The organism is Ornithinibacillus sp. 4-3 (genome assembly GCF_040958695.1).
Taxonomy (GTDB): Bacteria; Bacillota; Bacilli; order Bacillales; family Amphibacillaceae; genus CALAMD01.
On the sequence record NZ_CP162599.1, the window covers coordinates 1,038,085 to 1,095,755 of the forward strand.

The 57,671-nt window shown below is 34.3% G+C and carries 61 protein-coding genes and 1 tRNA gene (2 of these 62 only partly in view); 48 read left to right on the forward strand and 14 right to left on the reverse strand.

Annotation, left to right across the window (positions count from 1 at the left end; translation table 11 throughout):
- From AB4Y30_RS05060 to AB4Y30_RS05190, 27 genes are all read left to right on the forward strand, one after another.
- Positions 1-419, forward strand: the 3' end of a protein-coding gene (locus AB4Y30_RS05060) for a sensor histidine kinase (RefSeq protein WP_368654402.1). Its footprint begins 730 nt before the window's first position; only the last 419 of its 1,149 coding nucleotides appear in the window; its start codon lies off the left edge, out of view; it ends in the stop codon at positions 417-419.
- Positions 420-589: 170 nt separating this feature from the next.
- Positions 590-1,276: a response regulator gene (locus AB4Y30_RS05065; protein WP_368654403.1), complete on the forward strand. Its 687-nt coding sequence runs from the start codon at positions 590-592 to the stop codon at positions 1,274-1,276.
- Between the two features lie 294 nt (positions 1,277-1,570).
- Positions 1,571-2,413 (forward strand): DegV family protein, encoded by an 843-nt coding sequence (locus tag AB4Y30_RS05070; protein ID WP_368654404.1) that lies wholly within the window; start codon positions 1,571-1,573, stop codon positions 2,411-2,413.
- 122 nt (positions 2,414-2,535) lie between these two features.
- Positions 2,536-3,939: a DEAD/DEAH box helicase gene (locus tag AB4Y30_RS05075; RefSeq protein ID WP_368654405.1), complete on the forward strand. Its 1,404-nt coding sequence runs from the start codon at positions 2,536-2,538 to the stop codon at positions 3,937-3,939.
- Positions 3,940-3,952: 13 nt separating this feature from the next.
- The gene (locus AB4Y30_RS05080; protein WP_368654406.1) at positions 3,953-4,645 is read left to right on the forward strand and encodes a ComF family protein; all 693 of its coding nucleotides are present in this window, start codon (positions 3,953-3,955) and stop codon (positions 4,643-4,645) included.
- Positions 4,646-4,694: 49 nt separating this feature from the next.
- Positions 4,695-5,108 carry a TIGR03826 family flagellar region protein gene (locus tag AB4Y30_RS05085; RefSeq protein WP_368654407.1) on the forward strand — a complete coding sequence of 138 codons (414 nt, stop codon included), beginning with the start codon at positions 4,695-4,697 and terminating at the stop codon, positions 5,106-5,108.
- 64 nt (positions 5,109-5,172) lie between these two features.
- Entirely contained in the window at positions 5,173-5,436 is a 264-nt protein-coding gene (gene flgM, locus AB4Y30_RS05090; protein ID WP_368654408.1) for a flagellar biosynthesis anti-sigma factor FlgM, read from the forward strand.
- 21 nt (positions 5,437-5,457) lie between these two features.
- On the forward strand, positions 5,458-5,940 hold the full coding sequence (locus AB4Y30_RS05095) for a flagellar protein FlgN (protein ID WP_368654409.1): 483 nt from the start codon (positions 5,458-5,460) through the stop codon (positions 5,938-5,940).
- Positions 5,941-5,959: 19 nt separating this feature from the next.
- Entirely contained in the window at positions 5,960-7,504 is a 1,545-nt protein-coding gene (gene flgK / locus AB4Y30_RS05100) for a flagellar hook-associated protein FlgK (RefSeq protein WP_368654410.1), read from the forward strand.
- 11 nt (positions 7,505-7,515) lie between these two features.
- The gene (gene flgL / locus AB4Y30_RS05105) at positions 7,516-8,406 is read left to right on the forward strand and encodes a flagellar hook-associated protein FlgL (RefSeq protein WP_368654411.1); all 891 of its coding nucleotides are present in this window, start codon (positions 7,516-7,518) and stop codon (positions 8,404-8,406) included.
- 303 nt (positions 8,407-8,709) lie between these two features.
- Positions 8,710-9,282, forward strand: coding sequence for a DUF6470 family protein (locus tag AB4Y30_RS05110; protein ID WP_368654412.1), 573 nt, complete (start codon positions 8,710-8,712; stop codon positions 9,280-9,282).
- A gap of 21 nt (positions 9,283-9,303) precedes the next feature.
- Positions 9,304-9,738 carry a flagellar assembly protein FliW gene (gene fliW, locus AB4Y30_RS05115; RefSeq protein WP_368654413.1) on the forward strand — a complete coding sequence of 145 codons (435 nt, stop codon included), beginning with the start codon at positions 9,304-9,306 and terminating at the stop codon, positions 9,736-9,738.
- Between the two features lie 2 nt (positions 9,739-9,740).
- Positions 9,741-9,968, forward strand: a complete 228-nt coding sequence (gene csrA / locus AB4Y30_RS05120; protein WP_368654414.1) for a carbon storage regulator CsrA — start codon at positions 9,741-9,743, stop codon at positions 9,966-9,968.
- Positions 9,969-10,051: 83 nt separating this feature from the next.
- The gene (locus AB4Y30_RS05125) at positions 10,052-10,393 is read left to right on the forward strand and encodes a flagellar protein FlaG (RefSeq protein ID WP_368654415.1); all 342 of its coding nucleotides are present in this window, start codon (positions 10,052-10,054) and stop codon (positions 10,391-10,393) included.
- Between the two features lie 15 nt (positions 10,394-10,408).
- Positions 10,409-11,938, forward strand: a complete 1,530-nt coding sequence (gene fliD / locus AB4Y30_RS05130; protein ID WP_368654416.1) for a flagellar filament capping protein FliD — start codon at positions 10,409-10,411, stop codon at positions 11,936-11,938.
- Positions 11,939-11,963: 25 nt separating this feature from the next.
- Positions 11,964-12,371, forward strand: a complete 408-nt coding sequence (fliS, locus tag AB4Y30_RS05135; protein WP_368654417.1) for a flagellar export chaperone FliS — start codon at positions 11,964-11,966, stop codon at positions 12,369-12,371.
- Positions 12,371-12,730, forward strand: coding sequence for a flagellar protein FliT (locus tag AB4Y30_RS05140; protein WP_368654418.1), 360 nt, complete (start codon positions 12,371-12,373; stop codon positions 12,728-12,730). The genes fliS and AB4Y30_RS05140 overlap by 1 nt, the downstream gene beginning before the upstream one ends.
- A gap of 189 nt (positions 12,731-12,919) precedes the next feature.
- The gene (gene raiA / locus AB4Y30_RS05145; RefSeq protein WP_368654419.1) at positions 12,920-13,471 is read left to right on the forward strand and encodes a ribosome-associated translation inhibitor RaiA; all 552 of its coding nucleotides are present in this window, start codon (positions 12,920-12,922) and stop codon (positions 13,469-13,471) included.
- A 298-nt stretch (positions 13,472-13,769) separates the two neighbouring features.
- A complete protein-coding gene (locus AB4Y30_RS05150) occupies positions 13,770-13,904 on the forward strand; it encodes a hypothetical protein (protein ID WP_368654420.1) in 135 nt (44 codons plus the stop codon).
- A 748-nt stretch (positions 13,905-14,652) separates the two neighbouring features.
- Positions 14,653-17,166, forward strand: a complete 2,514-nt coding sequence (gene secA / locus AB4Y30_RS05155) for a preprotein translocase subunit SecA (protein ID WP_368654421.1) — start codon at positions 14,653-14,655, stop codon at positions 17,164-17,166.
- A 151-nt stretch (positions 17,167-17,317) separates the two neighbouring features.
- Positions 17,318-18,416 (forward strand): peptide chain release factor 2 gene (prfB, locus tag AB4Y30_RS05160; RefSeq protein ID WP_368654422.1). Its coding sequence is split into 2 segments (ribosomal slippage): positions 17,318-17,380 and positions 17,382-18,416, totalling 1,098 coding nucleotides; the frame shifts between segments, so codons are not numbered across the junction.
- Positions 18,417-18,600: 184 nt separating this feature from the next.
- Positions 18,601-18,927: a cytochrome c551 gene (gene cccB / locus AB4Y30_RS05165; protein ID WP_368654423.1), complete on the forward strand. Its 327-nt coding sequence runs from the start codon at positions 18,601-18,603 to the stop codon at positions 18,925-18,927.
- 590 nt (positions 18,928-19,517) lie between these two features.
- Positions 19,518-20,204, forward strand: a complete 687-nt coding sequence (ftsE, locus tag AB4Y30_RS05170; protein ID WP_368654424.1) for a cell division ATP-binding protein FtsE — start codon at positions 19,518-19,520, stop codon at positions 20,202-20,204.
- Positions 20,194-21,084 carry a permease-like cell division protein FtsX gene (gene ftsX, locus AB4Y30_RS05175; protein WP_368654425.1) on the forward strand — a complete coding sequence of 297 codons (891 nt, stop codon included), beginning with the start codon at positions 20,194-20,196 and terminating at the stop codon, positions 21,082-21,084. Before ftsE ends, ftsX begins: the two co-directional genes overlap by 11 nt.
- Before the next feature lie 53 nt (positions 21,085-21,137).
- Positions 21,138-22,655 carry a murein hydrolase activator EnvC gene (locus AB4Y30_RS05180; protein ID WP_368654426.1) on the forward strand — a complete coding sequence of 506 codons (1,518 nt, stop codon included), beginning with the start codon at positions 21,138-21,140 and terminating at the stop codon, positions 22,653-22,655.
- A gap of 202 nt (positions 22,656-22,857) precedes the next feature.
- Positions 22,858-24,321 carry a S41 family peptidase gene (locus AB4Y30_RS05185; RefSeq protein WP_368654427.1) on the forward strand — a complete coding sequence of 488 codons (1,464 nt, stop codon included), beginning with the start codon at positions 22,858-22,860 and terminating at the stop codon, positions 24,319-24,321.
- A 209-nt stretch (positions 24,322-24,530) separates the two neighbouring features.
- Complete coding sequence (locus AB4Y30_RS05190; RefSeq protein WP_368654428.1) at positions 24,531-25,709, forward strand: PDZ domain-containing protein; 1,179 nt, start codon at positions 24,531-24,533, stop codon at positions 25,707-25,709.
- A 182-nt stretch (positions 25,710-25,891) separates the two neighbouring features.
- Here AB4Y30_RS05190 and AB4Y30_RS05195 read toward each other — a convergent pair whose 3' ends face one another.
- A complete protein-coding gene (locus AB4Y30_RS05195) occupies positions 25,892-26,806 on the reverse strand; it encodes an endonuclease I family protein (RefSeq protein WP_368654429.1) in 915 nt (304 codons plus the stop codon).
- A 319-nt stretch (positions 26,807-27,125) separates the two neighbouring features.
- Here AB4Y30_RS05195 and uvrB point away from each other — a divergent pair, with 319 nt between their 5' ends.
- The 18 genes from uvrB to whiA all read left to right on the forward strand — a co-directional run bounded on the left by uvrB (position 27,126) and on the right by whiA (position 46,351).
- Entirely contained in the window at positions 27,126-29,105 is a 1,980-nt protein-coding gene (gene uvrB / locus AB4Y30_RS05200) for an excinuclease ABC subunit UvrB (RefSeq protein WP_368654430.1), read from the forward strand.
- 42 nt (positions 29,106-29,147) lie between these two features.
- Entirely contained in the window at positions 29,148-32,027 is a 2,880-nt protein-coding gene (gene uvrA, locus AB4Y30_RS05205; protein WP_368654431.1) for an excinuclease ABC subunit UvrA, read from the forward strand.
- Between the two features lie 124 nt (positions 32,028-32,151).
- Positions 32,152-32,505 carry a YojF family protein gene (locus tag AB4Y30_RS05210; RefSeq protein WP_368654432.1) on the forward strand — a complete coding sequence of 118 codons (354 nt, stop codon included), beginning with the start codon at positions 32,152-32,154 and terminating at the stop codon, positions 32,503-32,505.
- Between the two features lie 35 nt (positions 32,506-32,540).
- Entirely contained in the window at positions 32,541-33,218 is a 678-nt protein-coding gene (gene bshB2, locus AB4Y30_RS05215; protein ID WP_368654433.1) for a bacillithiol biosynthesis deacetylase BshB2, read from the forward strand.
- 61 nt (positions 33,219-33,279) lie between these two features.
- The gene (locus AB4Y30_RS05220; protein ID WP_368654434.1) at positions 33,280-33,480 is read left to right on the forward strand and encodes a PspC domain-containing protein; all 201 of its coding nucleotides are present in this window, start codon (positions 33,280-33,282) and stop codon (positions 33,478-33,480) included.
- Between the two features lie 14 nt (positions 33,481-33,494).
- Positions 33,495-33,851: a phage holin family protein gene (locus AB4Y30_RS05225; protein WP_368655174.1), complete on the forward strand. Its 357-nt coding sequence runs from the start codon at positions 33,495-33,497 to the stop codon at positions 33,849-33,851.
- A gap of 247 nt (positions 33,852-34,098) precedes the next feature.
- Positions 34,099-35,367, forward strand: a complete 1,269-nt coding sequence (locus AB4Y30_RS05230) for an OFA family MFS transporter (RefSeq protein WP_368654435.1) — start codon at positions 34,099-34,101, stop codon at positions 35,365-35,367.
- 78 nt (positions 35,368-35,445) lie between these two features.
- Positions 35,446-36,297 carry a pyridoxamine kinase gene (locus tag AB4Y30_RS05235; RefSeq protein ID WP_368654436.1) on the forward strand — a complete coding sequence of 284 codons (852 nt, stop codon included), beginning with the start codon at positions 35,446-35,448 and terminating at the stop codon, positions 36,295-36,297.
- Between the two features lie 237 nt (positions 36,298-36,534).
- The gene (hprK, locus tag AB4Y30_RS05240; RefSeq protein ID WP_368654437.1) at positions 36,535-37,467 is read left to right on the forward strand and encodes an HPr(Ser) kinase/phosphatase; all 933 of its coding nucleotides are present in this window, start codon (positions 36,535-36,537) and stop codon (positions 37,465-37,467) included.
- Positions 37,468-37,478: 11 nt separating this feature from the next.
- Positions 37,479-38,309, forward strand: a complete 831-nt coding sequence (gene lgt, locus AB4Y30_RS05245; protein WP_368654438.1) for a prolipoprotein diacylglyceryl transferase — start codon at positions 37,479-37,481, stop codon at positions 38,307-38,309.
- 257 nt (positions 38,310-38,566) lie between these two features.
- A complete protein-coding gene (gene ppaX, locus AB4Y30_RS05250) occupies positions 38,567-39,202 on the forward strand; it encodes a pyrophosphatase PpaX (RefSeq protein WP_368654439.1) in 636 nt (211 codons plus the stop codon).
- A 3-nt stretch (positions 39,203-39,205) separates the two neighbouring features.
- Positions 39,206-39,718: a DapH/DapD/GlmU-related protein gene (locus tag AB4Y30_RS05255; protein ID WP_368654440.1), complete on the forward strand. Its 513-nt coding sequence runs from the start codon at positions 39,206-39,208 to the stop codon at positions 39,716-39,718.
- A 215-nt stretch (positions 39,719-39,933) separates the two neighbouring features.
- On the forward strand, positions 39,934-41,595 hold the full coding sequence (locus tag AB4Y30_RS05260; RefSeq protein ID WP_368654441.1) for a glycerol-3-phosphate dehydrogenase/oxidase: 1,662 nt from the start codon (positions 39,934-39,936) through the stop codon (positions 41,593-41,595).
- Between the two features lie 165 nt (positions 41,596-41,760).
- Positions 41,761-42,714: a thioredoxin-disulfide reductase gene (gene trxB / locus AB4Y30_RS05265; RefSeq protein ID WP_368654442.1), complete on the forward strand. Its 954-nt coding sequence runs from the start codon at positions 41,761-41,763 to the stop codon at positions 42,712-42,714.
- Positions 42,715-43,069: 355 nt separating this feature from the next.
- A complete protein-coding gene (locus AB4Y30_RS05270; RefSeq protein ID WP_368654443.1) occupies positions 43,070-43,519 on the forward strand; it encodes an NUDIX domain-containing protein in 450 nt (149 codons plus the stop codon).
- Positions 43,520-43,532: 13 nt separating this feature from the next.
- A complete protein-coding gene (gene rapZ, locus AB4Y30_RS05275; protein WP_368654444.1) occupies positions 43,533-44,411 on the forward strand; it encodes an RNase adapter RapZ in 879 nt (292 codons plus the stop codon).
- Positions 44,412-44,415: 4 nt separating this feature from the next.
- Complete coding sequence (gene yvcK / locus AB4Y30_RS05280) at positions 44,416-45,372, forward strand: uridine diphosphate-N-acetylglucosamine-binding protein YvcK (RefSeq protein ID WP_368654445.1); 957 nt, start codon at positions 44,416-44,418, stop codon at positions 45,370-45,372.
- Between the two features lie 31 nt (positions 45,373-45,403).
- The gene (gene whiA / locus AB4Y30_RS05285; protein ID WP_368654446.1) at positions 45,404-46,351 is read left to right on the forward strand and encodes a DNA-binding protein WhiA; all 948 of its coding nucleotides are present in this window, start codon (positions 45,404-45,406) and stop codon (positions 46,349-46,351) included.
- 116 nt (positions 46,352-46,467) lie between these two features.
- Here the strand turns inward: whiA and AB4Y30_RS05290 are convergent.
- Positions 46,468-46,541: transfer RNA gene (locus AB4Y30_RS05290), tRNA-Arg, on the reverse strand.
- A gap of 343 nt (positions 46,542-46,884) precedes the next feature.
- Here AB4Y30_RS05290 and clpP point away from each other — a divergent pair.
- Positions 46,885-47,481, forward strand: coding sequence for an ATP-dependent Clp endopeptidase proteolytic subunit ClpP (gene clpP / locus AB4Y30_RS05295; RefSeq protein ID WP_368654447.1), 597 nt, complete (start codon positions 46,885-46,887; stop codon positions 47,479-47,481).
- Positions 47,482-47,535: 54 nt separating this feature from the next.
- On the opposite strand, the gene AB4Y30_RS05300 is transcribed toward clpP, so the two are convergent.
- The 12 genes from AB4Y30_RS05300 to AB4Y30_RS05355 form a co-directional block, all read right to left on the reverse strand.
- The gene (locus tag AB4Y30_RS05300; RefSeq protein WP_368654448.1) at positions 47,536-48,288 is read right to left on the reverse strand and encodes a FixH family protein; all 753 of its coding nucleotides are present in this window, start codon (positions 48,286-48,288) and stop codon (positions 47,536-47,538) included.
- A gap of 31 nt (positions 48,289-48,319) precedes the next feature.
- A complete protein-coding gene (locus AB4Y30_RS05305) occupies positions 48,320-48,898 on the reverse strand; it encodes an SCO family protein (protein ID WP_368654449.1) in 579 nt (192 codons plus the stop codon).
- A gap of 19 nt (positions 48,899-48,917) precedes the next feature.
- Complete coding sequence (locus tag AB4Y30_RS05310; RefSeq protein WP_368654450.1) at positions 48,918-49,502, reverse strand: SCO family protein; 585 nt, start codon at positions 49,500-49,502, stop codon at positions 48,918-48,920.
- Positions 49,503-49,538: 36 nt separating this feature from the next.
- Entirely contained in the window at positions 49,539-50,120 is a 582-nt protein-coding gene (locus AB4Y30_RS05315) for a DeoR family transcriptional regulator (protein WP_368654451.1), read from the reverse strand.
- A gap of 159 nt (positions 50,121-50,279) precedes the next feature.
- Positions 50,280-51,179, reverse strand: coding sequence for a DMT family transporter (locus AB4Y30_RS05320; protein ID WP_368654452.1), 900 nt, complete (start codon positions 51,177-51,179; stop codon positions 50,280-50,282).
- 298 nt (positions 51,180-51,477) lie between these two features.
- Positions 51,478-51,891 carry a spore coat protein gene (locus AB4Y30_RS05325; RefSeq protein ID WP_368654453.1) on the reverse strand — a complete coding sequence of 138 codons (414 nt, stop codon included), beginning with the start codon at positions 51,889-51,891 and terminating at the stop codon, positions 51,478-51,480.
- Between the two features lie 84 nt (positions 51,892-51,975).
- The gene (locus AB4Y30_RS05330; protein WP_368654454.1) at positions 51,976-52,290 is read right to left on the reverse strand and encodes a multidrug efflux SMR transporter; all 315 of its coding nucleotides are present in this window, start codon (positions 52,288-52,290) and stop codon (positions 51,976-51,978) included.
- 46 nt (positions 52,291-52,336) lie between these two features.
- On the reverse strand, positions 52,337-52,648 hold the full coding sequence (locus AB4Y30_RS05335; RefSeq protein WP_368654455.1) for a multidrug efflux SMR transporter: 312 nt from the start codon (positions 52,646-52,648) through the stop codon (positions 52,337-52,339).
- 151 nt (positions 52,649-52,799) lie between these two features.
- Positions 52,800-53,630, reverse strand: coding sequence for a YitT family protein (locus AB4Y30_RS05340; protein WP_368654456.1), 831 nt, complete (start codon positions 53,628-53,630; stop codon positions 52,800-52,802).
- Positions 53,631-54,033: 403 nt separating this feature from the next.
- Complete coding sequence (pdxK, locus tag AB4Y30_RS05345) at positions 54,034-54,837, reverse strand: pyridoxine/pyridoxal/pyridoxamine kinase (RefSeq protein ID WP_368654457.1); 804 nt, start codon at positions 54,835-54,837, stop codon at positions 54,034-54,036.
- An 85-nt stretch (positions 54,838-54,922) separates the two neighbouring features.
- Positions 54,923-55,387 (reverse strand): hypothetical protein, encoded by a 465-nt coding sequence (locus AB4Y30_RS05350; protein ID WP_368654458.1) that lies wholly within the window; start codon positions 55,385-55,387, stop codon positions 54,923-54,925.
- 100 nt (positions 55,388-55,487) lie between these two features.
- Positions 55,488-55,967, reverse strand: a complete 480-nt coding sequence (locus AB4Y30_RS05355) for a GNAT family N-acetyltransferase (RefSeq protein ID WP_368654459.1) — start codon at positions 55,965-55,967, stop codon at positions 55,488-55,490.
- 165 nt (positions 55,968-56,132) lie between these two features.
- On the opposite strand from AB4Y30_RS05355, the gene AB4Y30_RS05360 reads away from it, so the two are divergent.
- Positions 56,133-57,479, forward strand: coding sequence for an MATE family efflux transporter (locus tag AB4Y30_RS05360; RefSeq protein WP_368654460.1), 1,347 nt, complete (start codon positions 56,133-56,135; stop codon positions 57,477-57,479).
- 33 nt (positions 57,480-57,512) lie between these two features.
- Positions 57,513-57,671, forward strand: partial view of an iron-containing alcohol dehydrogenase gene (locus AB4Y30_RS05365; protein WP_368654461.1) — the beginning only. It continues 993 nt past the right edge of the window; only the first 159 of its 1,152 coding nucleotides appear in the window; its start codon is at positions 57,513-57,515; its stop codon lies off the right edge, out of view.

Below are 57,671 nucleotides of genomic sequence, written 5' to 3' on the forward strand. Positions count from 1 at the left end.
TAGATGATCTCGGACTTCTTCCAACGATTCGAAAATATGTTTCGAATACAGCAGAGCATCATCAACTAAATATTGAATTTTCCCACGTAGGAAAGAAAGCCCGATTAAAATCAGAATATGAAATTGCTGTTTTTAGATTATTTCAAGAATCAATTCAAAACGCAATTAAGCATGCAGAAGCAACGAAGATTAGAGTGAAATTAGAAATTGATGATGATTTCTTAAAACTTACTATCCAAGATGATGGTAAAGGTTTTGACATAGATGAGGGTAAGCGAGAAAATTCATTTGGAATTTTGGGCATGAAGGAAAGAGTTGAAATGCTTCATGGAGAATTAATAATTAAATCCAAACAGAAATTGGGAACAAAGGTATTTATTAAAATTCCATATCAAGCAGAAGCATTAAGAGAAAATTAATATTTGCTATGCGCTTAATTCCTATCTAGAAAACTCACTAATGTTGCAAACGAATTCATATTCTAATACTATTTAAAATAATAGTATCGATAGAAATAATCATAGTAAAAAACAAATTACCCAGTAAGAAAAAATACAAGGAAATATGGATGTAGGAGGATAAAATAGAGATGAATCCTAAAAAGACAATTGATATCGTCCTAATTGATGACCACAAGTTATTTAGAGAAGGTGTAAGAAGGATATTGGATTTTGAGCCAATGTTCAGCGTAGTAGCTGAAGGTGGCGATGGGAATGTTGCGGAGCAATTAATTAGCCAATATAATCCAGATGTAGTGCTAATGGATATCAACATGCCTGATATAAATGGAATTGATGCAACTGCAAAGCTAGTTGAGAAATTCCCAGAGACAAATATTATTATTCTTTCTATTCACGATGATGAAAGCTATGTGACACATTCATTAAAAATAGGTGCCAAAGGTTACCTGTTAAAAGAAATGGATGCTGATTCTCTGATAGTAGCAATTAAAGTGGTTAGTGCGGGTGGATCATATATTCATCCAAAGGTTACTCATAATATTGTAGAAGAGTATCGTAAATTAGCAGCACAAAACGGGATTAACTCTTTAGCAACTGTGGAATATAGTCGTCCACTTCATATTTTAACGAAAAGAGAATGTCAGGTACTACAGCTACTAGCAGAAGGGAATAGTAACCGTTCTATTTCAGATAATTTATTTATTAGTGAAAAAACGGTTAAAAACCATGTTAGTAATATTTTACAGAAAATGCGAGTGAATGACCGAACACAGGCAGTAGTAACTGCAATTCGAAATGGTTGGGTAGAGGTTTAACTTAAAGTGTATGTTTGTCTATAAACATTATATATCCTTCAAAAATTAGTTTTTATATCTAATTTTTGAAGGATTTTTTCTTAATAATTTTATATTGTTAAGCCCTTTATTTTAAGAGTCATAAAACTATTATTCTAGATGCTTAAATAAACAGATTTAACAGTAGAATAACAGGTGATTTTTTCTCTAGTATCATGTAATATCAAGATAAGTTATCTTGATTTAGTAGGGATTTTACCTTTCAAAGAATACTAAGGCGAGATAGATAAAGCCGTGTAAATGGAGGGGATAATAGTGAAAATTGCAGTAATGACTGATAGTACAGCATATATACCAAAAGATTTGGTGGAAAAATATAATATCCATACGGTACCACTAGCCGTTGTTTTTGGTGATGAAATATATCGTGAAGAAGTTGATATTTCACCAGAGGAATTTTATCAAAAGGTGAGAGAATCAGAAAAGCTACCCACAACCTCACAGCCTTCTGTCGGAGATGCTGTAACGAAATTGGAAGAACTGGCAAAGGATTATGATGCAGTAATTTCCATTCATATTTCTAGCGAATTAAGTGGTACATACAATGCAGTGATTAGTGCAGGAGAAATGGTAGAAGGAATTAAATTATATGCCTTTGATTCTAAAATCAGTGCAATGGCGTTAGGCTTTTTTGTGCTAGAAGCAGCGAAATTAATTGAACAAAATAAGACACCTGAAGAGATTTTGAAATACCTTCATGAATTCCATGATAAAGTAAATGCTTATTTTATGGTTGATGATCTATCCCATTTACAACGTGGTGGTCGTTTAAGTGGAGCACAAGCATTTATTGGAAGCCTGTTAAAAATTAAACCAATCCTCCATATTGTAGATGGCAAAATTCTTCCATTTGAAAAAATTCGAACGACAAAGAAAGCACTTCAACGTATCTTGAATTTGCTAGAAGAAGATATACAGACTAAAACAGTAAAAGAAGTTGTATTTATTCATGCTAATAATGAAGCTGCTGCATTGAATTTAGAAATAGAATTTAAGCAAAAACATCCAGAAATAAATACATTGATAAGCTATTTTGGTCCAGTATTAGGCACTCATTTAGGAGAAGGAGCTTTAGGTATTCTTTGGTACACAGAATAGGATGTAGAGTCTGCTCTAGAAATATAAAGCTATGTTCATACTAAAAATGAATGCTTTATATTTCTAAGCAGATTAATTTTCTCCGTTATAGGCGTGCAAAATCTAAAAAAAGAAGGTGGCTTATGAAAGCAGAATTAAATTATGAACAACTTGCAAAAATTTATGCCGGAAAATTATTACTTCGCTCGGAGATCGATTTACATGATCAAACCCTCCATACTTTACTTCAGAGTTCTACTTTTAGCACGCTCCCATCCATTCTTCAAAAACGTTTTTCCAATCAATGTCAACGTTGTGGCAATCATGATATAAAATACTTTGGTCTGATAGATTGCTTGCTTTGTGGGCATATTCATTTATATTGTCGTAAATGTATTTCAATGGGGCGTGTATCAGCATGTCAGCCTCTGTACTTATGGACAGGAGATACCCCTGCTTGGCCAATTATTGCAGAACCATGTACTTGGAAAGGTGAATTAACAGAAGCACAGCAGGTTGCAGCTAATCGAGTGAAACAAGCGATTTTACAGAAAGAAAAGGATCTCTTAGTATGGGCGGTAACTGGTGCAGGGAAAACTGAAATGTTATTTCCAGGTATTGCTGAAGCTATAGCAAAAGGACAGCGAGTATGTATTGCTACTCCTCGTGCTGATGTCGTCCGAGAGCTATATCCTCGAATTAAATCCGCCTTTCAAATGACTGAAATCCAAGCCCTATATGGAGGCAGTGAAGAAAGAGATGGAATAGGTCAACTTATCATTGCAACAACCCACCAACTCCTACGATTTAAGCATGCATTTGATGTCATCGTTTTAGATGAAATGGATGCTTTTCCTTATACGAATGATCCGTCCTTACCATTTGTAACAAGTAGAGCCTTGAAGACGAACAGCACAATGATTTATTTAACCGCAACTCCAAAAGCCTCTGATCAAATCAAAATCTCCAGACAGAAATTGCCCCATGTTTTTGTCCCTAATCGTTATCATGGACAAGCTTTGCCAATTCCACAGTCTATTCCATGTTTTTCCTTGAAAAAAGATATCCAAGCCAATCAAGTGCCCAAAGCTTTACTTAAATGGATAAAGCATAGAAACAATCCTCATAGACAGTTACTTCTATTTGTTCCAACAATTCAAATTGCCGATCAGTGGCAAAAATTCCTGCCAGAGCTTTTTCTTCAGCACCAATTAATTCAAGATAAATCAGAATTAACAACAGTCCATGCTAGTGATCATGATCGAAAAACAAAGGTTGAACTATTTCGAGAGAAGAAGTTGAAAATTCTTGTGACTACAACGATTTTAGAAAGAGGGGTTACCTTTCCGTCTGTTGATGTAGTGGTGGTTGATGCAGGTCATGATGTTTTTGATGAAGCGGCACTAGTGCAAATTGCTGGACGAGCAGGTAGAAGTGCGCTAGATCCAACTGGAGAAGTATTATTTATGCATACAGGAAAAACAGAAGCCATTATAAGATCCATTCAAATGATTAAGCAAATGAACAAACGAGCAGGACTTAAATAAGGGAGGTATGTAGGTGAATTGTTTATATTGTCATGAAAAACAGGTAAAAGAAGTGAATTGGGTTAATCTTTTCTTTAGTGAAAAGAAAAGTGAATTATGTACGAATTGCCAAGAAAAGCTAAGTTTCATTAAAGAGCAAATATGTGAAGCTTGTGGAAGACCCACAGATGCAAAAATATGTGGAGATTGTTTGCATTGGCAAAGTATTTATAAAAATAAAGAACAACTAGATCCATTGAAATATAATCGATCCATTTATATTTATAATGATTTCATGCGAGAAATCATAGTAAAATGGAAGTATCAAGGAGATTATGAACTAGGAAATATTTTTCGAGATATATTTAGAAAGTATTTTTTACAATATTTTTCAATGCTTCCTAAAGATGCAATCATTGTACCTATACCTTTAAGTGAAGAACGAAAGCGTGAAAGAGCATTTAATCAGGCCTTTATGCTAGCCAGTTTTTTACCATGGAAAGTGGAAGATATATTAACAAGGGAGCATCGAGAGAAGCAAGCTAAAAAGTCTAGGCTTGAACGTATGCTAGGAGATAATCCATTCTCACTAATAAAACCATTAAACAAAACAGTCGTTATTGTCGATGATATATATACAACAGGAACAACTTTAAGGCATGCAGCAGAATTATTGAAGAAGAATGGGTGTCCTGTTGTTTATAGCTATACATTAATTAGAGGGTAAATATAAAATGAAATAAAAAGATTATATGGAAGAGCAGGTGGGATTGGACATGGCAGAATTAGCAAATTGTTACAATTGTAATGCAGTATTTGTTAAAACCGCGAGAAATATTTGTCCGAAGTGCTTTGCGGAGGAAGAAAAGGCTTTTGAGGTAGTTTACCAATTTATTAGAAGAAGAGAAAATCGAGAGGCAACTATTTCGGAAATCGTGGAAGCTACTGGAGTAGAGGAAAAATTAATTATAAAATTTGTAAAGGATAAACGTCTTCGTACAACGATGTTCCCTAATCTGTCTTATCCATGTGAGAAATGTGGAACGAAAATTGTAACAGGTCGTTTATGTCAAGAATGCTCAGAGAAAATTATTAAAGATGTCTATTTACATGAATTAGAAGAAAAGGCAATGGAAAAAGAGAGAGAAAGAATTAACACATACTATACATTAGATAGAGATAGAAAATAAATTGCAATAAACGCTTTATAAAGAGTGAATATATACCGATAATAAGATAAATAGGGGTGATGAAATGAAAATTCAGGGACCTAATTTTTCTAAAATCCATGCATATCAAAATCAAATGCAGGTAAAAAAAGAACAAGCGAAAGAACATGTGTCTAAGGAAGATAAATTAGACATATCGAATGAGGCAAAAAAATTACAGATGAATCAGCAAAAAACTGAAGAACGAGATAACCATATTCAAAATATAAAAAGCTCGATAAAATCCGGATCGTACGAAATTGATTATCAAAAAACAGCTAAAAAAATGCTTAAGTTTTGGTCGAGGTAATTCTAGAGGGGAGAAAATATTTTGTCTACACAATCCATTATCGCTGTTCTTCAACAACTTATAGAAATTCATCAAGATATGATTAAGCTGTCGGAAGAAAAAACAGAGATTATTAAAGAAGGATCCGTTGAAAAATTGCAAAAACAGCTTGTGCGAGAACAAAAGTTAATTCGCTTATTGGAGCAAGCTGAAAACAACCGTCAGCAGGAAGTTATAAGTTGGTATCGGCAAGCTGATAGACCACTCGAAGAAATAACGATTACAAATATTTTAAATGTTTTAGAGGATGAAGAAGAACGAAATGCGCTAGAAGAGGCAGCAGTGCAATTAGCAAATGCAGTGATGAAATTAAAACAGCAAGAGCAATTGAATCATTCCTTATTACAGCAGTCTATGCAATTTGTACAATTCTCTTTAAATATGATAAATCCAACAATTGAAAATTTTAATTATGGAAATCAACAAACAGGTAATAATAGATCTGTTTTTGATTCAAAAGCATAAATGATAAAGGGGTACATACATGAGTACATTTCATGGTTTAGAAATGGCAAAGCAGGCATTGTACGCTCAACAGTCTGCGCTATACACAACAGGACATAATATATCAAATGCCAATACAGAGGGGTACACAAGGCAACGAGTAAACTTTCAAACAAACACTCCATTTCCATCTCCAGGACGAAACCAACCAAGTATTCCTGGACAAGTCGGTACAGGAGTTAAAACAGGATCCATCCAACGTATTCGCGATAAATTTTTAGATTTTCAATACCGTGCTGAGCAAAGTAGGGCAGGATATTGGGATACAAAATCACAAGCGTTAAGCCGTATGGAAGCATTATTGAATGAACCATCAGATAGCGGATTATCAAAAACAATGAATGATTTTTGGGATTCCTTGCAGGATTTAGCTCTTCATCCAGATAGCGCTGGAACTAGATCTGTTGTTGCTCAACGGGGAATTGCAGTATCGCAGACGTTTAACCATTTATCAGAGAGCTTACATGCCATTAGAAATGATTTGCGTAACCAAATTGATCATACTGCTGAAGATGCGAACTCTTTACTACGCCAAATTCACAGTCTTAATGAACAAATTAAGAAAGTAGAACCACATGGATATTTAACAAATGATTTGTATGATGAACGGGATCGACTTGTAGATGAACTATCACAAATGATGAACATTCGCGTTTCCTATGAAAAAAGTAGTGAGAGTGCACTAGATATTGCAGATGGCTTAATAACTATTGAATTGGTAGATAGTAAAGGGGCTTCTTTAGCTGGTGGACCAGTTTATTTAATGGAAGGAACAAAAGAGTATCCAGAAGGGCATTTCGATGATGTTATCACGATTGAATATGAACCGGATAATCAGAACCCAGATGCTGTTTCAGCAATTAAAATTAAAGATTTTGATCAGTTAGATGATTTAGCATTCATGGACACAATCGGCTCATTAAGAGGTTTGATAGAATCTTATGGATATATGGATAATGGGGAAGTTCAGGGCGAATATCCAGGAATGATTGAACAACTCGATCAAATGGCTTTTGAATTTATTAATGAATTTAATCGTGTGCATCGATTAGGTTATGATTTAGAGGGTGAACCTGGTGAGGACTTCTTTGAGAACTTAACAGATGTAAAGGATGCCGCTAAAAATATCGCTGTCCGTCAAGAGATTGTTGATAATAATAAATTAATCGCAGCAAGTGATGAAGAGGATGTACAGGGAAATGGTAGAAACGCTCTTGCATTAGCTGCGGTGTTTGACGGAAAGTTAACTGGATTAGATGGAAAATCACCGAGAGGTTTTTTTGAAGCAATAATTGGAGATTTAGGGGTAAGAGCTGGAGAAGCTAATCGGATGAAAACAAATACAGAGATACTTCGTTCACAAATTGATGAAAGCCGTATGTCAGTTAGCGCTGTGTCTATTGATGAAGAATTAGTCAATTTATTAAAATTCCAGCATGCTTATAACGCAGCAGCGAGAAGCTTAACAGCAATAGATGAAATTTTAGAAAAAATCATTAATGGCATGGGATTAGTAGGAAGGTAAGGTGCATATAAATGCGAGTAACACAAGGAATGCTTTCTAATAATATGCTTCGTAATTTAATGAATAGCCAAAACAAAATGGATAAATACTTCACACAGCTATATACTGGGAAAAAAATCAGTCGTCCATCTGATGATCCTGTAGTAGCAATGAAGGGAATTAATCACCGTACACAAGTAGCAGAAATTGAGCAATACAAACGCAATATTGGTGAAACACATACATGGATGGATAATTCGGATGCTGCATTAGATAAGGCAACACAGGCAATGCATCGTTTAAATGAACTGGCTGTTCAAGCAAATAATGGAACATATGATGAAGAAGAATTTATTAGTATTAAGGAAGAGGTAAAACAATTAAAAGAACATCTTGTTGATATTGCTAATACAAATGTTAATGGAAAATATATTTTTAATGGAACAAATACAAATGAAAAACCGATTTCCATGACAAATGGAGAGATTGATAGCATTGAGTATAATACAAACCCTATTTTAATTGAGGTTTCTAAAGGTACATCTATTCCTGTAAATGTAGATGGTTCTAAAGTCTTTGGGCAAGATTTCTTTGATAAATTAGATAATTTCATCGAGTCTCTTGATGCCCTTGGAAATGATGAAGTTAGTGATATTGATGAAAGTATTGAAGACATCAATGAAATGATGAATGGTATTGTGAATACACGTGCAGAGTTAGGGGCACGTATGAATCGTATGGAGCTTGTGGAAAATAGAGTGAAAGAGCAAGAAATAATTGCGACGAAGACAATGTCAGATAATGAAAATATTGATTTTGAAGAAGCAATTACAAATTTAATCACACAAGAAAGTTTACATCGAGCTGCTTTATCAGCAGGTTCAAGAATTATTCAACCAACGCTAATAGACTTCCTAAGATAAGGTGATAATCAATCTCTATAGCCCTGAGCCCGATTGGGATATCAGGGCTATAACATTTATATAATAGGGGATGTTCAAAAAGTCCAACAAAAATGACACGTCGAATTTCTGCGTTGACATCATTTTTCCCATACTCACGTATTTAAAAGCATAGAGGAACTTCTGTTAAAACCGCCCACGTCCTGTGGGCAACACAGAAGTCACCACATCCTGTGGAAGCCCGTTCGTAAAAATGATGTCGCCTTGAATTTCTTGGTCCTTTTTATCACCCTTTTTGAACACGCACTAATAGGGGGATTGAAAATGCAGTTTCCTCAAATACGTATGGAATCACAATTTGCTCAAATTAGTATGACACAGACATCTGCAAAGCTAGAGATTTCACAGCCAAAAGCTGAAATAGCTATGGAACAACCAAAAGCAGAGATTTCTATCCATACAGAACCAGGTAAATTGACAATTGATCAAACACAAGCCTGGGAAGCAATGGATTTGATGAATATAACGAGAAGAAATGAAAAGATTGCTCAAAAAGCTATCCAAGATGTATTAGCGGGTATGGAGAGAATTGCTAGACAAGGACAAGAATTAATGCAAATTGAAAATAATGGTAATCCAATTGTGTCTCAAGCCATTGAAAATGGTCATAGACAGCCAAAGTCAATTGGGCAAAACTACACTCCATTACCTTTCCCAGTGAAAATTAACTATGAGCCAGCAAGGGTACAAACAGGAATCATCGCTAATCAACCAAAAATTGATGTGGTCACTCATAAACCAGAATATACCTATCACCCGGGTACAATAGAGATCCAAATGAAACAGTATCATCAATTACAAATTGACTATGTAAATTTATTTTCAGATTCAATTTAAGAAAAAGGAGCATCAAAACTTATGATAGTTTTAACGAAGTATTTAGGAGAAATGAAAATTGATGAAGCTAATATTATTCATTTTTCTGGAGGGCTTCCGGGATTCTTAGAAGAGACAAAATTCATTTTATTAGATTTACCAGGAAATCCGTTATTTCAATTTTTACAATCCATTCAAACACCGGATTTAGCATTTATTGTTACAGATCCATATCATTATTATCAAGATTACCAATTTGAATTAGATGAGCAGATTTTAACGGCTCTGCAGATAGAGTCAGAAAAGGAAGTAATGGTTCGGGCAATTATTACATTAAAAGAACCTTTTACGGCAAGTACAATGAACTTAAAAGCACCAGTTGTTATCAATCCTATAAGCAAAGCAGGAAAACAATTTATTTTAAATAAGGAACAATATGAAGCTAAAACTCCTATTTTGCCAAAGGGAGGAGAATAAATATGCTTGTACTAACAAGAAAAAAAGGGGAAGCTATCCAAATTGGAGATCAGATTGAAGTGAAGATTCTTTCTATCGATGGTGACCAAATTAAAATTGGGATTAATGCTCCACAAGCTGTTGAAATTTTTCGTAAGGAAATCTATAACGAAATCCTTCAACAGAATAATGAAGCAGCAAATGTAAATGTCGATGTACTATCCTTATTAAAAAATAATGAGGAAAGTTAATTTTTTATACAGTTTATACAAAAACCTAAACATTTATCTTCTTATGTCGATATTATTGAAAAAGAGTAGGGAGTTGGATTGGCATGAAAATAGAGAATACATCAACACAACTATTTTTTTACCAAACATCTCTTTCTGTACAAGCACATAATTCAAATACAAAGGTACTAGAGGATGTTTACTATAAAGCAAATGTAGATCCAAAAGAAAATAAGAATGAGTTGGATATTAAAGCAAAAGACTCCAGTAATGAAACTTTTTCAAGTTTGCAATTTAAATATCATGAAGAGTTAAACGAATATTATGTGGCGGTTATTGATCCTTTAACCAATGAAATTATTAAAGAAATCCCGCCAAAGAATATGCTTGATAAATATGCTGTGAGAGTGAAATATATCGGCTTATTAGTAGATAAACGAGCATAAAAGGAGTGGGTAGCAATGGTTATGCGTATTGGTGGAATTGCATCGGGAATGGATATTGAAAGTATTGTAAATAAATTAATGGAAGCTGAAAGAATGCCATTAGAGCGGATGCAGCAAGATAGAACAACCTTAACATGGCAGCGAGATGCTTTTCGTGATATTAATAAAAAGTTATTAGAATTTGATAATTTAATGTTAAACATGCGATTAAGTAAGACATATCAATCCAAAAAAGTTACTTCTTCACAGGAGGGTGCAGTTACAGCTAGTGGTGTATCAACGACTCCGACTGGTACTTATTCAATTGAAGTGCAAAAGCTTGCTTCTAATGCGATGAATATTGGTCGAGAAATGGATATTGATCCAACGAAAACATTTAAGGAATTAGCGGATGAGGGCGTAGATGTTCCTTTAGGAGAATTTAAATTCTTCACGTTTAATGAAAAAGAGAACATGATGGAAGAGCACACTTTCACAATTACAGAGGATGATACCTTACAATCTGCTTTAAGACATATTAATAATGCTAGTGATAATATAAGTGCTTTTTATGATAAAGAGGCAAAACGTGTGGTATTAGAAACGTCTAGAACCGGAAATCATAATACAACAACTGAATTTAATGGAGCAGAAATTGGTTTTTACGCTGTTAACGAAGGTGAAGGTAAGGAGCAAAACAGATTCTTCACAGATTTTCTTAATCTCGACGCAACAAAAAGAGATGCTGAGGGGAATCTGATTAAAGCTGAAATTGGTGGAGAAAACGCTCGATTTGTTTATAATAATGGATTAGAAATAGAATCAAAGAATAATAAATATGAAATTAACAATATTACATTTGAATTTCATAACGTAACGAATGGTAATGCAAGAATCACCATTGTAAATGATACAGAAGTTGCGTTCGATGCCATTAAGAATTTCGTAGACAAATACAATGAGGTAATTGATTTGATCCATGGTTCACAACAAGAAGAAAGATTTCGTGATTTCCCACCATTAACAGCGGAACAGAAAAAGGAACTTTCGGAAAGTGAAATAAAACAGTGGGAAGAAAAAGCTAAAAGCGGCCTTCTTCGTGGAGAATCATTCCTAACAAATGGATTATCATCTATGCGTCAAAGCTGGTATGCGAAGGTAGATACAGATGGCGCCTATACCTCAATCACACAACTAGGTATCACAACAACGGCTGCATATTTAGATGGTGGAAAACTAGAAATAGATGAAGAGAAATTGATGCAGGCTTTAGAAAATGGAGCAGAGGATGTTAATAAGCTGTTTAACGGGCTAATTACAGGCTTACGTTCAAGTGTACAAAGCACGATGGACAGAGTGGAAGAACGTGCAGGAAAAGGAACTTCTACACTAGATAATTACACAATTGGTAAGAGAATGAAGGACTTAGATAAACGAATCACGGCATTTGAAGCACGTATGATTCGAGTAGAGAATAGACATTGGAGTCAATTTACGGCAATGGAAAAAGCTATTCAACAAATGAATAATCAATCCTCACAGCTGTTTGCTCAGTTTGGTGGATAGAAAAAGGTGTAAGGAGCGTATAAGCATGGCAATGAATAAACATTATGAGGCTTACCAAAATAATGCAATAACTACCGCTTCAGGAGGTCAGCTTACGTTAATGTTATATAATGGATGCATTAAGTTTATCAAGCAAGCAATGAATGATGTCAATGAAAAGAATTTTGAAGGCAAGAATACAAACATTCAAAAGGCCCAAGATATTCTTCAAGAATTAATGCTCACACTAGATCGTAACATCCCGATTGCTGCTGAACTTTTACCATTATATGAATATATGCATTTTCGCTTGACAGAAGCAAATATCCAAAACAGCTCCGCTGATTTAGAAGAGGTATTATCCTATGTGATAGATTTTCGAAATACGTGGAAGACTGTACTACAGACAGCAGGATCCAATCAAGCTACAACAATTAAGGATGCGCAAATATAATGAGTCCTTTACAAGCAATCTATCAAATTACGGTTAAATTAAATCAAACTTTATCTCAGCATATTACTTCGAAAAATCGAGAAGAAATAATTGAGGAAATTTCTAATCTTATTTCTCAAAGAGCTCTGTGGATGGAGAAAATTCAAGGTGAATCAAATTTTTCTACAGAGGAGAAAAAGCTAGGGCATGAAATAATGGAATTGAATTATCGTGTGCAGAAGGAAATGGAAAATTTATTCAATCAATTAAAAGTAGAAATGAAATCGACTCAGAAACAGAAAAAAATGAATAAGAATTATGTTAATCCATACGCTGACGTTCAACTAATGGATGGTATGTTCTTAGACAGCAAACAGTAAAACATAAAATGATTTCCTTGAAGATGAACAAAAAGAAAATTGTTCATCTTCTTTTTTCTATAAAAACGCTCAATACCAGTCTTTTAAGTTTGATTTTTCAAAATATTTTTATGGAATACATCGTTTTGCTAGAAAAACTTTACAAAAAAGTAGTATAATATATACAAAGATAAAAGGAGGACACTTATTATGAACTTTAACATTCGTGGAGAAAATATTGAGGTAACTCAGGCGATTCGAGATTATGCGGAAAAGAAAATTACTAAACTAGAAAAATACTTTGATGATAAGCCTACATCCGATGTACATGTAAGATTAAGTGTCTATAACAATGAACAAAGAATAGAAGTAACTATTCCAATGAGTGATTTACTACTTCGTGCAGAGGAGCAACATGTAGATTTATATGCAGCAATTGATTTAGTAATTGATAAATTGGAAAGACAGATTAGAAAATATAAGACAAAAGTAAATCGTAAATTAAGAGGAAAAGATTCACCTAAATTACTTGCAGCTGAAATCGCAGCAAATGGCGCTGCTAAGGAAGAAGAATCTTCTAATGAAATTGAAATTGTAAGAACAAAACGTTTTGATTTAAAACCAATGGATTCAGAAGAAGCTATTTTACAAATGGACATGTTAGACCATGCATTCTTCGTATTTACAAATGCTGTTTCAGGTGACACAAATGTAGTTTATCGACGCAAAGACGGTAAATACGGATTAATTGAACCGAATTAAATTAAATAAAATAGATGTGTTAAGGCGTCCTCAGAAATTTGAGGACGTCTTTTAGCTTATCATTAATTAATTTATAATATTGATAAAATTCATCGGTTTTTGTCGAATGTTATACAAAAAATAAAATCCTGAAAAAGAAAATAAAAAAAGATTGCTAGATTTTCAAGTATAGATTTACAAAAGTAAATTTTAGTGATCGAAATTTGTCGATTAGAATCAAATTAAAGTGAAATTGTAGTCTTATTTTTCGAAATGTTTATGTTATAAATAAAGAAATAAAAAGAAGGAGGGAAGCTTAGTGACAAAATATGATCAACGGCATTTTGAAATGCTTGTCAATCAAGTGAATAGACATGAAGAAACGATTAAACAATTAATTGAAATTATTGCTGTAACAAATGGAAGGCTAACAGAGCTGATGAAAACTCATTAAATTAAACAACTCCATTTATTAATTACCCTCGAAAGCAATCCTTTCTAATTTGATTTACTCCGTTTTACCTTCTTCGTTTCACTTACTTCAAAAGAGTAGCTAATCCTCAATAGCTGCTCTTTTTTTGCATCTTAGAAAGAATGTTCAAAAAGCCCAATAAAAATGACGCATCCAACAGGGGACTTCGACTAAGTTCCGACACGTTCTGTGTCGAACGTCGAAGTCATCACAACACGCACAAGTCCGTTCCTCAAAGCTACGCCGACTTGAACTTAGGATGTACTAGTGCGGATGTTGCTCTCGTGCCGTTGCGAATTTAACTGATGACGTTCCTTTTTGAACACGTACTTAGAGGGAATTTGAATCATTTTGTATTATTTTTTTGAGAAAGGGTACAAATAGTGATACTTTGTTTTTATTAGATGATAAATGGGGTTTGAACTTGGTTGTTAACTAGTTGTATTAGGTTCTTACTTAATGTTATCATTAGAGAGGACATACTATGTCCGGTCAACTATTTTTAAATGGATAGTAGAAATATCTTATTTTAAAAATAGGAAATGTACCGCAATGTTATTCGCATAGAGGGAAAATGAAATGATGAGCATTTTAATCAATTCTAAATATAGCTAGAAAAAAACACTTGCACGAACTGAAATAAATTTGAACAAAAACTAATTTTTATTCTTAAAAGTTCGTATATTAGCTCTCTAAGGCGACATTGATATATATTGAGGAGCGTAAAAAAATGGCACAAATTTTAAAGAAAATATTTGGTGACGGCAACAAAAGACAAGTTAAACAACTTGAGAAGCGAGCTAATCAAATTGAAGCATTAGAACAAGAGTTTGAGTTGTTATCAGATAATGATTTAAAGAATAAAACATCTGAATTTAAAGCTCGATATGAAAATGGAGAAACTTTAGAAGATATGCTAGTAGAAGCATATGCAACAGTAAGAGAAGCATCTAAAAGAGTTTTGAAAATGCGTCCATACTATGTTCAGTTATTAGGTGCTATAGCCTTGCATGAAGGTAATATTGCAGAGATGAAGACAGGGGAAGGTAAAACATTAGCATCAACTATGCCTGTTTACTTAAATGCAATTGCTGGAGAAGGCGTACATGTTATTACTGTCAATGATTATTTAGCAGACCGTGACTCCACAGAAATGGGAAAGCTATATGAATTTTTAGGCATGACAGTAGGACTGAATCAAAACGGTTTATCAAAGGAAGAGAAACGTGAAGCATATGCTTGTGATATAACCTATGGTACAAATAATGAATTTGGCTTTGATTATTTACGTGATAATATGGTTCTTTATAAAGAGCAGATGGTACAACGTAAATTAAATTTTGCAGTTATCGATGAGGTGGACTCTATTCTTATTGATGAAGCGAGAACACCATTGATTATTTCTGGAACTGCTGAAAAATCTACAGCATTGTATCAACAGGCAAATTCATTTGTAGCAACGTTAAATCGTGAAACAGATTATACGTATGATGTGAAATCAAAAGGTGTGCAATTAACAGAAGAAGGTATTAATAAAGCAGAAGCGTATTTTAATATAGATAATTTATTTGATTTAAAACAAGTTTCCCTAACGCATCATGTTAACCAAGCTTTAAAAGCACATGCTGCGATGCATCGAGATACTGATTATGTAGTAGAAGAAGGCGAAGTAGTTATTGTCGATCAGTTCACTGGACGTTTAATGAAAGGAAGACGTTATAGTGATGGCCTTCATCAAGCAATTGAAGCAAAAGAAGGTTTACAAATCCAAAATGAAAGTATGACATTAGCCTCTATTACTTTCCAAAACTATTTCCGTATGTATAAAAAGCTATCAGGTATGACAGGTACTGCGAAAACAGAAGAGGAAGAGTTTAGAAATATTTATAACATGGATGTTATTGTAATTCCGACGAATCAACCAATTGTTCGTGAAGATCGACCAGATATGATATATAAAACGGCACAAGCTAAGTTTAAAGCCGTAGTAGAAAATATTAAACAGCGCCATGAACTAGGTCAACCTGTTCTTGTTGGTACGGTAGCTGTAGAAACATCAGAACTAATTTCAAAATTGCTTAAAAAAGCTAAAGTACAACATGATGTGTTAAATGCCAAAAACCACTATCGTGAGGCAGAAATCATCGAACATGCTGGCCAAACTGGAGCTGTAACAATTGCGACAAACATGGCTGGACGTGGAACAGATATTAAGCTAGGTGAAGGTGTCATTGAACTGGGCGGTCTAGCGGTTATTGGTACAGAACGACATGAATCAAGACGTATTGATAACCAGTTACGTGGTCGTGCAGGACGTCAAGGAGATCCAGGAATGTCGCAATTCTTCTTGTCTATGGAAGATGAATTAATGCGCCGTTTTGGTTCAGAAAATATGGCGAATATGATGGAACGCCTAGGTATGGGCGAAGACGAGGCAATAGAAAGTAAAATGATTTCACGTGCTGTAGAATCTGCGCAAAAACGTGTAGAAGGAAATAACTTTGATGCACGTAAAACAATCCTTTCTTATGATGATGTGCTTCGAGAACAACGTGAGATTATCTATAATCAGCGTTTTGAAGTAATCGAATCAGACTTGGAGAATTTAAATAAGATAATTGACCGAATGATTAACTCTGTCATAGAGCGTCAGGTTAATTTCCATACACAGGAAGATGAGGAAGAAAATTGGGATTTACAGGCAATTGTTGATTTTGCACATGGTAACTTAGTAAATACAGAGGACATTGCTGTTTCTGATATTAAAGGAAAAGATCCTTCTGAAATGATTGAATTGCTACTTGCTAAAGTGAAGAAACGTTATGATGAAAAAACAGAGGAATTATCTCCAGAACAAATGAAGGAATTCCAAAAAGTTATTTTACTTCGTACGGTTGATTCCAAATGGATGGGGCATATTGATCAAATGGATCAATTGCGTCAGGGAATTCATTTACGTGCTTATGCTCAGGACGATCCATTACGTGAATATCAGCTAGAAGGATTTTCAATGTTTGAAAACATGATTGCAAGTATTGAAGAAGAAGTTGTGAAATACGTAATGAAAGCACAGATTCAAGAAAATGTTAAACGTGAAGAAGTAGCTAGAAATACAAAAGCTGTTGCTGGCGGTCAAGCCGAACAACAAAAACGCAAACCATATGTAAGAAAAGTAAATATTGGAAGAAATGATCCTTGCCCATGCGGAAGCGGTAAGAAATATAAGCATTGTCATGGAATCTAAAAAAAGATAACAAGAAGGAAAGGTATCTGTAGTTAGTTACAGTACCTCCTTCTGTTTTTTATCTATCTTTTTGAACATGTACTTATAATGAATTATTAGAAAAAATCGGATGATAATTTTGTGATTTTTGTAGAAAATAGAGGTGAATAAGATGGAGTTAGTGGAAATTAAACAAGAATTGGATAAAATGACTTCTCGTATTGCTGAATTTAGGGGGTCTCTTTGACTTAGATCAAAGTAAAGTACGTATCCAAGAACTAGAGGAAGAAATGTCTGACCCTGACTTTTGGAATAATCGTGATACAGCTCAAAAAGTAATTAACGAAGCAAACCAACTCAAAAACCGTGTGAATACGATTGAAGAAATGACAGAACGTGTAGAAAATGCAGTAGTTTTACATGAGCTAGTTAAAGAAGAAAATGATGTTGAGTTACTAAAAGAGCTAAATGGAGAAGTAAATGAAATAGGTCAACATATTAATGAGTTTGAACTACAGATGCTTCTAAGTGAGCCGTATGATGCCAATAATGCAATTTTAGAATTACATCCTGGTGCTGGTGGTACAGAATCTCAGGATTGGGCGAGTATGCTGCTTAGAATGTATCAGCGTTGGGCAGAATCAAAAAATTATTCCGTCGAAACATTAAATTATCTTGCTGGTGATGAAGCAGGAGTGAAAAGTGTTACGCTACTGATTAAAGGACATAATGCATATGGCTATTTAAAAGCAGAAAAAGGAGTCCATCGTTTAGTGCGAATTTCTCCCTTTGATTCTTCTGGACGTCGTCACACTTCATTTGTTTCCTGTGAAATATCACCAGAAATGACTGAGGATATAGATATTGAAGTACGTCCAGATGATTTGAAAATTGATACGTATCGTTCAAGTGGTGCAGGTGGGCAGCATGTTAATACAACAGATTCTGCGGTTCGTATTACACATTTACCTACCAAAATTACAGTAACCTGCCAAAATGAACGTTCGCAAATTAAAAATCGTGAAAGTGCGATGAAAATGCTTAAGGCAAAATTATATCAGTTGGAAATTGAGAAGAAACAGCAGGAGCTAGCAGAAATTAGAGGAGATCAGAAAGAGATCGGTTGGGGAAGTCAGATTCGTTCGTATGTTTTCCATCCATACTCTATGGTGAAGGATCACCGAACTAATGTAGAGGCTGGAAATGTTCAAGCAGTAATGGATGGAGAAATAGATGTATTTATTGATGCATATCTCCGCTCACAAATGTAGCTTAATAAATCATGAAGATCTTTAGATTTCATGAAAATGTCATAAATGGAAAAATATTGATATATCAATGGTTTTCAGGGTTCTTCTGTAAAAATAACTGAGCTAGATAGTTTTAAAAAAATAGAACTAGGCTATAATAGAGTATGAAGGTTTTTATACTATATATGTGAAGGGGAAATTTAGTATGAAAAAATGGTTATTAATGATTTTAGTTGGAACTGCATTAGTACTTGGAGCTTGTGGTGGCGGAGATGATGATCAAACATCTGAAGGTGGTTCTTCTAACGGAGATGCTGCTGATGCTGAAGCAATTTACAAGAGCAACTGTACAGCATGTCACGGTGCTGACTTATCAGGTGGAGTTGGTCCTTCATTAGAGACTATTGGTGCATCACTATCGGCTGATGAAATTGCTGATATCATTGAAAATGGTACTGGTAACATGGGACCACAAAATGTAAGTGCTGACGACCGTGAGGTTTTATCAGAATGGTTAGCAGCTAAAAAGTAATTGATATTTGAAAACGTAATTAATGAAAACACCTTAAATATAGAACTCTATATTTAAGGTGTTTTCTTATTGCATAGGAATGTATAAATTTTTCTCCAGGTTAATTTTATTCAGAGGTAGCACTCTGCGCTTTTCGTTTTGTTTTAATAGTTTTATCTTTATAAAACAGATGATTTTCACTTTTAAATAAGTGACAATATTTCTCTTTTATGAAAAGAACCAATCTTCTGATTTACCATATATTCCCTAAAATATTACAAAAGATAACTAAAAACCATAATTGAAATGAAAATGTAATATTAGTTTCCCCAAAAAACTTGCTATAAAATGTTATACTAGATGGCAAATGTTTTGATAGATTTTGACAAAAAAATTTAAAGTTTTTAAAGTTAATTGATTTTAGAAGAAATTTGATGCTTCCTCAGAAAGAATCGTTGGTGTTATTTAGATAGAAAAAATGGAACTCCTCATTTGTTGCAGGTGTTTTTTGCTGTAAAAAGGTGTTTTGAGTTTAATAGAAAAATTGTTGATAACTAGGTAAACATGGTGAGATAGATTTTAAAAAGACTTGTAAATAAGGTGATTAATAGATGATTATAATGAAAGATATTTATAAAAAATATAATAATGGGGTTACAGCAGTAAACGGAATTGATGTACATATTGAACGAGGTGAATTTGTATATATTGTCGGGCCGAGTGGGGCAGGAAAGTCTACCTTTGTTCGGTTGATTTATCGTGAAGAAAAACCTACCTCTGGAGAATTAATAGTTGATGGGCAAGATTTAAGTAAGTTAAAAGAAAAGAATGTACCGTTTTTAAGAAGAAAAGTGGGTGTTGTTTTCCAAGATTTTAAATTACTTCCTAAATTAACAGCATATGAAAATGTGGCATTTGCTTTGGAAGTTATTGAAGAATCACCGAAAAATATTCGCAGTAAAGTAATGGAAGTTCTAGAATTAGTAGGATTAAAGAATAAATCTCGTTCACTACCATTAGAACTATCAGGTGGGGAGCAGCAGAGGGTAGCGATTGCTAGAGCAATTGTGAACAACCCAAAAGTAGTTATTGCAGATGAGCCGACAGGAAATTTAGATTCAGATACCTCTTGGGAGATTATGCGTATTTTTGAAGAAATTAATTTTCGCGGAGCAACTATTGTAATGGCGACGCATAGTAAAGAAATTGTGAACACGATGAAAAAACGAGTCATTGCAATAGAAAATGGAATTATTGCTAGAGACGAACACCGGGGTGAATATGGCTATGAAATTTAGAACTTTGAGACGTCATCTCCGCGAAGGTATTAAGAATATTTTCCGAAATGGTTGGATGTCATTTGCTTCCATTGCTGCGGTTACGATGACATTAATTTTAGTAGGTGCTTTCCTCGCTATTATTTTAAATTTAAATCAAATAGCGCAAAAGATAGAATCAGATGTAGTAGTGAAGGTTTTAATTGATATGACAGCAGATGAAGAAGAGATTCGTGAGCTAGGTGTTGCTATTCAAGGAATGACAGAAGTTGATGAAATTTCATTTATGTCTAGTGATGATGAGTTAGAAAACCTAAAAGAAAGTATGGGCGAAGGAAGAGCATGGGAGCTTTTTGAACAGGATAACCCACTGTATCATTCCTATGTGGTGCAAACAATCATACCGCAAGATGCTGAGAAAGTAGCAAAACAAATTGAAACATTCGATAATGTGCATCAAGTGAATTATGGACAAGATGTGGTTGAACCATTATTCCAATTTAATGATTATGCAAGAAATATAGGATTGGTAATTATTGTTGGTTTAGTGTTAACTGCTATATTCTTAATTTCTAATACGATTAAATTAACGATTATGGCAAGAGGTACCGAAATTGGGATTATGAAACTAGTAGGAGCGAAAAATAGTTTTATTCGTTGGCCATTTTTTATTGAAGGAATGTTCTTAGGAATTTTTGGATCGATTATTCCGATTACATTTATCATGACAGGATATTATTTCCTATACACGAGGGTCAGTGGTCAAACTAAATTTGCATTTATTGAGCTCCTCCCATTCCATCCATTTGCATGGCAATTATCATTAATTGTACTTGCTATCGGTACGTTCATTGGTATGTGGGGAAGTGTCATGAGTATACGTAAGTTTCTTAAAGTTTAATAGTATCAGAGAAATGTTTGGGGTATTTGAGAGGGAGGAGTACAAAGAAATCAATGAAGAAATTAGCATCAGTTTTAACGTTTGTATTTGTAGTCGCAGCGGTATGTTTGAATGGGGAATTGGTTTCGGCAAAGACAGTCAATGATATCGAAAAGGAAATTAACGAATTAGAGAATGAACAGCAACAGATTCAAGAGAAGAAAAATAATTTGGATCAAGATAAACGCACAACAGAGAATCAAATAGAAGGAAATATCAATGAACAAGAAACAGTAAATAAAGAAATACAAGAGCTTGATAAATCCTTAGTTGATACGACAACAAAAGTGCAAGAAAAAGAAAGAGAAATTGAAGAAACAAATAATAAGATTGACGAGTTAAATAAAGAGATTTTAACATTAGAGGATGAAATTGTTGAATTAGAAGATAAGATAGCGAAACGTGAAGTATTATTACGTGATCGACTTCGTTCTATTCAACAAAGTGGTGGAGAAATCTCCTATATGGCTGTTATCTTTGGAGCACAAAATTTTGTTGATTTAATTAGTCGCTCTTTAGTGGTCAATGACATAATGGATCAGGATAAAACTATTATGGAAGAGCAAGCAGCGGATATTGCAGCTTTAGAGGAGAAAACACAACGATTAACGGTAGCGAAAAAAGATGTTGAAGATCAAAAAGTTGCTTTAGAAACACAAAAAGAAGAATTTGTGGTATTAAAGGATCAGTTAAATAAACAAATTGCCCAAATGGAAGAAGTTAAAGAAGAGCTTCTTGGACAGCAAGAGGAATTAGAAGGGTATGCAATGAGCTTAGAAGAAGAGCAGCAAGTGTTAATGGACCAAGAAACAATTATTGCTCAAGCTAAAACAAGTGCTTTAAGTGAAAAAGCACAAATAGAAGAACAAATACGAATTGAAGCAGAAAAGCGTGAACAAGAAAGAATTGCAGAAGAGAAACGAAAAGCAGAACAAGAGCGAATTGCAGAAGAAAAACGACTTGAGGAGCAGGAGCGCTTAGAGAAAGAAAAAACTACGGTAGCGGCTGCTAAACCACAAGTAGAATCCGCTTCTAAAAGTAGTGCACCAGCTTCAAATAGCGAACCAAGCAGTGGTTCTAATGATAACTCTAGTAGTAATAATCCGCCACCTTCAAATGAGGGAGCTTCATCAGGAGGCGGAGGTAAGTTAAGTTGGCCAGCATCCGGGAGACTAAGTTCGACATATGGTTATCGCGATTTTAATGGTGGCGGTTTCCATTATGGTATTGATATTGCTGCGTCACAAGGAACACCGGTTTCATCATCTGCTCCAGGTGTAGTAACAAGAGCAAGTTATTCACCTAGCTATGGAAATGTTGTTTATGTTTATCATAGCGATTTGAATCTAACTACAGTATATGCTCATTTACATAGTATGTCTGTAAGTTCAGGACAACAGGTAAGTAGTGGCCAATCGATTGGTACTATTGGAAATACAGGTCAGTCATTTGGAAACCATCTTCATTATGAAGTACATGAAGGAGCATGGAGACAACATGGCGGAGTAGATCCGATGAAATACTTAAACTAGTTGAACATATGTATAATATAAGGACATTGCACAATTTTGTGTAGTGTCCTTTCATTATCAACATGGAAGAATGGGAAAATATCTGTTGAATGAAAATAAAATATTTAATGAATTTTTGATTCGTTATCTCTAGAGTATAAAAAAATACTTATATCAAGTATAATAAAATCAAACGTTCATAATACTGAGGTGAAAAAGAAACTTGAAAAAGATAAATATTGTATTTATATTTGTTGCAGCCCTAGCAATTGGATTTGTGGGAGCAATCGCTGGAGTAAAGGTTGCTGAACAATTTTTACCAAATGCGCAACAAAATATTGTATTACCAGATTCAAATGCGAATGAAGGAACTAATCAGGGAAGCACTACTGATAGCCATGCACAATTTGATAAATTAGCTCAAACATATGAGCTAATCAAACAATATTATATTGAAGATGTTGAAGATGAAGTACTAATAGAAGGTGCATTACAAGGGATGCTAGAGGCATTAGGTGATCCATATAGCTCGTATATGGACTTAGAATCCATGTCAAGATTTAATGAACAAATTGAAGCTTCCTTTGAAGGAATTGGTGCAGAGGTTAGTATGGTTAATGGAAAAGTAACGATTGTTTCGCCGATAAAGGATTCACCTGCAGAAGCTGCTGGGCTTCGTCCAAATGATCAAATTAACCGTATTGACGGAGATACAATTGAAGATTTAGATTTAAATCAAGCTGTGGAACGAATTCGTGGTGAAAAAGGAACAGAAGTAAAGATTGAAATTATTCGTCCAGGGGTTGAAAATCCTTTCGAATTAACTATTGTTCGAGATGAAATACCATTGGAGACTGTACATGTGGAAAAGGATGAGTCTGATGGTAAAAATACAGGAATTATTGAAATAAGCTCTTTTTCAGAAACAACAGCTGCTGATTTTGCAGAGGAGCTTTCGAAGTTAGAAGAAGATGGAATAGAAGGATTAGTAATTGATGTTCGAGGAAATCCAGGCGGTTTATTACAATCAGTAGAGCAAATTTTAGGTAATTTTGTTCCAGAGGATATACCGATTTATCAAATTGAGAGCGCAGATGGAGAAACTGTTTCTTACTACTCTGATCTACCAGAGAAAAAGCCTTATCCAATTACTGTATTAATTGATGAAGGAAGTGCCTCTGCCTCAGAAATTTTAGCAGTAGCATTAAAGGAAATGGGATATGATGTAATTGGTCTCACAAGCTATGGGAAAGGAACCGTACAACAAGCAGTTCCTTTAGGTGATGGAAGTACAGTCAAATTAACGTTCCAAAAATGGCTTTCTCCAGAAGGAAATTGGATTCATGAAAATGGTGTAGAGCCAACTATCGAACAAGAGCAACCAGAGTATTACCTTGTACATCCTGTTCAATTAGAAAATACAGCGAAGCTAAATGTAGAAGGAGATCATATTAAGAATCTACAGCAAATATTAATTGGTTTAGGTTATGATATGGAAGCAACAGGTATCTTTGATGTCCAAATGCAAAATGCTGTTAAAGACTTCCAGCAAAAGAATGATTTACAGGTTACAGGAGAAGTTGATCAACAAACAGGTGATTTATTGGAAGCTAAAATCATTGAAAAAATCCGTGATAAAGATGATGATTTACAGTTAAATAAAGCAATAGAAGCTTTGTATCAATAAGATATCTTATCCGAAAAATTCGCAACATCGTGTTGCGAATTTTTCATTATTAGGAGAAAACTTTCCAAAATTAAGATATAAGGTTTTCAAGCAAGTTTTCTTTAATTAGTGAATAACCTGTATTTATTTGGTAAAATAAAAAGAAGCGATATAATTGATAATAGGGCATATATCTTATAAAAGCTCGCTAAACCAAGGCGGTGAATAAGTTGTTGGAGATCTGGTTAATTGAATTATTAAAAGCAATAGGAAAACTATTTTTAAACCCTTTATTATATTGGACCTTTTTATTAGTATGGGTAGCGAGTAGTAAGCGAATTCATCATGAGCGTATGAATTTTGGTACAAAGATTTTTAATAGATTTTCAGAATTCAAAGGTACATGGGGTATTTCATTGATTATTGGATTAGTAGTCTCTCTACTAACAATTGGTGTAGGGATGGTCTTTTCCATAGAAACAATTTTATTATTAAGTGGAGTAATTATTTTATTAAGTATTTCTTTTCGTTTTACCTTGTTATCACCTAGTTATACGATTGGAATTACTTTCTTACTATTATTATTTGCACCTTTTCTGCTGGAATACCAAACCTATATAGAAGTAGATTTATTTTCAAAGGTTGATTTCACAACCGTTGCTATCTTACTTGGAGTCTTTTTAATTGTAGAAGCATTACTAACTAGACGTGTGAAAAGAAATGACACATATCCTAGTTTAGTACGTAGTCAACGAGGAAATTGGATTGGTCAGCATCAATTTAAGAAACTGCATTTAATTCCATTCTTTGTAATATTACCGGTTGGAGAAATAACATCTTTTGCAGCTTATTGGCCTTATTTTTCACTGGGAGAACAGACATATAGCTTTATTCTTGTGCCTTTTGTTATTGGCTTTGATTATAAAGTTCGTGGAATTTTACCAGAGATTGCAGCAAAGAAGGTTTCAAAAGGGATATTCTATCTTGGCTTTATTGTTCTCTTAATTGCAGCAGGTAGCATTTACATCAGCTGGTTATCTTTAGTTGCAGTCATTTTTGCTATCTTAGGAAAAGAATATATTAATTATTTGCAAAGAATTGAGGATCGAGATCGATCTGCTTACTATAATAAAGTGGCAGAAGGCTTGAAAGTACTTGCGGTCATTCCAAATACACCAGCAGATCGATTGAATATATTAGCTGGTGAGGTTATTGTAAAAGTAAACGATAAAAAAATTTATTCCATAAAAGAATTCTACCTAGCGTTACAAAATAGCGGTGCTTTTTTCAAACTAGAAATATTGGATGATAATAATGAGGTGCGTTTTGTCCAAAGTGCACTATATGAAGAGGATCATCATGAATTAGGAATTATTTTCCCTCAAGAACCACATCGTCAAAATAAATAATAGAAAACAATCAAAAATGGTTCTAATTATCAGAAATTGATAATTAGAACCATTTTTATATTTTGAAGCAAGGAAAAACGTAAGGCTAAGAGCATGATGCCTCATTCTGAGTTTTGGTACTCGGAGCGAGACATCCCTATCTTTGAATAAGAATTAATTTGTACAAAAGTTTACCTTTCTCTTTAAAAAGAAAAACGCAAATGATCAATCAAATCAGGAATATCGATAAAAGGATTGCGATTTCCTTGAATCTCATAGATTGCTTTATTACGATGCTTTTCATAAAGGCTTACAGGTTCTTGATGATGCCATTTTCTTAAAGTAGGCAGATGAATGCGTTTTAGGTGTTTTTTATGTATTGAATTTGGATAACGCAATAGGAAATAGAAGGTTGCGCGTGCAACGATACCTTTTCCATAAGCCGGTTCGAAACCACTTAAATCTTGTTTTCCGCATATTGATTCTTGTTGAACAGAACTGTTTGATGGATCATATTCATGGAAAGGATAGTTAGATCGTAAATTATTGCAAGTTGGTTCACAGACAAATAAATGATGTAAATCTCCTTTCATTGGTTCTTTTGCATGAAACCAAGATTGAGGAATAACATGTTCTGTGTTAAATCGGTGTTGCTTCGAAATATTCCGCAGTCTTTCAATCATTTCTTCATCAATCTCCTCATGGAGTTCATCTTGATGGAATAGTCGATGGTAGCTATCATAGCGCTTCTGAAGGGTAATAAAATCCTGTTCAATCATAGCTTGGGAATCGATTGGTTCTCCTGAATAAATACTAAATAATTTGCCATTAGGGTGTAAATCAACCCAAGTATATAGAAAATGGTCTTTACTGTAAAAATAAGGATAAATATTTTCATGCGTTTCAGAAACTAATTTATGATATTGTTTAAATAATACTTCTTTACGAATAGATATATTTTTATAATAGCTTTTAATCCAATGTCGATCTTCTTTTTCATGATAGTAAAGATCGGGATTATTACTAATTTGTTGTTGATAATTTAAGAGTCGATAAATGAAGTCCTCTGGATCACATCTTTTCATTTCTTCTAATGCAATAATTTCATTTTTTATCATCAAATCAGCCTCATTTCATACAACAAAGCTTCAAGTTTTCTAGAATTTGAAGTTTAAGTAATTCAGGTGAAAGTAATTTAATATCCTACCATATATTTTTAAAAATTTATGGTTGATTGCCCTGTAGTGGCTATATTATATCATGTTGACAAAATCTGTACTTCAATATTTTAAATGATTTACAATATATTTGAAAAACATTTTCGCGAATGTTTGTTCGTTTTTATGTTAAAATAGATTGTAGAAGTTGAAAATGGGAATAAGTATATAAACGAGTATGTGATACTTATTTTTACATAATAGATCGGAGGATTACTTCGTGAAAGATAAGTTTGAATTAGTTTCAAGATATGAACCAAATGGAGATCAACCAAAGGCAATTGACAGTTTGGTGGAAAGAATTCTAGCTGGGCAACGTCATTCGACGCTGTTAGGGGCAACAGGTACAGGTAAAACCTTTACTGTTTCTAATGTTGTTAATGAAATTCATCGACCTACATTAGTCATTGCTCATAATAAAACATTGGCAGGACAGCTGTATAGTGAGTTTAAAGAATACTTTCCAAATAATGCGGTAGAGTATTTTGTTAGTTTCTATGATTATTATCAACCAGAAGCTTATGTACCTTCAACAGATACATTTATTGAGAAGGATGCGAGTATTAATGATGAGATTGATAAGTTAAGACACTCTGCAACAGCAGCATTATTTGAAAGGCGCGATGTGTTAATTGTTGCAAGTGTTTCTTGTATCTATGGACTCGGGTCGCCTGTTGAGTATGGAAGTCATATGATATCTTTACGTGTTGGTATGGAGAAAGAACGGGATCAATTATTACGTGATCTAGTAAGCAACCAATATGCTCGTAATGATATTGACTTCCAACGTGGTACATTCCGCGTTCGTGGAGATTCTGTTGAAATTATTCCAGCATCTCGTACAGAACAATGTATTCGTATTGAATTTTTCGGAGATGAAATTGATCGCATACGTGTAGTTGATGCCTTAACTGGTGAAATTATTGGGGATATGGAACATGCTGTTATTTTTCCGGCGTCACACTTCGTAACAGGTGAAGAAAAGATGCGAGTAGCAATTGAGAATATCCGTACAGAATTAGAAGAACAGCTGGAGAAAATGCGTGCAAATAATAAGCTTCTAGAAGCACAAAGATTAGAGCAACGCACGAATTATGATTTAGAAATGATGAATGAGATGGGATTTTGCTCAGGGATTGAAAATTATTCGAGGCACTTAGCACATCGTCCAGCAGGTTCTACACCATATACTTTATTTGATTATTTTCCTGAGGATTTTTTAATCGTGATTGATGAGTCACATGCGACATTACCACAAATTCGCGGGATGTATAATGGGGACCAGGCTAGGAAACAAATGCTTGTAGACCATGGATTTCGTTTGCCCTCAGCACTGGATAACCGTCCTTTGAGATTTGAAGAATTTGAGGAGAAGGCAAATCAATTAATTTATGTTTCTGCTACTCCTGGACCATATGAGTTAGAGCATGCACCAGATGTAGTGGAACAAATTATTCGTCCAACAGGCTTGCTTGATCCTGAAATAGAAATACGCCCAATTGAAGGACAAATAGATCATTTAATTGGGGAAATTAATAAACGTACAGCTAAAGATGAACGAGTGCTTGTTACAACACTTACGAAAAAAATGGCTGAAGATTTAACAGATTACTTAAAAGAATTAGGGATGAAGGTTGCTTATTTACACTCAGAAGTAAAAACATTAGAACGAACAGAAATTATCCGTGATTTACGTAAAGGGAAATATGATGTCTTGATTGGAATCAACTTATTACGTGAAGGATTAGATATACCAGAAGTATCACTTGTTGCGATATTAGATGCAGATAAGGAAGGGTTCCTACGTTCAGAGCGCTCACTTATTCAGACAATTGGACGAGCAGCAAGGAATGAGCATGGACATGTTATTATGTTTGCAGATAAAATTACGGATTCCATGCGGGTTGCTATTGATGAAACAAATCGTCGTCGAGAAATTCAGCAAGCATATAATAAGGAACATAATATTACACCAAGAACCGTGAATAAAGGTATTCGAGAAGCGATCCGTGCAACGGTTATTGCGGATGAACAAGAGAAATATGAAGAAGAATATCAATTCACGAAGATGAATAAGAAAGAAAAAGCGAAGGTAATAGAGAAAATGGAAGCAGAGATGCGAGAAGCTGCAAAATTATTACAATTTGAACGAGCAACAGAACTACGAGATATTATTTTTGAATTAAAAGCAGAAGATTAAAAGAAACATATTAATATATTCAAATTGGAAGGAAGGCCGATGATGGCACAAAAATATATCAACATACAAGGTGCACGTGCACATAATTTAAAAAATATCGATGTTTCTATTCCGAAAAATAAGCTTGTTGTAATGACAGGCTTATCAGGTTCAGGAAAATCATCTTTGGCATTTGATACGATTTATGCAGAGGGACAACGGCGTTATGTTGAGTCTCTGTCTGCATATGCACGACAGTTTTTAGGACAAATGGACAAGCCTGATGTCGATTCTATTGAGGGGCTATCTCCAGCAATTTCAATCGACCAAAAAACGACAAGTAAAAATCCTCGTTCAACAGTAGGGACCATTACAGAAATTGCTGATTATTTAAGATTATTATTTGCCCGAATAGGAAGACCAGTTTGTCCAACGCATGGAATTGAAATTAGTCAACAAACAGTGGAGCAGATGGTTGATCGAATTTTAGAGTATCCAGAACGAACACGATTACAAATTCTCGCTCCAGTTATCTCTGGACGAAAAGGAGAGCATGTCCAAGTATTTGAACGATTACGAAAAGAAGGATATGTTCGTCTTCGTGTTGATGGGGAAATGTATGAAATAACAGATGAAATTAAACTAGAGAAGAATAAAAAGCACTCTATTGAGGTTGTTATTGATCGTATTGTCGTTCGCGAAGGAGTAGCAAGTCGCCTAAGCGATTCCATTGAAACTGCATTAGGGCTAGGGGAAGGCAAAATTATTGTAGATATTATTGATAAGGAAGAGCTTGTTTTTAGTGAACATCATGCTTGTCCACATTGTGGATTTTCTATTGGTGAGTTAGAGCCAAGATTATTTTCCTTTAATGCCCCATATGGTGCATGCCCAACTTGTGATGGATTAGGTACGAATTTGGAAGTTGATTTAGATCTTGTGATTCCTGATCGAAACAAGACATTAAATCAGCATGCGATTGCTGCGTGGGAACCAATTAGTTCACAATATTACCCACAGTTATTAAAAAGTGTCTGTGAGCATTATAAAATTGATATGGATACATCAATAAAAGATCTTCCGAAAAAGCAATTAGATAAAATACTATATGGAAGTGGTAAAGAGAAAATCCATTTCCATTATGTGAATGATTTCGGAAATTCACGTAGCAATATGATTGAGTTTGAAGGTGTTGTGACAAATATTGCTCGAAGATATCGAGAAACTTCTTCTGACTTTATTCGAGAAACATTAGAGAAATATATGGCGCAAAAAGATTGTCCTTCCTGTAAGGGATATCGTTTAAACCCAACTGCATTAGCTGTAAAAGTAAATAAACTTCATATTGGTGAAGTCAATACATTTTCTGTAACAGAAGCACTTCAATTCTTTAGTAATTTAGATTTAACAGAAAAGGAAGAGCAGATTGCGAAAATGATTTTAAAGGAAATTATTGATCGTCTAAGCTTTTTAAACAATGTTGGTTTAGATTATTTAACACTTTCAAGAGCTTCAGGAACCCTGTCAGGAGGAGAAGCACAGCGTATCCGTTTAGCTACACAGATTGGTTCTGCACTTACAGGTGTTCTATATGTACTAGATGAACCATCCATTGGATTGCATCAGCGTGATAATGATCGATTAATAAATACACTGATGCAAATGCGTGATTTGGATAATACATTAATTGTGGTAGAGCATGATGAAGATACCATGATGGCAGCAGATTGGCTTATTGATATTGGCCCAGGTGCTGGAGAACATGGAGGACAAATTGTGGCAAGTGGTCCTCCAGAGAAAGTAATGAAGCAGAAAAAATCATTAACAGGACAATACTTATCAGGGAAAGCATTTGTACCGCTTCCATTAGAACGTCGTAAATCAGATGGACGTTTTATAGAAGTTCGTGGTGCAGCGGAAAATAACTTGAAGAAAATTAATGCAAAATTTCCGGTGGGTGTCATGACTGTGGTAACTGGAGTTTCAGGCTCTGGAAAAAGTACCTTGGTGAATGAAATTTTGTATCAAGGTTTAGCTAAAAGTATATATACTGGAAAATATCGTCCCGGAAAGCATAAAGAAATTAAAGGAACAGAGCATATTGAAAAAATTATTCAGATTGATCAATCGCCAATTGGTCGTACGCCACGTTCGAACCCAGCAACATATACAAGTGTTTTTGATGATATACGAGATGTGTTTGCACAAACAAATGAAGCGAAAATCAGAGGTTATAAAAAAGGAAGATTTAGCTTCAATGTAAAAGGTGGACGATGTGAAGCTTGTCGCGGGGATGGTATCATTAAAATTGAAATGCATTTCCTTCCTGATGTTTATGTGCCTTGTGAGGTTTGTCATGGAAAACGCTATAATCGTGAAACATTGGAAGTAGAATATAAAGGGAAGAATATCGCAGAAATTTTGGATATGCGTATTGAAGAAGCATTTGAATTCTTTAAAAATATTCCAAAGCTGCATAGAAAACTGCAAACATTAGTAGATGTAGGATTAGGCTATATTAAGCTTGGCCAATCAGCAACAACCCTTTCAGGTGGAGAAGCACAACGTGTAAAATTAGCCAGTGAATTACAAAAACGATCAAATGGAAAGTCTTTCTATATTTTAGATGAACCAACAACGGGCTTACATGCTGATGACATAAAACGTTTAATTGAAGTATTACAGCGTTTAGTAGATAATGGAGATACTGTTGTAATTATTGAACATAATTTAGATGTAATTAAAACAGCAGATCATATTATTGATTTAGGCCCTGAAGGCGGGGATCGTGGTGGAGAAATTATTGCGACAGGTTCACCTGAAGAAATAGCTGAGGTAGAACAATCATACACAGGCTATTACTTAAAGCGAATTATTGAAAGAGATCGTAAACGTATGCAAGAGTGGATAAAGCACCAAGAAGAAATACCAGTGAAGAAGTAAAGGAGATGAGGTTGTTCATTGGGACAGCCTCATTGGTTTTGAAAATACAATCAAAAATTTTGACGCAAGCGCATCATTTAGGTAATGTAAAAAAGAATAAGATGTTATGGGGGGATATACTCATATGGAACTAATTGATATGAAACGTGTACAGGAAGTATTAGATCAATTTAAAAATAAACCAGTATATATTCATTTAGAAACAACGAATGGATCATATGCTAGTCATTTTGATAATAAAGGGGTTAATGTAGGTGCTTATATTCGTAATGCACGAGTAACATTTAACCAGGCAAAAATTGTTCAAAGTGATAACGTGCTTCGTGTAGGTTTAAAAATTGATATGGGTTGGATTTATGCAGAAGGAGTTTCACATTGGGAAATGTATGAAGAGACAAAGCTACTATTAGCTGGTCATGATGAATTTGGTAGATTAAGAGTAGCTCTACAAATCAGTGAAACACCATTTAAGCACTAAAATCATAGACTAATAAATACGAGAAAGGTGATTTTATGGAAAAGCAAAAGCATGTAGTTGTTATTTATCCACATCCAGATGATGAATCATTTGGTGCAGCTGGTTCGATTATACGTTTCCGTGAACAAGGAGTACCTGTTACATATTTATGTGGTACATTAGGAGAAATGGGTAGAAACATGGGTTCACCAATTATTGCTAATCGTGAAGTATTAGCGGAAATTCGTAAAAAAGAATTAGAAGAAGCGTGTAAAGAATTAGATATTCAGCTACGTTTACTAGGATATCGTGATAAAACATTAGAATTTGAAGACCGTCAAGAAATGGCAGAACATTTAAAAGAGATTTTTGAAGAGATTGAGCCAAGTTTAATCATCACCCATTATCCAGGTCATGGAGTTCATCCAGATCATAATGCATTGGCTGCTGGTGCAGTAGAAGCTGTTCGGTTGATGGAACCAGAAAAACGTCCAACAATTTGGGCAGCAGCAATTACGAGAAATTTCGAAGCAGAACTTGGTCAACCAGATGTAGTAAATGATATTACAGACATATTCGATCGTAAAATGTCTGCAATTTTGAAGCATACTTCTCAAGCAGGAGGAATGCTAGAAAGGTTAGCAGATCCTGAGCGATTAGAAGCTCATAAAGCTCGTTTAGGAAAAGAAAGATATTTCATTTGGGATTTTGATAAACATAAAATTCTTTGCTAATTCACCCGAAGTCAGTTTGAGTTCTCTTATCTGGTAGGGTTAATCTAGAAAGGAAGGTAAGGTGAAAACAGTGAAAAAATTATATCGTTCTCGTTCAAATCGAATTTTGGCAGGAGTATTAGGTGGAATAGGAGAATACTTTAATATTGATCCGACGCTGATTCGTTTACTTTTTGTAGGTGGATTGTTTTTAAGTTTCGGTACCTTGTCTATTCTTTATATTATTTCCATTTTTATTATTCCTAAGGTATGGGAGAATTAATAATGCTATCACAAATGTTTATACGTTGGTTAGTTTCCATTGTCATTAATGCTGTAGCTTTAATTATTGTGGATCAATTATTCACAGGTTTTCATATTGATGGATTTGGCATGGCTATATTAGCAAGCTTTGTATTATCTATTTTAAATATACTTGTTAAGCCATTTTTAATTATTCTTACCTTGCCAATTACTGTTTTCACATTAGGATTATTCCTTTTTGTTGTAAATGCGATTACATTGATGCTAACTCAAGCTTTATTTGGATCCGCGTTTGAGATTGACGGATTTGGTTTAGCAATCGTAGCAGCAATTATTATTTCGATTCTAAATCTTATCTTAAATCGTTTAATTAAAGATTCTGTACGTTAAAAGAGATTGTCGGAGCTTTGTGTTCCGGCAATTTTTTATGGAGATTTTTAATAATTCACCTTCAATTATTCTGTAAAATACTATATAATGACTTTACTAATATTCGTGAATATAGATAATTAATTCTAATAAAATAATAAAATAAGTGTATTTTTATTGAAAAACGAACGAATAATTATTGAATGTATTTTTCGTTCGTTTTTAGTACTGTTAAACCTTAAACTAAATTTATGTTAGGAGTCATATTGTGAAAAAATTAGAGAACAAATGGATGCGGGCAGTACTTCCTGCATTGCTCATTCACTGTAGTATAGGTACAGTATATTGTTGGTCATTATTCAAAGCAGATATTGCAACTTATATTGGAAGGTCTGTTTCAGAAGTGGAGTGGGCATTTAGTTTAGCAATTTTTATGCTTGGAATGTCTGCAGCTTTTGGCGGGCGGTTTGTGGAAAAAGATATACATAAGTCTTCTTTACTTTCTGCTTTATTTTTTGTTGTTGGTATGGTAGCAACAGGATTTTTTATTTATCAGAAATCATTATTTGGCATTTATTTTTCTTATGGTATCGTGATGGGAATTGGACTAGGTATAGGATATTTAACACCAGTAAAAACATTAATGCTCTGGTTTGGAAAACAGAAGGGACTTGCAACAGGTTTAGCAGTTGCAGGTTTCGGTTTAGCAAAAGTAATTGCTAGTCCATTAATGGAAAAGCTGCTTGGTGAAAGAAATAGTGAAGGTGTTTTAGTTCAAGGGACAAATGTTTATATGATGTTTTTCATTCTAGCTGGAATTTACTCAATAATGATGTTTATTGGTTATTTATTACTGAAAAAACCAACTGGATATTCAGAGGAACAAGCAGCAATAGGACATTTTAGTTATAAGCAAATTTTAAAAAATAGAACATTTATTGGCATTTGGCTTATGTTTTATATAAATATTACATCTGGATTAGCGTTAATTGCGCAGGAAAAAGGAATTTTAATGTATATTGGTTTTGGCGCAATTGGATTGGTGAGCTCATTAACAGCTGTATTTAATGCAGGTGGAAGAATTGTATTTTCTTCGTTAGGAGATCGATTAAAAGATCGAAATACTATCTATAAAATCATTTTTATATTATCTATTGCACCGATTTTATTGATTATTGGATTTGATGGATTAGGGAATTCTATTGCGATATTGATTATTGCATTGCTTTGCATAGTTAATGCTGGTTATGGTGGAGGGTTTTCATCCTTACCGCCACTCTTAGCGGACCGTTTTGGTATCAACAGTATTTCGACCGTACATGGCTTAGCATTATCAGCTTGGGCATTTGCAGGATTATCAGGTAATCAATTAAGTGCATTTATTCTAGAAAAGACTGGTTCTTATGATATGCTGTTATATGTAATTTTAATTTTATTTTTACTTGCAACACTAATCAGTGTATTTGTTGTGAGATCGAATAAAGCCTCTTTGGAAAAGGAATTATTTGTTCGAAAGAAAAAACAAATGGTGAGCTAATTTTGAAAATAATAATCTTTAAAAGTGCGTGCTCTAAAAGATAAAAATTGTTCTAAGTCAAAGTCAAGGAGGTTCTGAATGAAAAAAGTTGCTGTAATACAGGATCTATCATCTTTTGGAAAGTGTTCATTAACTGCTGCAATACCGGTTCTTTCTGTGATGGGTGTGCAAGCATGTCCATTGCCTACAGCAGTTTTATCTGCACAAACAGAGTATCCAAGTTATTTTTTAGAAGATTTCACTTCTAAAATGAAATACTTTATAGAGGAATGGACCAAACTTCAAGTTACATTTGATGGAATTATGACAGGGTTTGTTGCTAGTGGAGAGCAAATTAAAAATATTTTTCAGTTCTTAGAAAAGTTCCGTACAGAAAATACAATGTTACTTGTCGATCCTGTAATGGGTGATGATGGCGAGGTTTATGATGTTTTTACTGGTGAATTATTAGAGCAAATGAAGGAATTGGCCAAGCATGCAGATGTAATCACACCAAATGTAACAGAATGCTGTTTGTTGTCAGGAATGGATTATGAAAAATTATCTAGCTATTCTAATGAAAAGGACTATATGAAAGCAGTGAAAGAGGCAGGAAAACATCTTCATGAAATAACTGCTGCCAAAGTCATTATTACAGGTGTTAATCCACCAGTAAAAGAACCTGAACAATCATTCGTTGGAAATATGTATTTAGATAAGAATCACATTTTTAATCAAAAAATAGCATACAACGGAAAAAGTTATTCAGGTACAGGAGATTTATTTTCATCTGTGATGATGGGTGGATTGATGTCTGGATATACAGTTGAAAAATCAATTGAACTTGCAGTTGCATTTCTAACGAGGGCTATTCATGACGCTTCTAAGGCAGAAGTTCCTGAAATAGAAGGAGTTCATTTTGAAAAACATTTGAGGATGTTACTAGGATAAAAGGAATTTCAAGAGTGCTATACATACTATATTTTAATGTATTAGTCGATAAAATTAGACCATTGGGGTTCCAGGTTTATTTTAGCAATCGATTGAAAATATGCTACAATTAAAAGCAGTGACTATGCGTTTTTTTATAGATTAGAATATAAAAATATTTTTAAAGAATGATAGGGGCTATCCTTATAAGGAGCCAATACTCATAGTAAGAAATTTGCTTTCTATGAGAAAGAAAGGATGTCGATGGTGCGTTCAAACGATATACTTAACCATTTTACATGGACTGTCGCAGCAGGAAAGTCAGGTTTAGAACGTGAAATTACTTCAGCAGAATTAAATCGACCTGGATTAGAGCTCGCAGGCTATTTTCAATTTTTTGAACAGAAAAGAATACAGGTGATTGGTAAAAAGGAAATGGAATATTTTTCCACACTAAGTGAAGAGGAAAAGCAAGAGCGTGTGGAAAAGCTATGTGATAAAGATGTACCTGCAATTATTTTTTCAAAAAATAGACAAGCTCCCGAAATATTTCTGCAGTGTGCAGATCGAGCAGAGGTACCAATCTTTGTATCTCCTCAACCAACCACAACATTAATCAGTAGGCTCTCTGCGTTTTTAGAGGCAGCACTTGCTGCGAGAACATCTGTACATGGCGTACTAGTAGAAATTGATGGAATAGGTGTTTTAATTAGAGGCAAGAGCGGGATTGGAAAAAGTGAAACAGCTTTAGAGCTAATTAAACGAGGACATCGGTTAGTCGCAGATGATCGGGTAGAGGTAAGACAAGAAGAAGAGTTATTAGTTGGTAGTGCACCACCGCTTATTCGTCATTTAATCGAGATTCGTGGATTAGGAATTATTGATATTCGTGCATTATTTGGTGCTAGCGCTATTGTCTCTCAGAAGGAGATATCTTTATTAATTAATATAGAGGCTTGGGAAGATAAGAAACAATATGAGCGTTTAGGAATTGAATATACGACAGAGCGAATTTTAGATATTGATATTCCAGAATTAACTTTACCAATTCGCCCTGGTAGAAATTTAGCTGTTATTATTGAAGTAGCTGTTATGAATTATCGCTTAAAGCAAACAGGTATCAATGCTGCATTTGATTTTACAAATCATTTAGAGCAGCAATTAAAATCAAAGCAAAATAGAGCGGATTAGGGGGTAGTATATTGACTTGTAGTGCAGAACCATTAAATCGTGTATTTATATCAATAGGGAATTTTCCTATTTATTGGTATGGAGTGATTATTGCTTTAGGAGCATTTTTAGGTCTTTATTTAGTTACACGGGAGGCAAATAGATTAGGGTTAAAAAAGGACCTATTTATTGATTTATTGGTATTCGCCATCCCAATTTCGATTATTTGTGCAAGAATTTATTATGTAGTATTGGAATGGGATCGTTATAAAGATGGTCCATGGATATCTTTAATTGCTACTTGGGAAGGTGGAATAGCAATTCATGGAGCACTAATTGGTGCTGTTTTAACAGCAATTGTATTCGCTCGTGTGAAGAAGGTATCCTTCTGGCAAATTGCAGACATTGCAGCGCCTGGATTAATTTTAGGACAAGCAATAGGGCGCTGGGGAAATTTCATGAACCAGGAAGCACATGGAGGTCCGATTTCACAGGCTGCATATGAAAGCTTTCACCAGTACTTACCTGATTTTATAATGAATCAAATGTGTATTAATGGTGTGATGTACCATCCAACATTCTTATATGAATCTGTATGGAACATTCTTGTTTTAGTTATGTTATTCATCATTCGTCGATGGAATCCAATGCGTGGAACAGTCTTCTTATCTTATGTTGCACTGTATTCATTTGGAAGATTCTTTATAGAAGGCTTACGCACAGACAGTCTATACTTAATCGGTGAAATCAGAATGGCTCAGGTTATTTCCATTGCTGGTATTGCCATTGCAGTTGCTTTATATTTCTATTTTAAAAAATCAGGTGTGATAAATCGTCATTACGATGGGAAAAAATTAAAATAATTTTAGAAAAAATAAGGATAGAAACCTCATTTACTCAGGTGCTATCCGCGAGTAAAATATACTAGGCTATTCTTATTGTTCAATCCCCACTTGGAAAGAATATATTTCCTGAGTGGGGGTCTTGCGCTATAGTAAAAATTGTCTATACTATTTGATCGTATTTAAGGGTTTTACAGATTAAAATATTTTTGTCCAGGGCTTTTTAATTATATACTAGTGATAAGGAAGAATAGCAGAGAAAGGAATGATTTTCGTTCATGAATATTCAAACAGTGCTGTTCGATCTTGATGGAACGTTAATTGACACAAATGAGCTAATACATGCTTCTTTTGAATATACTTTTGCAACTTATAATTATTCCTTTACAAGGGAAGAAATTATGCAGTTTAATGGGCCACCATTATGGGATACTTTTCATCAACTAAACCCAGAATTAGCAGATAAAATGATGGAAACATATCAAGTACATAATCATAAGCATCATGAGCAATATATCAAAGTTTTTCCAAACGTGGAGGAAACGCTAATAGGTTTAAGGGAATTAGGAATAAAATTAGCCGTGGTAACAGCGAAGAAGCGAGTAGGTGCAGAACTAGGGCTAAAAATTGCTGGTTTAGACAAATATTTTGACACGATTATTACTGTTGATGATGTCGAATATTCAAAACCTCATCCTGAATCCGTATTAAAAGCGATGCAAGCTTTAGACGCTGAAGCACATACTACCATTATGGTTGGTGATAATTATCATGATATCGAAGCAGGAAAAAATGCGAATACATTGACTGCTGGAGTTGCTTGGACATTAAAGGGTAAAGACTTTCTAGCAACCTTTAAGCCGACCTATATGTTAGAAGATATGAAGGATTTGTTACGGATTGTAGGAGAATAAATCATGAGAAAAACTGAGCGTTTTTTTGTCACTGAATCAAATTCATTATGGCAATTATATAAAACCGTTTCCTTTTGGAAAGTGGTGAAAAATTTTATCATCATTCAAATGGCTCGATATACACCATTTTTCCGTGTGAAAAATTGGCTGTATCGCACATTTTTACGCATGAAGGTAGGAAAGCAAGCTGCTTTTGCGCTGATGGTTGTCCCAGATGTTATGTTCCCTGAGAAAATTACTGTTGGAGCTAATAGTGTTATTGGATATAATACAACGATTTTAGCACATGAATATTTAATTAATGAATATCGAATTGGTGAAGTAATCATTGGAAAAGAAGTAATGATTGGAGCAAATACAACCATCTTACCAGGAGTGACGATTGGAGATGGCGCAATTGTTTCGGCAGCCACTTTAGTGCATAAAGATGTTCCACCAGGAGCATTTGTTGGTGGAAATCCAATGCAATTGATTTATACAAAAGAAGAAATGGAAAAAAGAATGTTCACAGATTAAAAATAAAGTGAAACTTCATTCTAAACAGATGTTATAATTTAGGTAGAGAGCTTTGAGCTTAATGAAAATAAACTTTCGCAATACAGTAAATGAATATTCATTATTGCTGTATTGCATTTTTTGTATAACTTAGAAGCAATTTAATTTTATTTCATATAAGTAGTGATAATGGTTTACCAAGAAAGTAGATAGAAATAGATGGTGGGTGATGGGCAATGGTATTGTTTTCAAGTAATAATCGAGTAGATCAAGTCGAAAAGCTACTAGGAGAAGAACTAGAGGTGCTTGTTATTGGTGGTGGAATTACTGGTGCAGGAATTGCATTAGACGCTGTCACACGTGGAATGAGAGTTGGATTAATTGAAATGCAGGATTTCGCTGCAGGTACTTCCAGTCGTTCAACAAAACTAGTGCATGGTGGTTTACGATATTTAAAACAGTTAGAGGTAAAACTTGTATCAGAGGTAGGAAAAGAGAGGGCAATTGTATTTGAAAATGGCCCACATGTGACTACCCCTGAATGGATGCTTCTACCCTTTTATAAAAAGGGATCCTTCGGCCCGTTGTCAACGAAATTAGGTTTATTAACTTATGATTTATTAGCTGGTGTGCAAAAGAAGGAACGGAGAAAAATGCTTAGTGCACATGAAGCTAAAAAAATAGAACCACTGCTGAATGAAAAAGGTTTAAAAGGCGCTGGATATTATGTGGAATATAAAACAGATGATGCACGCCTAACAATTGAAGTGATAAAAAAGGCTGTTGAAAAAGGCGCTTTTGCAATGAACTATATGAAGGCTACTAATTTTATTTATAATGAGAAAAATAAAGTAATTGGTGTAAAAATAGAAGATCAAATTACTGGCGAAACATATGAATGCTTTGCAAAAAAAGTTATTAATGCGACTGGACCTTGGGTAGATGAATTACGTGAATTAGACCAATCTAAGCATGGAAAAACATTGTATTTAACAAAAGGAGTACATCTTGTATTTGATCACGATGTATTTCCTCTACAGCAAGCTATTTATTTTGATGTTCCTGATGGCAGAATGATTTTTGCTATTCCACGTCAAAATAAAGTATATGTTGGTACAACAGATACAACATATAGGGATCATATTGCATATCCACAGGTAACAGAATCGGATCGCGACTATTTATTACAGGCGGTAAATCTGATGTTTCCTGATTTAGAATTAACAGATGATGATGTAGATTCAAGCTGGGCAGGTATTAGACCTTTGATCGCAGAAGAAGGGAAGAGTCCAGATGAGATCTCCAGAAAGGATGAAATGATTCTTTCTTCATCGGGGTTAATTTCTATTGCTGGCGGAAAACTAACAGGATATCGACAAATGGCAGAAAAGGTTGTTAATTTAGTGGTTAGACAGTTTAAAGAAGAAATTGGTATCTTATATTCTCAATCTGAAACGGCCAAGATTCCTATTTCTGGTGGTGATGTTGGTGGCTCAGAGGGATTTCCAACATTTATTAAAAACAAAGTAAGTCGCGGAATGTATTTTGGCTTAAGCCATAGAGAAGCTATTTATTTAATTAAACGATATGGTTCGAATGTAGATATTATTTTTCAATTATATGTACGTGGTTTATCTGAAGCTAGGAAAGAGAATTTAGATCCAGTAACATTTGCAATGCTAAACTACGCAATAGAGTATGAAGCAGCATATAAGCCTGTTGATTTCTTTATTCGTCGAACTGGAGCACTTTATTTTGATATCAGCTGGTTAAAGCGCCATCGTCATAATGTGATTCGATATATGAATAATAAGCTAGGATGGACGGAAGCACAAAAACAACAATACAGAATAGAATTAGAACAATGTCTGATTGAAGCTATTACACCACAAAGTTAGTTATGAGCAGAAAGATAGCAAGATAGTTATACTTCTTATATACTAATGTATGGACAGTTTAGAAGAGGTATCAATGATGCTTAATGAATGATAATAATAATAATTAAACAATATTTCAAAATATGAAATTTGAATAATAAGCAAGTAGAACAAGGAGGATATATCATGACAGAAGAAAAAATATATGATGTAATTATTGCTGGCGCTGGTCCAGCGGGAATGACCGCTGCAGTTTATGCTTCACGTGCTAATTTAGACACGTTGATGATTGAGAGAGGAATGCCTGGAGGTCAAATGGTAGACACAGAAGATATTGAAAACTATCCAGGATTTGAAACAATTTTAGGACCAGACCTATCTAATAAAATGTTTGAACATGCAAAAAAATTCGGCGCTGAATATGCATATGGAGATATAAAAAGCGTTGAAGACCATGGCGATTACAAACTTGTAGTAACAAGCAGCAAAGAATTTAAAGCAAAGGCATTAATTATTGCTGCAGGTGCGCAATATAAAAAGCTTGGTGTTGAAGGAGAAGATGTACTAACAGGGCGTGGCGTATCTTATTGTGCGGTTTGTGATGGTGCCTTTTTCAAAGAGAAAGATTTATTTGTTATTGGTGGAGGGGACTCTGCTGTAGAAGAAGGTCTTTATTTAACTCGTTTTGCTAATAAAGTAACAGTTGTACACCGCCGTGATGAATTACGCGCACAAAAAATTATTCAACAACGTGCTTTTGATAATGAAAAAGTTGATTTTATCTGGGATACAGTAGTGGAAAAAATCAATGAAGAGAACGGAAAAGTTGGTTCTGTTACTTTTAGAAATACAAAAACAGATGAAGTATATGACAGTAAGATTGATGGAGTATTTGTATACATCGGTATGCTTCCATTAAGTGAACCGTTCAAATCATTAGGCATTCTTGATGAAGAAGGATATATTCCTACAAATGAACATATGGAATCTTCTATTCCTGGAATTTTTGCTGCTGGAGATATTCGTGTGAAAGAATTACGTCAAGTGGTTACAGCGACAGGCGATGGAAGCATTGCTGCTGAATCTGCAATTAAGTATATTGAGAACTTAGAAGCAAAAGAAAAAGTAGAAAATAACTAAGAGGTTTCACATAAATATTCACTTTAATGTAGTTTTTATTTAAGGTTGAGAAAAGTAATTTTATTTTAACTTTTCTGTAACATGGGGGAAATAATTATCAGGTATATTAGAGTTAACTAATTGACCCCCCTTTTTAATAGATATTAGTTAATGGATGCACAGGTATTGATATGCCTGTGCTTTTTTTTATGCTTATAAAGTATCTTGCGTGTTTTTCGAGACACATTATTGATACATTACGTCATTTCTTCTTTACTGTTACTTTCCATTAATTAAAGGTATAATAAAGTTTAGGACAAATAGATATAATATAATCCATAGCTATTGATATATCAGTGAATAAGGATGGTTAATTATGAGACATGTAACGAATTGTATTTTAATTCATCAGGGGGATGTATTATTTATTCGTAAACCGAGTCGTGGCTGGTATTCTGTTCCAGGTGGAAAAATGGAGCCTGGCGAAACAGTAAGAGAATCGATTATTCGTGAATATAGAGAAGAAACAGGATTACATCTTATAGAACCAACATTAGCAGGTGTTTTTTCTTTTACAGAACCAAATTTGGAATGGATGATGCATACATTTATCAGTCATGCCTTTGAAGGAACTCTAAATGAATTTTGTGAAGAGGGAGAGCTTGAATGGGTGAAGATAGAAGAAATTCCTAATTTACCAATGGCAGAAGGCGATTATAAGATTTTTGAGCACCTTTTGAAAACGGATCAAGTTGTCTATGGTGCATTTAAATATACAAAAGATCGAGAGTTGTTAGAACATCGGATTGACTCGTCTATTTCATGAGGGGGAAATAGTAATGGTAGATGACACACAACAACAATTAGTTATTATTACTGGAATGTCCGGCGCGGGAAAAACAGTAGCTGTCCAAAGCTTTGAAGATATTGGCTATTATTGTATTGATAATTTACCGCCAATTTTATTACCACAATTTATCGAAATGATGAAGGACTCAAAGAATAACATGAAAAAAATCGCCTTAGTAATGGATTTACGAGGAAGAGCATTCTTCGATTCCTTATTTAAGGCGCTGGATTCGTTAGATGAGATGGACTGGATACAGGAGCATATTATTTTCTTAGATGCAACGGATGAATCATTGGTTAGTCGTTATAAAGAAACAAGACGCTCACATCCATTAGCAATTGGTGGTTTGCCTCTTATAGGTATTCAACGTGAAAGAGAAATTTTAGGTGATTTGCGTGGAAGGGCACAGCGCATTATTGATACAACTACATTAAAGCCAAAAGAATTACGGGAAAAAATTGTTTATCATTATGCGAGAGATCATCAAGAGGTTTTCTCTGTGCATTTTGTTTCATTTGGCTTTAAATATGGAATTTTAATTGATGCAGATTTAGTATTTGATGTTCGATTTTTACCTAATCCACATTATATTCCACAATTACAACCATTAACAGGACTAAACAGCGAAGTATCATCTTATGTATTAAAATGGTCAGAAACACAGAAGTTCAAGGAACGTATTATTGATTTATTAGAATTTGTTTTACCACAGTATAAGAAAGAGGGGAAGTCACAGTTAGTCGTTGCGATTGGCTGTACAGGTGGACAACATCGTTCAGTAACACTTGCGGAGGATTTTGCAAATGAGCTGTCCGGCAAGTATACAACCTATATTACCCATCGTGATATTGATAAAAGAAAGGGATAATTAGATGGAGAAAAATAATACCCCAAATGTAGTAGTAATTGGCGGTGGTACTGGAATGCCAGTATTACTAAGAGGCTTAAAGAATTTGCCGATTCAATTAACTGCACTTGTTAATGTTGCTGATGATGGAGGAAGTACAGGGAGACTTCGTAATGATATGGAAATGCCAGCACCAGGAGATATTCGTAATGTCATTGCTGCATTATCTGATGCGGAGCCCATTTTAGTAAATTTGTTTCAACACCGTTTTTCAATGGGAGATGGCTTATCTGGTCATTCGTTGGGAAACTTATTTTTAGCAGCAATGACATCTATTACAGGAGATTTTTATACAGGAATTAAAGAGATCTCTCGCGTATTAAATGTAAAGGGAGAAATTCTTCCAATCGCTAATGAAAACATGATTTTGCATGCAGAAATGATAGATGGTACAACAGTTTCAGGAGAATCCAAAATACCTTTAGCTAATAAGAAAATCAAAAGAGTATACTTAACACCAGAAGCAGCTACACCTTTACCAAATGCTTTAAAAGCAATTGCTGAAGCAGATTTAGTTGTTATTTCACCAGGAAGTCTATTTACTAGCATTCTACCAAACTTAATTATTCCACAGGTATCTCAAGCAATTAAGGATACAAAAGGAAAAGTTGTTTATGTTTGTAATGTCATGACTCAAGCTGGAGAAACAGCTGGATTTACTGCGTCTGATCATATTCAGGCTATTTGTGATCATATCGGAAACGGTCTTGTTGACTCTATTGTGGTACATAATGAATCTATTAAACAAACAGTTCGTGATGTGTACGCAGAAGAAAATGCACAGCCAGTTATCTATGATACAGAACAATTAATTGAAATGGGCTTGCAAATCATTGAAGGAGACATCATTGATTATTTCGATGGCACTGTTCGTCATAATACAAATAAAATAGCTAAATTATTGTATTCGTTAATTGACTAAATGGCATCCTATTAGTAAAGGAGGGTTTAAGATGTCCTTTGCCTCGGAAATAAAAAAAGAGCTAACAGCAATAGAAATTGATGATTGCTGTGCCCGTGCTGAAATTGCAGCATTAATTAGAATGAATGGGACGATTTCCATTTCACGTGGGAAGTATTCACTTGATGTCCAAACAGAAAATGCTGCAATAGCTCGGCGTATCTACACATTAATAAAATCGATTTATCCACATACAGTAGAATTACTTGTGCGTCGGAAAATGCGTTTGAAAAAGAATAATGTTTATATCGTTCGACTGGTTCAGGAAGTAGGAAAATTACTTTCCGAATTAGATATTTTACATGAGCCTTATGAATTTGTACGAACGATCTCAGATGAAAAGTTTTCTAAACAGTGCTGTAAAAAGGCATATTTACGTGGTGCTTTTTTAGCAAGTGGATCGATAAATAATCCAGAGACTTCTTCTTATCATTTGGAGATCTACAATAATTATAAGGAACATAACGACTCCTTATGTGAATTACTCAATAGCTTTGATTTACGTGCCCGCGTACTAGAACGTCGAAATGGTTATATTACGTATATGAAGGAAGCAGAGAAGATCACAGAGTTTTTGATTATTATTGGTGCTCATAATGCACTATTTAAATTTGAAGATGTGCGTATCGTTCGAGATATGCGTAATTCGGTAAACCGACTAGTAAATTGTGAAACAGCGAATTTAAATAAAACAATTGGCGCAGCTTTTAGACAGATAGAGAATATTAAGCTAATTGAAGAAAAAATGGGCTTAGACCAATTGCCAGATAAATTGCGAGAAGTTGCACTGGTAAGGGTGGAACATCAAGAAGCTTCATTGAAAGAATTAGGAGAACTAGTATCTAGTGGAAAAATTTCAAAGTCGGGAATCAATCATCGATTGAAGAAGATTGATGAGATTGCTGAACGGTTAAGAAAAGAACAAAGTGCAGGAGTATGACAGAAATGTAATCAGTGCATTGAAGAATTTAAATGCAAGCAAGATACTGAGGTTAATGCATAATAAAAACTGCACTTCCAAAGCTTGCTGGAGGTGCAGTTACTTTTCTGAAATAACGCGCCCGGGAGGATTCGAACCCCCGGCACATGGTCCCGGAAACCATTGCTCTATCCAACTGAGCTACGGGCGCATATGAAAAAAGTACAATGGAAATTCATTATGTAGTGAGTCATTTGACCTTAAATCCTCATTGCAATACTCATAATTATAACGTGATTAAGAATGTTGTACAAGCATTTATTCAGCAATATTATGAATCAGGAATAAAACAATGCTATGAAAGGTTTTTATATTCCTTTTTTTGGGAATAATGAAGTTCATCTGCATAAAATAGGTATTCCAATATTTGGATTTGACATCATGATTCTTTTCTATAAATATAAAACATTTGGTTTGACCTTATTTGACCTTTGATGTATGATAAAATTAATTCATCATAAAAAATGAATTAAAATAAAGGAGGACGTAACACTATGAATTTAATTCCTACAGTTATTGAACAAACGAATCGTGGAGAAAGAGCTTACGATATTTATTCTCGTTTATTAAAAGACCGTATTATTATGCTTGGTAGTGCTATTGATGATAATGTAGCAAACTCTATTGTTGCACAATTACTCTTCTTAGAAGCGGAAGATCCAGGTAAAGATATTTCATTATACATTAACTCTCCTGGTGGATCTATTACAGCAGGAATGGCGATTTACGATACAATGAACTTTATTAAATCAGATGTATCAACAATTTGTACAGGAATGGCAGCTTCTATGGGAGCATTCTTACTTGCTGCTGGTGCAAAAGGAAAACGTTATGCACTTCCAAATAGTGAAGTAATGATTCACCAGCCATTAGGCGGAACACAAGGGCAAGCGGCAGATATTGCTATTCATGCTAACCGTATTATTCAAATGCGTGAGAAATTAAATGAAATTTTAGCAGAACGTACAGGTCAACCGATTGAAATCATTGAAAAAGATACAGATCGTGATAACTTTAAGACAGCTCAAGAAGCAGTGGACTATGGTCTAATTGATACGATTTTAGAACGAAAAGATGATATGAATAAATAGTAAGGTAAAAAATAGCTGTCGCTTTATCTAACAAGAAGGAAGCGACAGCTATTTTTATTGAACTTCTATTTCATAGGTTTCATGTTCATGTAAATCTTCATCATCTTCTACATGAATTTGTATCGAATAAGTTCCAGCTTCCTCAAATGTATGTTTACCAACATATTCTCCGGCAACTGTTTCTTCTGCGTCAGCCCAATTCGTATCTGACTCATTTATGATTTCATAACGAACCTTAGCATTTTCGAGTGGCTGATCATCCATTTGTAAATGAACCATTAGCATAATTTCTTCATCTACTTTAGCATCTGTTACTTCCATAAAGTGAAGGTGGAAGCCTTCTGCATGATGGTGGTCGTGGCTATGATCTGCATCATGATCTTCCTCATGCTCTCCAGTTCCGCTACCAACCGTAATTTTTCTCAAGGGCATTGTATGCATTTCCTTAGCTGTCGTATGTGCATAGATAGAGTAAACACCATCTTCTTCAAAAGCTACATCCAATGTATATGTACCATCATTCTGGTTAATCGAATCTTCTGTAATGCTATTTTCTTTATCGTCATCTTTCCAATACTCAAAGTTCAATTCATCCACTTCTGTCAATAGCTCATCACCATACATTACGGTTGCTTTTAAGGTAACTGTTTCATTAACTTCTACATGTTCTGGTACTTCAAATTCCACTTCAACCATAGGCAATTCTTCATCTTCATTATTTTCATTAACTTCGTTGTTTTCACTACCACATGCAACTAAAGCTATTGCTATAAGTAAAAATGAAAATAGTTTTAAATATTTTAGCATTTATAAGAAGCCTCCTAAAAATATGATAGATTTAGAAAACCTTTTTCAAGTCTTCTACAATCTTTTCCATTTCTTCTAAATCTGTACCCATATAATTTTTAATAACTTCACCTTCTGGATTGACTAAAAAGAATCGTACGCCATGTGTGACTTGATCACTATCAGGCTCTTGTTTCACGCCTGTCATAAAAGGATCTAATGCGAGCTCTTGAATTGTTTCAAAGTCATAGCCAGTTAGAAATGTCCAATTAGATAAATCGGCGTTATAGCTTTCGGCATAATCTTTTAGGACTTCTGGGTTATCTACATCTGGATCTACAGTAAAGGATACTAATTCTGCGTCGATTCCTTCATCTTCTAGCATAATTTGTAATTGTGACATGTTATAAGTCATCGGAAGGCAGACGGTCGTACAATTGGTAAATATAAAGTCTGCAATCCACCATTTTCCTTCTAAATCTTCTGAACCAAATGCTTCATTTTCTTGATTGGTAAAGCTGAAATCAGGTGTTTGCTTAGCCATATTCGATTCGATTTCACCTTTTCCACAAGCTGTTAAGAAAAGAATGAATGTTAAAAAAGCAAAAAATAAAACCCTTTTCTTTATCATATTTATCTCCACCGTTTAATCAGTTTGAATGTAACACTAATAAATCATCAATAATTTCATCAAGTGAGTTAATGTCTAGTCCATCATACCCTTTTATCGTCTCACCTTCTGGAGAAACAAGGAAAAAGCGAGTATCATGTAATACTTGATCAGAACCTCTTTCTGGTTCTTTTAAAGCAGCTTGAAAAGACTTGATAGAAAGCTCTTTAATCGTTTGGAAATCATAATTTGTTAAAAAAGACCAGTTGGATAAGTCTGCAGCATACTCCTCTGCATAAGCTGTTAATACTTCTGGTGTATCATAATCTGGATCAACACTAAAAGAAATAAGCCGAATATCTAACCCATTATCAGCTAGACGATTTTGTAATTCAGACATATGATAGGTCATTGGTAGACAGACAGTTTCACAATTTGTAAAAATAAAATCTGCAATCCACCAATCTCCTTTTAAATCTTCTAAGGATAATGATTCATTGCTTTCTGTTGTGAATTCAAAATCGTTTACTGATCTAGACATATTTGGTTCAATTTCATCATAGGAAGCTCCGCATGCAGTAAGAAGTAAAATCATACCAAACATTACGAGTCGAGCGTATTTCATTTACTATATCTTCCCTCCATCATATAGTTTTTGTAACTACTTATGGCAGCAAGACGTATCGCCATTCATTTTCTTTAGAAGTACATTGATTGCATCTTGAAAGTTGTATACACTTCCACCAAATCCTTTAGTAAACTTTTTGGCATGTTCTTCCATTTCAAATGATAAAACCTGAGGTTGACAACAACCAATTTCAATAGAAGTGTCCATCACGTACCATGCGAGTGGGGCACTAATTGTCGTATGCTTTAAGAAGTCATGGCAAATTGCCTGAACAGCATCATCGCCAAGCTGATGATGTCTTAATAGACCACAATGAGCACAACAAGTGACTTCAGTTCGGTTGTTTGACAAAAAGATACGATATGCCAATCTTTTATTAGTAATTCTACCGCAATAAATACATTCTTCATCACTAACTACTTTAGGTTTCTTTTCATTGGCTACAGTAATACCGCCGAATGTTTTTATGACAATGCCTTGATCAATTAATGGTTTAATATCACGATGGATGGTCATTTCAGAAACATTTAATAAAGTACTTAGTTCAGAGATTTTCATATTTTGCTTTTGGAGAATCAGTTCTTGGATACGCTTTTGGCGTTCTATTGGCAACAATGATAGGACCTCCTTTAAATTGGAACACTACGTCTGGCTTTGATAATGTTAAACAAAATATAACATATAAAGATCAATACTAAACATAGTATAACATTTTAGGAGGCCAGAATGTTCGAACGCCTGTTGACTATTATGTGAAACTTATGTGACAATCTTTCAATTTACGCTTCGCCGTTTCCTTAACAAGTAATCCATGGCTCCAGAACCTATAAATACACCGATTAGAATAAGTAACATTCCTCCGATATGATTCATATAGACTGGCTCACCAAGAAATAATGCTACTCCAAGAATGGAGAAGAATGTGTTTAAATTAACAAAAATTGCTGATTCTACAGGACCAACTTGTTTGATTGCATAATTATAGGTCATATGACCAAACGCAGTACAAGCAACTGCACTAAACAAAAAGACAAGTCCGAGCTTCCAGGAAAATAGATAAGAAAGTTGTCCTAAATCTTTTTTCATAAATAGGCTTGTCACAAAGATGAAGAAGGAACCAATAACAAGCATATATCCAGTAAGTAAACGAGGATCAAAGTCTGGATTTAATTTACTGATTAAGATGAAGCTGATTGCTTGAGATAAAATAGCAATAAAAACAAATAAATCACCCATAGATAAAGCGCTAAATCCATCACCAGCGCCTACGGTTGTAATTCCAATTCCTACAAAACCTAAAATAAAACCTAATACACGGAGTCTAGTTACTCGATCCTTCAAGAAAATAATCGAGAGAATAACAGTTAATAATGGCCCAGTTCCTAGGATTAGCCCGCTATTTACTCCAGAGGTGTAATGGATGCCAAGACTAAGAATAGTATGATGTATAATAACGTTGAAAATACCAATAAATATGATAGTCTTTAATTCTTTTCTTGTTGGTAGACGAAACACATTTAGAAAATAAGCAATGACTAATACCGAGATTCCAGCTACAAAAATTCGTACAGCCGTTAAAAGAATGGGGTCGATACTTGAAACTAATACTTTGACTGCTGAAAGGTTAAATCCCCAAAAAACCATCACAAAAAATAAGAGAATATAAATCTTCACATTGGCACCTAATTTCTATTGATCTATGTATTATTAAACTAATCATACCTATTTTTATTTATTTTTTCACTTGAATGATTTTGATAATTGATATTTTTTTCAAGGCTTGTCTTTTTATAGGGGAGGAGGCTTTTATTTTCGCAGAGTTATAAAGAATATTTGAGCCAAGCTACTCAAAATTACATATGTAACTCCTCCCAAGTTGTATTTTTATAGTATGGGAGGAGAGGTATCACTTCACTGGCAAGGAATATATATTAATTCTTTTTGTGAAGTGATTAAATTTTAATGAATCAAATTAGCACCATTTAGGCGGTCGACCGGATTGTGCTCCACCCACTTGGTTATTAGGAGGGCAACAGTGATGCATTGGACTTGTTGCACCAGCTACCGATCCAGGATATGGGCTCATCGCTCCACCTACTGATCCAGGAGGTGGACTCATTGCACCAGCTACCGAATTATTAGGAGATGGCACTTGATAAGACCCTCCATAAATATCAACAGAATTAAACGTATTTGCCATTGTTGTAGAATGTGGATACTCGTGTACATTTTTTACAAGATGATGATTGACATAAGTCGTATTGGAAGGATGTATATGTTTAACAGTTTCCTCGGAACAGCAATGTACAACATTTTCTTTTGTAGGATGCACCATTTGCTTTGTAGGCTGTGGACAATGACAACGACCTCTACGGAAATTTCTCATAAAAATAACCCCTTTCATCTGATAATGACTACCAGTAATAGCCTATGCACAGGAAGAAGGGGTGTATCAGACACGCACCTATATTTAACTTAAAAATTTTAGGCCAACTGCGCCAGATATAATACAAGTTAAGAAGAAAAGTCGTTTCCATCCAGCTGATTCCTTAAAAAAGATAATTCCTATGAGTACAGCTCCAGCAGCTCCTAGACCTGTCCAAATAGCGTATGCTGTTCCCAAATCAATTTCATTCATTGCTATGGATAAACAAAAGAAGCCAAGTCCCATAGCAAGGACAATACCAAATAACCAAAAAATCTTTTTCTGTTGTATGTATAGGTTGATGCATGTTACGCCAATAATTTCCCCAACACTGGCGAGCATCAGAAAAATCCAAGCCATTTGTTAATCCTCCATATATCAATGTAATTTTAATTTGCTTACATCATCATTCAGGTGTCGTTATTTTAATACCAATGACACCAATGATAATTAATCCGATAAATGATGCTTTAGCAACCGAAAATGCCGCATCAAAAAAGATAAAATCAATCAAAGCAATCGCTGCAGCACCGGAGCCTGTAAATACTGCATAAACAGTTCCAGCAGGTAATTTCTCACAAGCTTTTAAAACAAAGAAGAAGCTGAAAACAATCGCTATTCCTGTTCTAAGCCATTCAATAATAGTGTCTGAATATTTTAAGCCAATAACCCAGAATACTTCGACAATAGCTGCAAATAAAACATAGATCCAAGCCATATAAAATCTCCTTCGATACCATATTATTAAAAACACACTTTCTATAGCATATCAAAAATAGATAATATTGTTTAGAGCATAGATTTACCATTAACAAATTCGAATAAAAATAACAGCCCAAGCGTAACGGACTGTTAGGAAAGTTAAGTATTTATCGCCCTTTATAACCTTTTCTAAGGACTTCTTGTACATTATGGATTGTGACATAAGCATTTTCGTCAATTTCGGAAACAATATTTTTTAATTGAACAATTTCCGGTTTGTTGATCACGATATAAATCACTTCTTTATTTGTTTGAGAGTAGCCACCTTTTCCTTCTAATAATGTCAAACCACGTGCCATTTGGTCTGTTAATTCTTTTAATACGCGGTCTGGATAGCTAGAAATAATCAGGACAGCGATACGCTCATTAGCACCTTCAATCATAATATCAATTACTTTAGCACCGACATAAACAGAGACTAAGGTATACATGGCTTTTTCTTGTCCGATAATAAATGCGGAACCAGCAATGACTACGATATCAATAACAAGCATACCTTTTCCTAATGACCAGCCAAGAAATTGATTAGCAAGCTGTGCTAGAATGGCAGAACCTCCTGAAGTTCCTCCTGCACGGAAAATACATCCTAAACCTATTCCAACAGCAACACCAGCAAATAATGCTGCTAATAAAGTGTCTCCATTGACGCCAAGGCCAATATCTACATCAAAATGCAAGAACGTAGATGTAGCGATAATAGAAACAATTGTGTAGTAGACAGTACGTTTGCTGAAAAATTTATAACCAATCGCAAGTAAAAAAGCATTTAATATAAAGTTAACAATACCAGGAGACCATTCAAACAGGTAGTAGGTAATAATGGTTAAACCAATAACTCCGCCTTCTGATAATCTGTTAGGAATTGCGAAATAATTAATTCCAATGGCAAAAATAAGAGAACCAATAATAATTAATAAAATATCTCTAGTCGTTTTCATTTTTTATCTCCCTTCGTTTTAAATTTTGTTATAAGTGTGTGTTCAAAGAGGTCAGTAAAAAGGACCGAGAAGCTAACGCACTTCCACGGATGTGATGATTTCGACGTTTGACACAGGACGTGACGGAACTTAGTCGAAGTTCTATTGCTTACCGTGTCATTTTTGGTGGGTTTTTGAACATCCTCTAAAAATTAAAATGGAATAAATGCCGTATTATCCTCTACATAAAAGCCATTGTATATATTTACCTGTTAAAAAGGAACCCCTTTAATTAATGTTGAAAACGTCTGAATTAAGCGATTATTAGCAGGAATAGAAAAAACTCTCTAAAATTTTGATATCTTTTCTTAAAAGAAAGTATTTCCTTTAGAAAACATAACATTACTCTTAGAGAGTTTTGTCATTATTTATTAAATTTATTATATGCACCATGCATTACGGGTCCAACGAATTCATTTAGCTTCCAGCCATGTGTGATAGCAGCTGCAACAAATGCTTTTGCTAGTTTTACAGCTTCATCTACGGGCTTTTTATTTGCTAAATTAGCAGTAATTGCAGCAGCAAATGTACAACCTGCACCATGTGTATAAGTCGTATTTATTTTTTCATTTTCTAATAATGTAAATTCTTTTCCATCATAGAATAAGTCTACCGCTTTATCATGTTCAATATCACTGCCGCCTTTGATAACTACATTTTTAGCACCAAGTTCATGAATTTTTACAGCAGCTTCCTTCATACCATCAATTGTTTTAATGCGGCCAGTTTTTGCTAATTGACCGGCTTCAAATAAATTTGGTGTAGTAATGATTGCTCGAGGTAAAAGTAGCTCACGCATTGCTTCTGTATTCTCAGGCTGTAATACTTCATCTTCTCCTTTACATACCATTACAGGGTCAAGGACTAGATTTGTTAATTGATATTCATCTATTTTCTTCGCACCTAGTTCAATGATTTCTACAGAACCTAGCATACCTGTCTTCATAGCGTCTATACCAACAGATAAAATCGTATTTAACTGTTTCTCAACAATATGTACATCAATTGGAAATACATCATGCTTCCAATTATTTTCAGGATCCATAGCTACAATAGAGGTTAATGCATTCATTCCATATACGCCATGCTCTTGAAATGTTTTTAAATCAGCTTGAATCCCAGCACCACCACTTGAATCAGAACCAGCTAATGTTAAGGCTTTATTCATTTTCTTTTCCTCCAAAAAGTTATTTGATAAGCATATCATATAGGATATAGCTATTTTTTGTAAATATGTATTTTCTAGCTCTTGCTTATAAGAAAACATGTAGAACAATAAAGGTGAAAAGACTAAAATCAAATACTAAATGGGCAATTCGCATGGGATAGGAAGGACGAAATAGGCGCCACCATCCTGTTAATACAACAAAGCTAATAATCAACAGTGCAATACTTCCACTAAGTATTTTTAGATTACTAAATTGAAATCCATAACGCTGGATGACCATAAAAGCATGAATACAGACAAGCAGATAAGCTGTAGTACCAATCCATTTATGAAATGGAAGAACCTTCTTAGATATCTTGGCAAAAAAGATTTTTCGTTTACGACTAATTTTAGAACGAAGTGTAGAGAATACAGCATGTCTTGTCCAATTGAATAAAATAAAACAGAAAGCAATTCCACCAATAATAATATGTGGCATAAGAGTAGATTGATAGAATTTCCATGTAAATAGTAGAAAAACAATGATATTAATTAAAAACCAAATGCTCATAAAACCACCAACAATAATATGATTTGTATTACGTCTCTATATCGCAAGAATAGCATAGGTTTATGCTAAAATATAGAGTAAGCAGAGATTAAATTTAAGTTTATTTCTGGTTTTGCAATTTTTTAAGCATTGTTGCAACAGGAATAGAAATACCATTTGGTTTAGGAAGCATTTCGGTTTCTGAAATATGAAATCCACGTGATTGATAGAGTTTAATATTACGTTTTACTTCCATTCTCACTTTACATAATATATAAGGAATTTTTTGCTCCTTCGCATATTTTTCTAATGCTTGTATAAGAGAAGAGGCTATCTTTTGTCCACGATAGGAAGGGAGAACAGCTAATCTAGAAAAATATAATTGCTCCTTATGAATTTGAAAGCGCACAGTACCTACAGCAGAATAATCATGATAATAAAGAAATGCTTGTTCATTTTCTTTTAATGATTTTTCTATAGAAGAAATAGTTTCATCTAAAGCACTAGAAGGGGGAGTTTCTTTACGGTATTCTTCATATGCTTGCATCATGATGTTGTGAATAATAGGTGCATCTGTTAAATCAGCCAATATTATTTTCATAGATTTCCTCGCTTTTTGATAATAAATATACATAAAATCGAATTTTTATTCAATGAGAAACTCTCATGATTAGATGGAGAAAGTTGTAAAAGTTGCTGTTAAGCCCTATAATAGGGCTTATCTTTTGGATGGTTGGTGAATTTTTGCTAGATTGGAGATTTAAAGATGGGTAGTGTACAACAAAAGTTAGGCAATCAATCGGTAACGAAGAGTTTTTTTCAATATTTACTACCAACATTTTTTGGCATGATGCTCATGTCTTTAAATATAGTGGTTGACGGAATTTTTGTTGGAAATGGAATTGGTGATGTGGCATTAGCTAGTGTAAATATCGCTGTACCAGTATTTTCCGTTATTATTTCTCTTGCTCTATTAATTGGAGTTGGTGGAGCAACATTGTACTCAATGGCAATGGGTGAAGGGAATGTTCAACAAGCTCAACGTTATTTCATGATTTCAGCAGTATTTATTACAATGATTACTATTATTGTAAGTATATTCAGCTATATTTTCATTGAACCTTTAGCCCTTTTATTTGGTGCTAACGAGGAGACACTACCATACGCGTTGGACTATATGAAAATTTTGATTTTATTTTCATTAGTTATTGCTATGGAAGTGATGCTAAGCATTTTTGTTCGTAATGACGGGAATCCAACGTTAGCAATGATGGGAATGATTGTTTCCGCTGTATTTAATATTATCTTGAATTATGTGATGATTTTTGTTTTAGGATGGGAAGTGTTAGGTGCTGCTATAGCAACAGTAACTGCAACAGGCTTAGGATTGCTAGTTTTAGCAACTCATTTTTTCAAAAAAGGAGCACAGTTACGATTTGTTCGTTTTAAAGTGCGTCTAAAAGAAATTAAAAATATTAGTTTCCTCGGTTTCCCTAGTTTTCTTTCGGAAGCGGGCATGGGAGTTTTCGTAATTGGGTATAACGTTGCAATGGCATATTATTTAGGTACAAATGGAGTAGCTGCTTTCTCTGTAATTAATTATTTACATGCTTTTATGTTTCTTGGCTTTCTTAGCATTGGTTCTTCAATCCAGCCAATGATCAGCTTTTATTACGGATCAAGAAAACTGGAGAAAATTCGTGAAACAGTGAAGATTGCTGAGAGAACGGCAATCGGCTTAGGAATTTTATTTATTTTAATTGGCTATTTTGGTTCAGATTTCTTAGTAAGTATTTTTGGAGTAGACTCTATAGAAATTTATGACCTTGCGACAAATGGAATAACACTCTTCTTTCTTGGCTATTTATTTATGGGAATTAATGCGGTATATATGACATATTATCAGTCGATTGGAAGAGTAAAACCAGCTGTAGGAATTACATTTTACCGAGGCTTTATTATCTTGGCGATTACTTTACTAGCATTACCGCCATTATTTGGGGCAGCAGGAATTTGGTTAGCTTTACCTATTGCAGAAGCAATTGTAGCTATTTTCTTAATTGTATTTGCTAGAAAAGGAATTTCACAAGAAATTAGAGAAAGTGCTTTGTGAGTACAGTAAAAAATCAATGAAGGTGGTTTATCCATGGAAGCTTCTTATTTTCGTACAGCAGAAACATTGATTACAGGTGTAGGCTCTATAAAAGAAATTAGTAAACAGGTAGAGAAATTAAATGCAACAAATGCCTTAATCATTACAGATAAGATCATCCAAGAAACGGGTTTATTGTTACAGGTTACGAAT

Bases quoted from the DNA above. Each gene is read 5' to 3' on its own strand.
- trxB (WP_368654442.1), top strand. From the start codon at position 41,761: ATGACAGAAGAAAAAATATATGATGTAATTATTGCTGGCGCTGGTCCA.
- AB4Y30_RS05140 (WP_368654418.1), top strand. From the start codon at position 12,371: ATGAGTCCTTTACAAGCAATCTATCAAATTACGGTTAAATTAAATCAA.
- hprK (WP_368654437.1), top strand. From the start codon at position 36,535: ATGTCGATGGTGCGTTCAAACGATATACTTAACCATTTTACATGGACT.
- AB4Y30_RS05225 (WP_368655174.1), top strand. From the start codon at position 33,495: ATGTTTATACGTTGGTTAGTTTCCATTGTCATTAATGCTGTAGCTTTA.
- AB4Y30_RS05355 (WP_368654459.1), bottom strand. From the start codon at position 55,967: ATGAAAATAATATTGGCTGATTTAACAGATGCACCTATTATTCACAAC.
- AB4Y30_RS05360 (WP_368654460.1), top strand. From the start codon at position 56,133: ATGGGTAGTGTACAACAAAAGTTAGGCAATCAATCGGTAACGAAGAGT.
- AB4Y30_RS05310 (WP_368654450.1), bottom strand. From the start codon at position 49,502: ATGAAATACGCTCGACTCGTAATGTTTGGTATGATTTTACTTCTTACT.
- uvrA (WP_368654431.1), top strand. From the start codon at position 29,148: ATGGCACAAAAATATATCAACATACAAGGTGCACGTGCACATAATTTA.
- AB4Y30_RS05085 (WP_368654407.1), top strand. From the start codon at position 4,695: ATGGCAGAATTAGCAAATTGTTACAATTGTAATGCAGTATTTGTTAAA.
- whiA (WP_368654446.1), top strand. From the start codon at position 45,404: ATGTCCTTTGCCTCGGAAATAAAAAAAGAGCTAACAGCAATAGAAATT.
- ppaX (WP_368654439.1), top strand. From the start codon at position 38,567: ATGAATATTCAAACAGTGCTGTTCGATCTTGATGGAACGTTAATTGAC.
- fliD (WP_368654416.1), top strand. From the start codon at position 10,409: ATGGTTATGCGTATTGGTGGAATTGCATCGGGAATGGATATTGAAAGT.
- AB4Y30_RS05195 (WP_368654429.1), bottom strand. From the start codon at position 26,806: ATGATAAAAAATGAAATTATTGCATTAGAAGAAATGAAAAGATGTGAT.
- AB4Y30_RS05235 (WP_368654436.1), top strand. From the start codon at position 35,446: ATGAAAAAAGTTGCTGTAATACAGGATCTATCATCTTTTGGAAAGTGT.
- AB4Y30_RS05300 (WP_368654448.1), bottom strand. From the start codon at position 48,288: ATGCTAAAATATTTAAAACTATTTTCATTTTTACTTATAGCAATAGCT.
- AB4Y30_RS05270 (WP_368654443.1), top strand. From the start codon at position 43,070: ATGAGACATGTAACGAATTGTATTTTAATTCATCAGGGGGATGTATTA.
- flgK (WP_368654410.1), top strand. From the start codon at position 5,960: ATGAGTACATTTCATGGTTTAGAAATGGCAAAGCAGGCATTGTACGCT.
- bshB2 (WP_368654433.1), top strand. From the start codon at position 32,541: ATGGAAAAGCAAAAGCATGTAGTTGTTATTTATCCACATCCAGATGAT.
- AB4Y30_RS05210 (WP_368654432.1), top strand. From the start codon at position 32,152: ATGGAACTAATTGATATGAAACGTGTACAGGAAGTATTAGATCAATTT.
- ftsX (WP_368654425.1), top strand. From the start codon at position 20,194: ATGAAATTTAGAACTTTGAGACGTCATCTCCGCGAAGGTATTAAGAAT.
- csrA (WP_368654414.1), top strand. From the start codon at position 9,741: ATGCTTGTACTAACAAGAAAAAAAGGGGAAGCTATCCAAATTGGAGAT.
- AB4Y30_RS05340 (WP_368654456.1), bottom strand. From the start codon at position 53,630: ATGAAAACGACTAGAGATATTTTATTAATTATTATTGGTTCTCTTATT.
- AB4Y30_RS05330 (WP_368654454.1), bottom strand. From the start codon at position 52,290: ATGGCTTGGATTTTTCTGATGCTCGCCAGTGTTGGGGAAATTATTGGC.
- AB4Y30_RS05065 (WP_368654403.1), top strand. From the start codon at position 590: ATGAATCCTAAAAAGACAATTGATATCGTCCTAATTGATGACCACAAG.
- ftsE (WP_368654424.1), top strand. From the start codon at position 19,518: ATGATTATAATGAAAGATATTTATAAAAAATATAATAATGGGGTTACA.
- rapZ (WP_368654444.1), top strand. From the start codon at position 43,533: ATGGTAGATGACACACAACAACAATTAGTTATTATTACTGGAATGTCC.
- clpP (WP_368654447.1), top strand. From the start codon at position 46,885: ATGAATTTAATTCCTACAGTTATTGAACAAACGAATCGTGGAGAAAGA.
- secA (WP_368654421.1), top strand. From the start codon at position 14,653: ATGGCACAAATTTTAAAGAAAATATTTGGTGACGGCAACAAAAGACAA.
- AB4Y30_RS05350 (WP_368654458.1), bottom strand. From the start codon at position 55,387: ATGAGCATTTGGTTTTTAATTAATATCATTGTTTTTCTACTATTTACA.
- AB4Y30_RS05260 (WP_368654441.1), top strand. From the start codon at position 39,934: ATGGTATTGTTTTCAAGTAATAATCGAGTAGATCAAGTCGAAAAGCTA.
- flgM (WP_368654408.1), top strand. From the start codon at position 5,173: ATGAAAATTCAGGGACCTAATTTTTCTAAAATCCATGCATATCAAAAT.
- AB4Y30_RS05110 (WP_368654412.1), top strand. From the start codon at position 8,710: ATGCAGTTTCCTCAAATACGTATGGAATCACAATTTGCTCAAATTAGT.
- AB4Y30_RS05255 (WP_368654440.1), top strand. From the start codon at position 39,206: ATGAGAAAAACTGAGCGTTTTTTTGTCACTGAATCAAATTCATTATGG.
- AB4Y30_RS05180 (WP_368654426.1), top strand. From the start codon at position 21,138: ATGAAGAAATTAGCATCAGTTTTAACGTTTGTATTTGTAGTCGCAGCG.
- pdxK (WP_368654457.1), bottom strand. From the start codon at position 54,837: ATGAATAAAGCCTTAACATTAGCTGGTTCTGATTCAAGTGGTGGTGCT.
- AB4Y30_RS05125 (WP_368654415.1), top strand. From the start codon at position 10,052: ATGAAAATAGAGAATACATCAACACAACTATTTTTTTACCAAACATCT.
- AB4Y30_RS05335 (WP_368654455.1), bottom strand. From the start codon at position 52,648: ATGGCTTGGATCTATGTTTTATTTGCAGCTATTGTCGAAGTATTCTGG.
- AB4Y30_RS05305 (WP_368654449.1), bottom strand. From the start codon at position 48,898: ATGATAAAGAAAAGGGTTTTATTTTTTGCTTTTTTAACATTCATTCTT.
- AB4Y30_RS05075 (WP_368654405.1), top strand. From the start codon at position 2,536: ATGAAAGCAGAATTAAATTATGAACAACTTGCAAAAATTTATGCCGGA.
- fliW (WP_368654413.1), top strand. From the start codon at position 9,304: ATGATAGTTTTAACGAAGTATTTAGGAGAAATGAAAATTGATGAAGCT.
- raiA (WP_368654419.1), top strand. From the start codon at position 12,920: ATGAACTTTAACATTCGTGGAGAAAATATTGAGGTAACTCAGGCGATT.
- flgL (WP_368654411.1), top strand. From the start codon at position 7,516: ATGCGAGTAACACAAGGAATGCTTTCTAATAATATGCTTCGTAATTTA.
- fliS (WP_368654417.1), top strand. From the start codon at position 11,964: ATGGCAATGAATAAACATTATGAGGCTTACCAAAATAATGCAATAACT.
- AB4Y30_RS05325 (WP_368654453.1), bottom strand. From the start codon at position 51,891: ATGAGAAATTTCCGTAGAGGTCGTTGTCATTGTCCACAGCCTACAAAG.
- cccB (WP_368654423.1), top strand. From the start codon at position 18,601: ATGAAAAAATGGTTATTAATGATTTTAGTTGGAACTGCATTAGTACTT.
- yvcK (WP_368654445.1), top strand. From the start codon at position 44,416: ATGGAGAAAAATAATACCCCAAATGTAGTAGTAATTGGCGGTGGTACT.